Source organism: Flavobacterium riviphilum (assembly GCF_055231795.1).
Map to the genome: position 1 here is coordinate 1 of NZ_JBUYSY010000007.1, position 57,671 is coordinate 57,671.

Genomic DNA, 57,671 nt, shown 5'->3' on the forward strand with positions numbered 1-57,671 from the left:
CTGGTATGGTTAGCCGAATGTTTTTGCTATTAATGTTGAGTGTGCGTTTATGAGTAGTGTACACGTCATTGAGTTCCAAATGCAACTCAGCATTATAATCTTGGCCTTTATACCCTGTATTTCTTCTCCTACTATTTTGAGCACCTCCAAATAGCGATTCAAAAAAATCCGAATACTCTCCTTGGCTAGTATAGTTGTCAAAATCATTTTGAGAACTTTTGGCATATTGATACTGTTGTTGTTGTCGCGCTTTTTCGATTTCGTCAGTATGCTGCCAATTTTCGCCATATTGATCGTATTTTTTTCTGTTTTCTGGATGGCTTAAAACTTCGTTGGCTTCGTTAAGGGCTTTGAATTTTTGCTCGGCTTCTTTGTCGTTAGGATTCAAGTCAGGATGATATTTTCGCGCTAATTTTCTATACGCTTTTTTGATATCAGCCTCAGAGGCATTTTTTTCAACACCTAAAATGGAATAATAATCTACAAAAGCCATTGTTCTTACTATTTAAGTTTCTTTGTTTCTCTTTTAGTATAAAGAGAATTTAAGCACTATAAATTTAAGAATAATTATTGAATAAAGGTTTGGAAATGAAAAGAATAAGGTTGAGGTTGCTTGTGATGTTTACTTAATAAAGTGTCCTTTTTTTATTTTTCTATAAAACTTCAATCTTGTTAAGTAGTTTAATTTCTTCGACAGAGATGAAAGTAATGCTCGTTGTTTTAATTTGCTCTGTTTTGGGTTTTGCATTGGATGTCCTATGAAAATTTCACCTGATTCATTGGATTTGGGTTAAAGAAATGTCAAAAAAACAAACTTTCGATTATAAATTAAAAGGTCACTCAAACGAATACAGTTTGAAATAAATATCTGTTCTTGGTAGAGGAAAATCAAGAGGAAAAGAGTACTACAAATTTTGAATGTTTTGCAGTACTCATTTTTTAGCTTATTTTAAATATTAGTTCCGAATCGATTTTACAAATGTTGCAATGTCACGAGTCCCATTTTCCTTTAAATAGTGGATAAAGGCACTGCCAATGATGGCTCCTTTGGCAAATTGAGTGGCTTGCTCAAAAGTTTCGGCATTGTGAATACCGAAACCAACAATTTGAGGATTTTTTAGATTCATTTGCGCGATGCGTTGGAAATACGCTTCTTGTGTGTTTCCAAATCCGGCACTCGAACCTGTTACACTAGCCGAGCTTACCATATAAATAAAACCATCCGAAACACTATCGATAAAATGGATGCGTTCGTCTGAAGTTTGTGGCGTGATTAAAAAGATGTTTTTTAAACCGTATTTTTCAAAAATTGCTTTGTATTCGTCAGCATATACATCTACAGGTAAATCAGGAATAATCAATCCATCGATTCCTATTTCGGCGCATGTTGCACAAAATGGCTCCACACCATACTGTAGCATCGGATTAAAATACCCCATAATCACTAGTGGAATACTTACTGTTTTTCGAATGTCTTTTAGTTGATCAAACAATACTTGTGTGGTCATGCCGTTGTGCAAGGCTTGAGTGGAACTCGCCTGAATGGTAGGACCATCGGCCAAAGGATCGCTAAAAGGCAATCCGATTTCGATCATATCGACGCCATTTTTTTCTAAATCTTGAATAATTTGTACAGTATCGTTTAGATTAGGATAGCCCGCAGAAAAATAGATGGACAATATTTTTTTATCTTCTTGTAATTTTTGATGTATACGATTCATGATGATTTTAAAAATTTTTTTTTATTGTGCTAAAGTGTAGGCCCATGCTTTTTGGTTGGATTGTAAATGTACTTCCACCCGTTTGTAGTAGACCCCCTCATACAAATCGGCTTGACGTAGATCGGTAGCAGAAATTTCATAAACAATACCGTGGATAGTGTCGTTAGGGTTGTGTGTTTCGGTTATAATGGGGTAACTCACCAATCCAAACTCTTCTTCAATTTGAATTTCTTTCAATTGATATCCTTTTAAGGTTTCTGGTTTTCCCACTAAAATTCGTCCAAAGAGTTCTTCTTGAACATCTGGATTTTGTAAGGTGCCGTAGGTGAATAATTTTTGCATGGTGTTTTGGTGTTAATGACTACTTCATTTCTGGTCATGCAGGGTTTGCGTTAGGGATGGGAGCGGCATCCTCTAGGGGCGGGGTTCGCCCCTAGAGATATAGCGTACAGCCCGACCCTTGTGGAAACGCCCTACTACAATTTAAAGTAGTCAATATACGTATTTAAATCTTTATCTCCTCGTCCTGAAAGGCTAATCACGACAATATCTGAGGGTTTGAATTGTTTTTGTTTGAAAATAGCCAAGGCGTGCGAGGTTTCGATGGCGGGAATGATGCCTTCTAGTTTACACAATTCGAGTCCAAACGCCATCGCATCATCATCAGTAACGGAATAGAATTCGGCACGACCAGATTCAGCCAAATGCGCGTGCATAGGTCCCACACCCGGATAGTCTAGCCCAGCCGAGATAGAGTAGGGCTCCGTAATTTGCCCATCTGGGGTTTGCATCAACAGGGTTTTACAACCGTGAATAATTCCCATTTTACCTAGTTTACTCGTAGCAGCACTATGACCCGAATCGACGCCTTTTCCAGCGGCTTCTACGGCAATAATGCCGACTTCTTTTTGGTCTAAGAAATGGTAAAATGTTCCAGCAGCATTGCTTCCGCCACCAATACAAGCAACGACATAGTCTGGGGTTTCGCGACCTTCTTTTTCGTTTAATTGCCATTTGATTTCCTCGGAAATGACACTTTGAAAACGGGTAACCATATCAGGATAAGGGTGCGGTCCAATGGCAGAGCCAATGATGTAATGTGTGTCTACGGGATTGTTAATCCAATCGCGGATGGCTTCGTTAGTGGCGTCTTTTAGCGTACGTGAACCTGATAACGCAGGGCGTACGGTAGCACCCAACATTTTCATTCGAGCCACGTTGGGTGCTTGACGAGCAATGTCGATTTCGCCCATATAAACGATGCATTCTAATCCCATTAAGGCGCAAACGGTAGCGGTAGCCACGCCGTGCTGACCCGCACCTGTTTCGGCGATGATGCGTTTTTTGCCTAATTTTTTGGCGACTAGAATTTGTCCAATCGTGTTGTTGACTTTGTGCGCGCCTGTATGGTTGAGGTCTTCTCTTTTTAGGTAGACTTTGGTCTTGTATTTTTCAGACAATCGCTTCGCAAAATACAATGGGCTTGGACGCCCAACATAATCTTTTAATAGTTGGTTGAATTCTTCTTTAAAATCGGGTGTAGCGGTAATGTCCAAATAGTTTTGGCGCAATTCTTCTACGTTAGGATATAACATTTCTGGAATGTAAGCTCCTCCAAACTGACCATAATAGCCTTTTTCGTTTACGTGGTATAACATTTTAAATATATTTTTAAGATGAATCTAATTTTTAGAGTCATCGGTTAATTTAATTTTTAAATTTTTCAATCTTTCAATGTTTTTCAACCCAGGTTCTATTTCAAATTTACTATTTACGTCTATGGCGTAAAGGGGTAAATGGGTGTTCAAGATTTCGTTTACTGCTGCGATTTCGTCAATCCCGATACCTCCACTAAGGAAAAAAGGTTTTGAGGAAGGATAGTTTTGTAAAATGGTCCAATCAAAAGTGGTTCCGTTGCCTCCAGGTAATTTGCCTTTGGTATCAAAAAGAAAGAAATCGCAAACAGGCTCGTAGGGTTTTAATAGGCTAAAATCAAAGGTTTCTTCTGCTGAGAATACTTTGATGATTTCGACACTAGTCCCTAATTTATTTTTTAATTCCAAACAAAAAGCTACTGATTCTTGTCCGTGCAACTGTACGGCTTGTAAATCATATTGAGCTACTTTGTCTAGGATGATGTCACTTTTTTCGTTGACAAAAACCCCCACTTTTTTGATAGATTTGGGTAACTCAGGCAACGGTCCTTCAAAATAACGAGCCGATTTTTCCCAAAAGATAAATCCCATATAATCGGGTAGGAGGGCTGCTACTTCGAGTATGTTATCAGGGTATTTCATACCGCAGATTTTAAGACCAAAGCCCCCCATCCCCCGAAGGGGGAGTTCTTGTGCGGATGTTGAATGCTGATTTGTTTTTGGTTTCATAACAATAGTGGTTAGTTGCTAGTAACTTATTGGTTTGCTCCCCCTTCGGGGGTTAGGGGGCTATTTTCTTTATAAAATCAGTGGCAGCTTCGCCTGCGTTATCTGTTTTCATAAAGTTTTCTCCAATCAAAAAGCCTTGGTATCCGTAGGGTTTTAATTCTTGAATGGCCTCAACAGTCGAAATGCCGCTTTCGGATACTTTGACAAAATCATTTGGAATTTTGGAGGCTAAATCTTTGCTAAAATCCAAACTCACTTCGAAGGTTTTGAGGTTGCGATTGTTTACTCCAATCATATCCAGTGTGGGCATAATCGATTTTTCTAATTCTTCTAAATTATGCACTTCAAGCAAAACTTCTAGTCCTAAACTTTTAGCAAATTGGGATAACGATTGAATTTCTTCACGAGTTAAAACTGCTGCGATGAGTAGGATTAAATCGGCTCCGTGGGCTTTGGCTTCTAGGATTTGGTATTCGTCTACAATGAATTCTTTTCGCAAAAGTGGAAGATTTACCGAGGCTCTAGCCAAAAGCAAGTCGTCTAGCGAACCCCCGAAATATTTACCGTCGGTTAGTACCGAAATGCCGCAAGCACCAGCATTTTCATAGCCTTTTACTACTTCTTCAACCGTAAAATTATTATTGATGATGGATTTGGAAGGCGAACGACGTTTGTGTTCGGCAATAATTCCAGAAGGACTTTCTTTTAATTTTTGGCTAAGCGAAATCGTCTGTTTTTCAAAAAACACCGAGGCTTCCAATTGCGAAACAGGAATAATGGATTTCTTGAGAAGGACTTCTCTTTTTTTATCGATGATGATTTTATCTAGGATGTTCATAACTTATAAGCCCCCTAACCCCCGAAGGGGGAACTGTTGGGCGAGTTGGGTTCCTTTTTGTTTTCTAATTAATTTTTCATTACTATTTTAAATTGCTCCCCCTTTGGGGGTTGGGGGGCTTATGTTTTTTAGTTTGTTCAAAGCTACCAAGCCTTTACCAGACAGCAAACTTTCTTTCGCTATTTGAAATCCTTCTAAAGGAGTGCATTGAGTAACGGTTGCAATGGCCATAGCAGCATTGGCACAAACCACATTGTTTTGGGCTTCTGTTCCTTTTCCTGAAAGAATGGACAGAAACATAGCAGCTGATTCTTCGATGGTTTTTCCACCCTCGATTTCGTTTTGAGATAAAAGGGACACACCAAAATCAGTCGGATGCAGCATCCCTTCCATTGTTTTGGTAATTGTTTTAGTAGGGCAGGTTAATGAAATCTCATCGTAGCCATCGAGTGCGTGAAGGATAGTAAAATTCACCTCGGTGTTTTGATACAAATAGCCATACATTCTGGCTAATTCCAAATTGAAAACCCCTACCAATTGATTTTTAGGAAAAGAAGGATTGACCATCGGGCCTAACATATTGAAAAAGGTTTTTACGGCCAGTTCTTTTCGTATGGGGCCTACATTTTTCATAGCAGGATGAAAAAGAGGTGCGTGCAACACACAAATACCAGCTTGGTCAATACATTTTTCTAAAAATGAGGCGTCGTTACTAAATTGAACGCCCATTTTTTCGAGTACATTACTGGAACCAGAAATAGAAGACACTCCGTAATTCCCGTGTTTGGCTACCTTTATTCCTGCACCCGCCGCAACAAAGGAAGCCAAAGTGGAGATGTTAAAGGTATCTTTTCCATCGCCACCTGTACCACATAAATCAATGGCATTGTAGGCGGATAAATCTACTTTGATACACAAATCCAATAATGCTTCTCTGAAACCAGCTAACTCATCTATGCTAATGCTACGCATCATATAAACGGTCAAAAAAGAGGCAATTTGACTAGGATTATAACTTCCGTTGGATATATTAATCAATACATTTTTTGCTTCTTCCTTCGAAAGCATTTCATGATTGATGAGTCTGTTTAATATGTTTTTCATTTTTATGAAATACTAGGTTTGTAAATAACTAAGATTCTTCTTTTTTGATTTAAGTAGGACTGCCTACTAAATACTGATGACTGCCTACTATTTTTTCACCCAATTCTCTAACATTTTTTTTCCGTCAGGGGTCAAGACACTTTCAGGATGAAATTGTACGCCGCGAACATCATAGGTTTTGTGGCGTAACGACATCACTTGGCCGTTTTCGTCTATGGATGTGATTTCTAAATCATCGGGTACATTTGTATCGACCACCCAAGAGTGGTAGCGCCCCACTTCGAATGTTGCTTCCAATCCATCAAAAAGGAGTTCATCATTTACAATAGTTTTTACTGTTGTGGCTACTCCGTGGTATACTTTGTCTAAATTGGACAAAGTACCGCCGTAGACTTCTCCAATGGCTTGTTGACCAAGACATACCCCAAAAATGCTTTTGGTGGGACCGTATTTTTGTATCACTGCTTTGAGCAAGCCTGCTTCGTCAGGGATACCAGGTCCTGGCGATAATAAAATTTTGTCGAAATGAGCGATTTCATCCAAATCAAATTCATCGTTTCGGTACACCGTTACTTCACAATCTAAATCTTCTAAATAATGTACTAAGTTGTAAGTGAAGCTATCGTAATTGTCTATGACTAGTATTTTTTTCATTTTTTTTATTGAAAAATTGAAAGATTTAAAGATTGAAAAAAATGATGTTTCTACAATCTTTAAATTCTTAAATTATTAAATCTTTAAATTTGTTTTAATTTTGTTTTAAATTTTCTCTGCCAAATCCAATGCCGTATTTAAGGCTCTAAGTTTGTTATACACTTCTTGCATTTCGCTTTCTTCATCTGAGTTGGCTACGATTCCAGCACCTGCTTGCGAATGCAATTGATGGTTTTTGCTCAAGAAAGTTCGAATCATAATGGCGTGATTAAAATTGCCTTCAAAATCCATAAAACCGATGGCACCTCCATAAAAAGCACGATTGGTTTTTTCATAATCTTCAATCAATTGCATCGCTCTATGTTTTGGAGCACCACTCAAGGTTCCAGCAGGGAAGGTATCTGCGACCACTTGTAATGTTAGGGCTTTTTCGTGTAAATACCCTGTAACTTTGGAAACTAAATGAATCACATGGGAGAAAAATTGCACCTCACGGTATTTCTCTACTTGAACGTCATGTCCGTTGCGGCTCAAATCATTTCTGGCTAAATCTACGAGCATCACATGTTCGCTATTTTCTTTTTTATCTTCAGAAAGGGCTTTGGCTAAAACAGCATCTTTTTCATCATCGCCTGTTCGTTTGAAAGTTCCGGCGATAGGGTGAATTTCGGCTTTTCTGTTTTTTACAATAATCTGAGCTTCGGGAGAAGAACCAAATAGTTTGAAATCACCATAGTCAAAAAAGAATAAATAGGGGGAAGGGTTAATGCTTCGCAAAGCACGATACACATTGAATTCATCTCCTTTGAAACCTTGTGTAAAACGTCTTGACAAGACCAATTGGAACACATCGCCACGGTAACAATGTTTTTTGGCTAATGCTACGTTGTGTTTGAATTCTTCATCCGTAAGATTGGAAAAACCTTCGCCTTCTTTTGAGAATTTATAGGTTGCTATATTTCGGGATTGCAGGAGTTGTTCGATTTCAGCGATGTTGTTTTTGCCATCCAAACTATGACTAAAAATATAGGCTTCGTTCTTGAAATGGTTGATGGCAATGATGTTTTGATACACCGCATAATATACATCTGGTATAGAATTGCTGTTTTCTTTTTTGGCAATACTTACTTTTTCGAAATAACGTACAGCATCATACGCTATGTAACCAAATAAACCATTATTAATGAACTTGAAATCATTTTTTTGCGATTGAAATTGATTCGAAAAAGATTGAATGATTGCTGGAATATTTGTTGAGGCATCAATATTTATAGCTTCGGAGGTGCCATCTGGATATTGCTTGGTAATGATTTCGTTTTCTATTTTTATAGAAGCAATAGGTTGACAGCATATATAGGAGAAACTGTTGTCGTTTCCGTGATAGTCACTACTTTCTAGCAATAAGCTGTTGGGGAATTTATCTCGTATTTTAAGATAAACACTCACCGGGGTTATGGTGTCGGCAAGGATTTGTTTGTAATGTGTTTTTAATAAGTATGTTTTCATTTTATTATAGTTAGGTTGAGCTGTTTTCAGATTTTAAAAATAATTGTAAAAAAAAAAGGCTTGTCGTGAATGACAAGCCTTTTATTATAATTGTTCAAATAATACTATAGGAGCTTTGTTCACGACGTTTGACGTAAAGTATTCCACCACCAAGTATTGTTTGTTATTGTTCTCATATTTTTTTTGTTGAGGCAAATATATAAATGAAATTGAATTAATCAAATAAATTCTAAAAATTTTATTTTCTGCTTTAAGATAATTTTGTTAAAAATCATGTCTTAAACGGGGTAAATGGGTTTTATTGTTGTGATTTTGTTAGTGATTGTTGGCAATAGTTGAATTATCTTTTTTTCTTAGGTCGGGGGTGCCTTTAAAATCGGTAGAAATAAAATAATCTTGATGAGATGTTGTGTTGATTTCAAAACCTAAAGAAGTTAAATCAGGCCAATATTTCAACTTGGAATTATAGCTTTGTTCTTCACTAATAATGTTTTCTTTGCATCTATTCAAAGATATATTACTTAAGGATATTTTTGAAAAGTAGTCATTGTTCAAAGCAATTTTTTCACCCAGAAGTAAAAAGGTAGAAAATCCAGAAATTGCTGAATTCATAAGAGTTAATGCACTGTTTTCTTTCAAGTAAATGGCTTCTTTTACTAAACCTTGAGAGTTGTCTTCTAAGTTTACAAAAGTTACGTTTTTGGCATTTATAGTGGTTAAGTTTTTGTTGAGATCAGCTTCGTCAATTTTGTCGTATGAGTCAATTTCAAAACAACGTGAATTTCCTGAACCCGATGAAAATGGGTGGCGTATCGCTAAACAATTGCTAATTGATGCTTGGGCACCTTGTGAAAAATCAAAATCATCGTCATCGGAACGAAATGAAATTAAATTGGTCAAATTCAAATTTCCACCAAGAATTTGAAAAGCATCAGCATTAGAATAGCTTACTTGGATATGGTCTAATACGGTTTTTTTTCCTACACCGGCTAGAGTCAAGGCATTGAGTTCTTTTGTGCCAGGCATTTTTTTGCCAGCATATTCGATTCGAACATATTTCAAAATTCCGGAGGAATCTTCTGAATTATCTCCTCCGTATAAAGAATACCCTTCATTTAAACCAAAACCGTTTAAAAAATGTTGATTGTCTTTTTCAATTTTATTTACCGGAGCATTGCCTAAAATAACGATACCACCCCAATTCCCAGGTTTTCTAACAGAAGCTATTTTGTTTGAAGTAAAAATAATAGGCGATTTCTCAGTGCCTTCTGCAATTAACTTAGCACCTTTAGTGATGACTAAGGCCCCACAATTATCAATATCACCTATTCCACATCGAATGATTGTACCAGGTTCAATTGTAAGTGTAGCATTGTTAGTTACATATACTCGAGTGTCTAGTAAGTAAGTGTTAGTGTTAACTAATTTAACATTTTTGTCTATTATACCAGATAACAAAACCGCATTTTCAGGATATTCTGTTACAGCAGGTTTGAAATTAGTCCACTCGTTCAACCAATTTTGTTCGCCAACAATGCCAAATTTATTTTGTGCACTAAGGGAACAATTAGCTACTAATACAGCCCATAATAGTAATCTTTTCATATTTGAAATAAGTTTATTTTATGATTTAGGTGGCGTAAACTTAATAAAATCTTATTATAATCCTAAATAAAATGTGAAAGGTTTTTTTAAATTAAATTTTTTAAAGAGAAAATAAAATAGAATTTTCCATATAAAAGCATTTTGTTGATTTTCATTTATTATAAAATGTATTTTTTATGCAGTTGGTGCAACTTATTTGTTTGATTTTGAGTAACTTTAAAGGAGTTTTTTGATGAGGTAATAGTTATTATCTATTGATTTTGAAAAAACAAAAGTTTAATCTTAAATAAATTAGCAAGTAAAAGGTATTTAACTAAAAAACAATAATTTATGGAAAATAACAATCAGTCTTTGAAAGAGAGTGGGAAATGTCCTTTTTCGAGTGGTTCAGTTACTAAAAGTGGTGCCGGAGGTACAAAGAATAGCGATTGGTGGCCCAATCAGTTGAATTTGTCTATACTGCGTCAAAATTCAAATTTATCCAATCCAATGGGTTTGGATTTTGATTATAAAGCAGCCTTCAACAGTTTAGATTATGCGGTCTTGAAAAAGGATATTTTTGAATTGATGACAAATTCTCAAGATTGGTGGCCTGCTGATTATGGTCATTATGGTCCTTTTTTTATTCGAATGGCATGGCATAGTGCTGGTACCTATCGTATTGCAGATGGAAGAGGTGGTGCTGGTTCCGGTACACAGCGTTTTGCTCCATTAAACAGTTGGCCTGATAATGCTAATTTAGATAAGGCACGTTTGTTGTTATGGCCTATAAAACAAAAATATGGAAAGAAAATTTCGTGGGCAGATTTGATGATTTTAGCAGGGAATTGCGCCTTAGAATCCATGGGATTTAAAACTTTCGGTTTTGGTGGTGGTCGCGAAGATGTTTGGGAGCCAGAAGAAGATATTTATTGGGGTTCAGAAGGGAAATGGCTTGAAGATAAAAGATATTCTGGAAATCGAGAATTAGAAAACCCTTTGGCGGCAGTGCAAATGGGGTTGATTTACGTAAATCCAGAAGGTCCCAATGGAAATCCAGATCCATTAGCAGCGGCTGTAGATATTAGAGAAACTTTTGCTCGTATGGCCATGAATGATGAAGAAACTGTTGCTTTGATTGCAGGGGGGCATACTTTTGGGAAAACACATGGAGCTGCTGATCCAAGTAAATATGTTGGACCTGAGCCTGCCGGAGCAGAAATTGAAGAGCAAAATTTGGGCTGGAAAAACACTTTTGGCACAGGTAATGGAGGTGATACGATAACTAGTGGTTTAGAAGGAGCTTGGACCACTACTCCCACTAAGTGGAGTAATAACTTTTTTTGGAATCTATTTGGGTATGAATGGGAGTTGACCAAGAGTCCGGCAGGAGCCCATCAATGGCAACCCAAGCATGGTATGGGGGCTGATTCAGTTCCAGACGCACATGACCCTAATAAACGTCATACGCCCATAATGCTTACCACTGATTTGGCGTTGCGTTTTGATCCTGAATATGAAAAAATATCACGGAAATTCCATGAAAACCCTGATCTTTTTGCAGATGCATTTGCTAGATCTTGGTTTAAATTAACTCACCGTGATATGGGGCCAATAGAGCGTTATCTGGGTCCCGAAGTACCTAAAGAAGCTTTAATTTGGCAAGATCCTATACCGGCTCGTAACCATACAGTATTGAGTGATGAATCAATATCAGTATTAAAAACTAAAATCTCAGAATCGGGCTTAAGTGTTTCAGAATTAGTTTCCGTTGCTTGGGCATCTGCTGCAACTTTTAGAGGTTCCGATAAACGTGGTGGGGCTAATGGCGCCAGAATTCGATTAGCACCTCAAAAAGATTGGGAAGTAAATAATCCTAAACAATTAGCCAAAGTGCTTGACGTACTAGGAAAAATTCAACGTGATTTTAATGCCGCTTCTTCAAATGGTCAATCGGTTTCCATAGCTGATTTAATAGTCCTTGGTGGTAATGTAGGGATAGAAAGAGCTGCCGCTAGAGGTGGTCATACTGTGGCGGTGCCTTTTACATCAGGAAGAACAGATGCTACTCAGGAACAAACAGATGTAGATTCTTTTGCCGTTTTGGAACCCGTTGCTGATGGGTTTAGAAATTACTATAAAAAACAGTATACAGTTTCAGCCGAAGAAATGTTGATAGATAAGGCACAATTGCTAACATTAACTGCTCCAGAAATGACTGTTCTAATTGGGGGATTAAGAGTAATGGATGTGAACTGTTGTCAATCTCAACATGGAGTGTTTACAAAGCAAAAAGAAGTTTTAACGAACGATTTTTTTGTTAATCTTCTTGATATCAACACTAAATGGGCTGGTGTTACAGGATCGGATCAAGTGTTTGAAGGAAAAGATAGAAAAACTGGCGAAGTTAAATGGACGGCTACTCGAGTAGATTTGATCTTTGGTTCAAATTCTGAATTAAGAGCATTGGCAGAAGTATATGCTTGTGCAGATGCTAAAGAAAAGTTCATAAACGATTTTGTTTTAGCTTGGAATAAAGTGATGAACGCAGATCGTTTTGATATTTAATGTTTATTTTTTGGTTTTAAAAGAAAAGAGGCTTTGAAAAAAGCCTCTTTTTGTTTGATAATTTTAAAGGACTCCTAGTTCTACCATGCATTGTTTCATGTTTTGGTAGGTTCTTTCAATATTGTTGTCTAGTCCAATAGAAAATCGAATTAAACCATCGGTCAATCCCATTTCTGCTTGTTCTTCTAGTGGAATTTCGCTAGAAGTTGAGCTTCCTGGAGCGCTAAATAAGGTTTTGTAAAAGCCTAAACTTACAGCTAGATAACCCAAATTACGATTTTGCATTAACTCCATTAGAGCGTTAGCAGTGGCTAAATTACCAACATCAATAGTCATCATTCCACCATACCCGTATTCGGGGTTAATCATACTTTTATATAATTCATGACTTGGGTGGCTTTTTAGGCCTGGGTAGACAGTTTTAAGTCCATCTTTTTCAAATCGTTCAGCTAAATATAAGGCGTTATAACTATGTTGTTTCATTCGAATGTGTAGGGTGCGCAAGTTTTTCATAATACTTGCTGAACGTAAACTATCCATAGTGGGACCTAACAACATGTTGGCACCAGTATTCACATTTTTCAAACTGTTGATAAATGCTCTACTGGCACAAGTTACCCCTCCAACCGTGTCGCTACTTCCGTTGATATATTTGGTAAGGCTGTGAATCACAATGTCGGCACCTAATTTGGCAGGCGCTACAGATAATGGAGAAAAGGTATTGTCAACTACTAATGTTAAATTGTGCTGTTTAGCAAGTATCGAAAGTGCTTTGATGTCGGCAACTTCTAAAAGTGGATTGCTTACGGTTTCACAATACAACACTTTGGTTTTAGAAGTGATAGCAGCTGCTACTTTGTCGAGTTTGGTAATGTCTACGAATGAAGTTGTAATTCCGAATCTGGGAATAAAGTTTTTTAAAAAAGCATAGGTGCCTCCGTATATGGTTCTCGATGCAACGATGTGGTCACCTTGGCTGCATAGCTGAAGTAGGGTGGGTGTGATGGCTCCCATTCCGGATGCAGCAACGTTTGCGGCTTCAGTTCCTTCCATAGCGGCGATAGCTTGATCCAAATATAAGTTACTTGGAGAAGAATGACGTGAATACAGGTAACATCCTTCCATGTTCCCTTCAAAGGTGTCGAACATGGTTTTGGCGGATAAAAAAGTGTAAGTGGAAGAATCCGAAATAGAAGGGTTTACACCTCCAAATTCTCCAAAATATTGTAAGTCTTGAATGTTGTCGGCAGGGTTGAAATTGTCCATAATGTTTTTGAGTTAGATTAAGTCGTTTTTATTGAGTGATATTTGTTTTGTAAATTTCGATGATATTCAATTTTAAATCAATAGTTTGCTTCAAATACGGGATATTTTGCTATCTAATATTATTTTTATAGATTTATATTCTAAACAATTGTGTATTTTTCAAGTTTTAAAAAAAAGTATTCTTTATGACATTCGATTCAATAGATAAAAAATTATTATTTTTACTACAAAACGATAGTAAAAAGACCAATAAAGAGTTGTCTTTTTTGCTTAATCTGTCGGTAACTGCCGTTTACGAGCGGATTAAAAAACTCGAAAGAGAAGGCGTGATACTCCGATATGTGGCATTAGTAGACCATACTAAGATTGATAAAGGCTTTGTTGTTTTTTGCCATTTGAAGTTGATTCAGCATACCCGTGAGTTTTTAACACGATTTGAAAGCGAAGTAATTCGTTTGCCTGAAGTCGTAGAATGTCATCATGTAAGTGGAGATTATGATTATATTTTAAAAGTGATGGTTAAAGACATGGAGGCCTATCGTGAATTTTTGGTTACCAAATTGACCACGCTACAACATATAGGAAGTACGCATAGTACTTTTATGATTAGTGAAGTAAAAAGCACTACGGTTTTGGAATTGAATTAGTTATTTTTAATACTATTTTGGGTGAATATGAAATTAAAATGGTCAATAGTACTGCTTGTTGTAAGTTTATTTGATGTTTCTGTCGTGTTGGCTCAGCGCTTCAAACAACTCGATGGAAAAACTATAGCCATTGATAGATTGACCCAAAAAATACAACATCTAGCTGATAGTGCTGCAATTACAGGGCTAAGCTGTGCGGTGTTTCAAGATGATAAAATTGTTTATGCCCAATCTTTTGGAGTAAGAGATAGTAGAACAAACGAAAAGATGAATCCGCAAACCATACTTTATGGTGCTTCTTTTACTAAACCCATAGTAGCATATGCTTTTTTGAAGCTTGTTGATGCAAAGTCTTTTGCGTTAGACGTGCCGCTTGTGCAGTATTTAAAAGCTCCTTTGGCAACTTTTCCGGAATGGGCCGAGCTAGCAGATCAAGAAGGGGTTCTGCTTTTAACTGCACGAAAAATTTTAAGTCATAGTAGTGGTATTGATGTAATAGATGATCATTTGCGCATTGTTTCTCCGCCGGGAAAAGTATTTGATTATTCTAATGTGGCAATGAATTTTCTTGGTTTTGTTATGGAGCAACGAATGTCAAAATCACTAGATGTTTTGATACAAGATTTGGTGTTTCGGCCCTTAAAAATGCAGTACAGCAGTATGATATGGAAGCCTGAATTTGATAATAATTTTGCGGTGGGGCACACTTCGGATCAAAAGGCTACTAAAGCTCAAAAACGCACTGTGTCTCGTGCAGCGGGTTCGCTAGTGACTACAGCAACAGATTATGCTTATTTTTTGATGGCAATACATAAAGCATGCAAAAATGAAAATTCCGCTATTGCTCAAATGTGTGATACACAAATCCGAATTCATACCGAAAGAGGATGGGGAGAAAGAAGTCGGATGCTTACTCAGGTTAATGATTCTATAGCTTTAGGATGGGGGTTAGGGGTAGGTACTTTTGATTCGAAGTTTGGAAAAGCCTTTTTTCATTCAGGCAATATAAGTGGGTGGAAAAATTATTTTGTTTCTTATCCAGAGGCGCGTTTGGGTATGGTGATATTGTCTAATTCTGATCATATGGATCCTAGTTTGAAGCAATTATTAGCTTTGGCGATATCGGATACTGATTCTCCTCTTGATTGGTTAGGGTGTAATGATTGAGTGGTGTTAAAATTGTTTGCAGAATAGTGTTCTGTATTTAAAAGTTAAGGCCTTGAATAGTTAAGTGGTGTTGGTGAAAAGTGCTTCTTTCTAAAATAGGGTTTTCATGCTTTATCCATACATTATCTATACTTTATCCATACTTTATCCATACATTATTCATACATTATTCATGCATTATTCATGCATTATCTATACATTATCTATACATTATCTATGCATTATCTATACATTATCTATACATTATCCATACTTTAAAGTGGGCTTTGTTATGCTTTATCTATACTTAAAATAAGCTGTTCTCATGGCTTTATTTGAGTCCTGAAGTTTTCTTTTTTTAATGTTATCCAAACAAGGAATATTGGGGTTGGAGCGTTTTGTTTTCTGATTGTGTATTATCTTTTGATGATGAACTTTTTTTTATTTTCTTGATTTTTTTACTGATTAAGCTTATGGTTTGTGGTTGTTGGCTATAGTTTAGAATTAGTGATTTTATGTTTTGTTTCGTTTTATTGAATAAAATCCAGTTAATTAGCTTTAAAAAAATAATATGTATTTTTTTATCTAAAAATTTTTATATTATATTTAATTAGTTATATTTGTCATACAAATAAAACAAAATGAATAGTCTTAAGATAAATGAACCTACTTCTACATTGGTGGATTTGGTAGAAGAACGATTGTTAGGGTATTTTAAAGAAAGAAAAATTAAACCAGGAGAGTCTATACCTACAGAGTTGGAGTTGACCGAAGCGCTTGGTGTGGGGCGTTCTGTTTTGCGCGAAGCTTTGAGTCGATTTCGTATGTTGGGGTTGATTCAAAGTAGAACACGTCGTGGGATGATTTTATCGGAGCCTGACATGTTAGGTGGCATGAGTAAGGTTATTGAGCCTACTTTGATGAGTTTGGAAAGTATAAAAGAAATTCTTGGACTGCGTTTGGCGTTAGAAATTGGAAGTGCAGATTTGATTTTTAAGAATATAACCGAAGAAGATATTCAGGAATTGGAAAATTTAGTCAAGACTACTTCTGCCAGTGAGTATAATAAATTCACAGTGGCTGCAGATTATGATTTTCATACCAAATTATATCGAATCACCAAAAACAAACTTATTTCAAGATATCAAGAGATTTTTCATAAGGTGTTTTTGTTTGTAGATGAAAACTATACTACTTATTTTGAGAAGTACAATAAAGAAATACCAAAAGAAAATTTGGTGAGCCACAAAGATTTATTAGAAGCCATTAAAAGAAAAGATGTGCAAGGTTTTCAATTGCTGATGAAAAAACATCTTGAAATATACTTGAATTTTATAGACTCCTAGGTCTTCTATTAGTTTTAACCTTTTTATTTTATAGCCTATGGTATAGTGTACTTATACATTCAATGGAATTTACGGTTAAGGTGAGTTGTGAAGTAAACAAACACTTTAATCCATATTGATACTCAATCTTGGAAACCTTGTTACAAGGGTGGTTTAGTATTCAATATATTTAATCAAGCAAGGAATATTTTATTAACAAACCAATGTGAAATTATGAATTTTTTAACCCAAAAAAATACGTTAAATTTTGGAAGGATTTGTCATGCAAAAAAGATAAAAGGTGTGTCTAGTCTTATGATGATCACTTTGTCTTTTCAAATTTCGGCATCAGCAATAGCAAAAAGTACTCGTGCCTTAGAAATTGAATCCAAAAATCATCCCTCAATTGCTGCGTCCTTCGTTATACAACAACAAGTAACAGGAAAAATTACTAATGAAAGTGGAGAGGCATTAGTAGGGGTAAACGTCTCCGTAAAAGGGAAACGAATCAGTGCTAAGACAGATGAAAATGGAAATTTTTCAATTGCAGCTCCTGAGAATGCTATTCTTGTAGTGACTTATGTAGGCTATTTGAAACAAGAAATTGCTGTAAACGGTGCCAATTCGATTGACATTGTTTTGGTAGAAGATACTACCAAATTAAATGAAGTAGTAGTGGTAGGATATGAATCGGTTCGCAAAAAAGAAGTGACCGGAGCAGTATCAAGAATAAGTGGGAGCGAAGTGAAAAATAGCCCTGCAGCTTCTGTAGAATCGGCTTTTCAAGGAAAATTAGCAGGTGTTCAAGTGCAACAAAATTCAGGACAACCTGGTTCGGCTATTCAAGTACGAGTTCGAGGTTTTTCATCAATTGGTGCGGGAAGCGATCCTTTGTATGTAATTGATGGTGTGCCTTCTAAATCTGGAAGTTTTGGGTCGCTAGCCATTGGTCCTGATCGCTATGATGGAAATGTAGGAACCAATGCATTAGCAGATTTAAATCCAAACGATATACAATCTATTGAGGTTTTGAAAGACGCCTCTGAGGCTGCTATTTATGGAGCAAGGGCTTCTAATGGGGTGGTACTTATTACTACCAAAAGAGGGAAAAGTGGTCCAACAAAATTCAATGTCGATTTTTATGGAGGTAATCAAAGTATTACAAACACATTGCCTTTGTTAAATAAAGAAGAGTTTTTGAAGGTGTCAGAAGAAATGTTGCGAAATGCCGGATTGCCTTTTGCTAACCGATCGGATTTGGTATATACAACCAATCCACAATTTCAAGATGGAAACACCAACTGGCAAGATCAAATTTTTAGACAAGCTTTGTTAAAAAGCATGAATCTTTCTGCTAAAGGTGGAAGTGATAATGTGACTTATGCAGCAAGTTTAGGTTATTTTGATCAAGATGGTATTATTATCAATACGGGTTACAAAAGAGTGAGTTCGAGATTCAATTTGGATTTCAAAGCCAATGATAGGTTGAATTTTGGAGCCAATATTGCCTATTCCTTTGCTTATCGAAAAGGAACCGATGAAGGGCCAAGACAAAACGGAGTGATTTACAGAGGATTGAGAAATGTTCCTACACAAGAAGTTTATGACAGTCAAGGCAATTATGCACCCGGTATTCCTTTTTATCCTAATGTTAAACAAGTGGCCGAGTTGAGTAAGTTTGATACGCGAACCAATCGTACCAATGTGAATGTTTTTGCTCAATATCAAATCGCAAACAATTTAACGTTTAGAACCAACCTTGCGGCTGATTTGTTAAGTTTAAGACAAGACAATTTTTTTCCTGGTGTATTGGCTTTTTCCAACAACAGAGAATCTGCAGCAGCCTACACCCAAGATTTAGGTTGGATTAATGAGAATGTTTTAAACTATAAGTTAACGATAAATTCCGATCATACCATTAGTGTTTTAGGAGGAGCTTCGTTTCAACGTAATCGAACAGAGCAATTAATAGCTCGTTCCAATAATGCAGCTTCGGATGCAGTTTACACGGTTAATGCAGGGGCCAATTTGTTGCAAGCTACCTCTAGTATTACTTCCAATTCGTTAGCCTCTTATTTTGGAAAAGCCAAGTATGATTACAAAGGAAAGTATCTTTTGGCTGCTACGGTTAGAACAGATGGATCGTCAAGATTTGGTTCTGGAAGAAAGTATGGTACTTTTCCTTCGGTTTCTGCCGCATGGAATATTGCACAAGAAGATTTTTGGAAGTCATCATGGTTTGATAATTTAAAAATAAGAAGCAGCTGGGGGCAAACAGGAAATCAAAACATTGATAATTTCGTTGCACAAGGCACGTATTTACCTGGGTATAATTATGCCGGTTCTGCTGGTATTGCAACGGCAGTAAATGGTTTACCCAATTCTGATTTATCTTGGGAAACCACAACACAAACTAATATTGGTGCCGATGTATCAATTTTTGGCGGACGTTTTACACTTTCTGCTGATTATTGGATCAAAGACACAAAAGATTTGCTTTTTCAAGTAGCTCTTCCTAATACTTCAGGTTTTGAATCGTTAGTAACCAATATTGGCGAGGTGGTTAACAAGGGGGTGGATGTTCAGTTGGGAGGATTGATACTCAAAAAAGGGGATTTCTCATGGAATTCAGATTTTAATATCTCTTTTTTGAATAACCGCGTAAAAAAACTACCAGGCGGCAATGATATTCAGCAAACGGAGCGTTATTTGTTTGGTGGGGTAATTGGTATTTTAAGAGAAGGAGAAGCACTTGGGTCTTTTTATCTGTATGAGTCCAATGGTGTATTTGCTACCACAGCCGAAGCGCAAGCGGCAGGATACATCGATAAAATATCTACCGTTAATGGTGGAGTACCTCAAGCAGGTGATGTAAGATGGGTGGATCAAAATGGTGATGGTATCATCAATACTAAAGATAAGAAAATTGCGGGAAGCCCCATTCCAAATTTTACCGGAGGGTTTAACAATACCTTTAAATACCAAAATTTTACACTTGAAACATTTTTTCAATTCTCTGAAGGCAATGAAATTTTTAATTTATTCCGAGCAGATTTATCCAGAGGGTATAGAACTAATTATTTAAAAGACAACTTAAGAGCTTGGAAAAAAGAAGGAGATATTACAGATATTCCTAGGAATGTACTAAACGACCCTTCTAACAACTCTGATGCAGTTGTCAACAGACCTTCGACACGATTCTTGGAAGATGGTTCGTTTCTTCGATTAAAAACAGTAACATTAACTTATGCGTTTCCAGAGTCTCTTTTACAAAAACTAAAAATAAGTGGTTTGAAAATTTATGCTAGAGGTACCAATCTTTGGACATTAACCAAATACACTGGTTTTGATCCGGAAGTGAGTATTGCTCAAAACAATAACGCCAATCAAAATGGAGGATTTCAGTTTGGTATCGACCGTGGATTATATCCTTTGAGTAAGGCAGTTACTATTGGATTGAGTTTAGACTTCTAGTTTTTTTTAACATTTAAAAATCAATTTATGAAAACAGTAAAATATTTTTGGTTTATCATTGTCACAATGATGTTTGTAAATTGTGATAGTTTTATAGAAGAAGAACCCATAAGTGTTATCACCTCAAGTTCTTTTTGGAAAACTTCTGCCGATGCACAAGCAGGAATTATAGGTTGTTATGATAAACTTCAGCAAATCTACCGAAGTGAATTTGGTGGCTATATTCACTGGACCGACGGACGATCAGATGTGGCCAAACAAGGTCAAACCGATGCGGGTATAACCGCACAAGGCGTTTGGGCCAATAATCTTACGCCTACCACTATTGGTACTGATTGGAGTAATCTTTATCAAGCCATAAACATGGCCAATCTCGCTTTGAAGAACATACCCAATATCAATATGGATGCTGCTACAAAAGATAAATTAATGGGAGAGGCTTATTTTATACGAGCATACTCTTATTTTATGGCAACCAGAATTTGGGGCGATGTACCTTTGCTTATAGAAGCCATTGATGATGCTAAACTCGATTTAAAACCTAAAAGAACGCCCAGAGCTACAGTACTTGCTCAAGTGCGTAAGGATATAGAAGATGCATTGTCTAGAGTTCCGACGGCTTATGGTAATGCTGTATCTGATAGAGGTAGAGCTACTAAGGGAGTTGTAAGTGCTTTAAAAGTAGACTTTTTACTATGGATGGCACGAGTAGAAAAAACTGGTAATCAAGATTTGCAAGAAGCGGCCAATACTGCAGCTTCTATCGTTGCCAACCCTATGTATTCTTTGTTGAGTAATTTTGGTGATATCTTTAAAGTAAAGAACAATAACGAAACCATCTGGGCTATTCAATACAATATGGGGGCACAAGAAATAGGTAACTTAGGTGCCGATTTGACTCCATTGGCTCAAGGCCCTTTTACAGGAGGTAAAATGTATTATCAATTGTCTGATAAAATTATGAACGCCTATGCTAATGCGCCTGCAACCGATTTAAGAGCCGCGGCCACATTTGTAAAATTCAACGCTTTGGGGGCTACCAATATGTGTATCAAATACATTGGATCTGCAGGGCAAGGTACACAACGCGTTTTTGATAGCAATATCATGGTGTACCGATTAGGTGGAATTAAATTGATGTATGCCGAGGCTTTGAATGAATTAGGCAAAACTGCCGAAGCTAAAATACAGTTGAACGATGTTCGAAATAGAGCAGGACTACCCGGAACTGTAGCTACTACCCAAGCAGAATTGCGCCAAGCTATTTTAGATGAAAATTTAGTTGAACTTCCCTTTGAAGGAAGTCGTTGGTTCACCTTGATTCGCAGTGGAAGAATAGCGCAAGAAGTTGCAACGATTCAAACCAATGTGTATGATGAAAATTCTAAACTTCTCTGGCCATTAGCTGAAGCTACTTTAAGGCAAAATGAAAATTTAACTCAAAATAAGGCATACAATTAAGTCTGGATTAAGGCAAGTGGAGTATGTTGATACTTCATTTGCCTTACCTATTTCGCCATCCCTTCCTGATTATAGGATTTGGGTTTCTCAACTATTAACACTATTCAAAATGAAAATACAACATTTAGAAGGGCTTATTGCGGCGCCTTTTGCACCCTTAGATGATAAGGGTATACTCGATCTCTCGAAAATTCCAAGTTACTATGCTTTTTTAAAGAAGAACAAGGTTAAAGGTGCCTTTATTAATGGTTCAACAGGAGAAGGTGCTTCCTTGACCCTTCAAGAGAAAAAAGCCATAACAGCTGCATGGGCCGAATGCACTCAAGGAGATTCTGAATTTAAAATTATGGTTTTTTTAGGGGGAACCTGTTTAAGTGAATGTATCGAATTGGCTCAGCATGCTAATGAAATGAAAGTATACGCTGTTTCTATGACCGCTCCCTTTTATTTCAAACCCTCGGATGTACATATGTTAGCACAATCTTGTATCGCAGTAGCCGAAAGCGTACCAGATCTGCCTTTTTACTATTACCATATTCCGGTATTGACGGGAGTGAATTTACCTATGTTCGAGTTGGTTAAACTATTAGATCAGCAATTGCCCAATTTTGTCGGTGTAAAATACACCCACGAAGATTTTATGGATTTTCAAAGTTGTTTGTCTTATGAAAATGGAAAATTGGACATGCTTTGGGGTAGAGATGAAAATATGTTGTCTGCCTTGGTGCTAGGGGCAAAGGGTGCTGTTGGGAGTACTTTCAATTATGCAGCTCCACTTTACAATGAACTGATGGCGGCTTTTCATAACCATGATTTGACACAAGCAAGAAAACTACAGCAGCAATCCATAGACATGATTCGTTTATTAGGTAAATATGGTGGTATAGCTGTAGGGAAGTCGTATATGAAGTTGGTTGGGATGGATATGGGACAATTTAGACTTCCGGTAAAAAATATGAATGCGAAGGATTTTATTTCTTTTCAAGAAGACGTGGCATCACTAGATTTTGACCAATTTAAATCCAACCTCTAATCTTATTTAAGGTTGTTTTAGTCTTAGATTATTTTCGACTACAAATTAAAGCGTTATTACGAATCCGTTTTTTAGGATTCATAGCGACTCTGGTTTTCTTTGAGAAAACAACCAATTTAACTCAAAAAGAAACAAATGAAAAATTCAAAATACTATCCTTGGATTGTGGTGGGGCTCTTATGGGGCGTGGCATTGTTAAATTATTTAGACCGTCAGATGTTGGCCACTATGCGGCCGTCCATGCAAATCGATATACCCGAGATTGTTTCAGGAGAAAACTTCGGTAGACTCATGGCTATTTTTTTATGGATTTATGCTTTAATGAGCCCTGTAGCGGGGGTGGTTGCTGATCGGGTCAATAGAAAATGGTTAATTATTGGTAGTCTTTTTGTTTGGTCAGTAGTGACTTATGCCATGGGGTATTGTACTACTTACCAACAAGTGTATTGGTTAAGAGCTCTAATGGGGGTGAGCGAAGCGTTATATATTCCAGCAGGACTTGCTTTAATTGCGGATTATCACCAACAAAAATCAAGGTCGCTTGCCATTGGCGTTCATATGACGGGCATTTATTTAGGGTCGGCATTGGGCGGATTTGGTGCGACTATTGCCGCTGTGTTTTCTTGGCAAACCACCTTTAACACCTTTGGTTTGATTGGCATTGTCTATGCGTTATTGTTGATGGTATGTTTAGAAGAGAAAAAAGCCATTGCAATACCAATTGATCAAATAACAACTGCTGCTACCACAAGTCAATTCTCGGTTTTCAAAGGATTGAGCTTGTTATTGTCAAATGTTTCTTTTTGGGTGATCCTTTTTTTCTTTGCTACGATCAGTTTACCTGGTTGGGCAACAAAAAATTGGCTTCCTACTTTATTCTCTGAAAAGTTAGGAATTCCAATGGAACAAGCGGGGCCATTAGCCACTATCGCTATTTCTTTTTCTTCTCTATTAGGGGTGTTGTTTGGAGGTGTTTTATCTGATAAATGGGTACAAAAGAACATAAAAGGAAGAGTGTATACTAGTGCCATTGGTCTTTGTTTAACGATTCCCGCATTACTGCTTATTACCTATGGTTCTTCGTTGCTGCACATTGTTTTGGCTACTTTTTGTTTTGGTTTTGGATTTGGTATGTTTGATGCCAACAATATGCCAATCCTTTGTCAGTTTGTAGCTTCGGAACACCGAGCCACAGCCTATGGAATTTTAAATTTAGGAGGAATTGCGTGTGGAGCAATTGTAACTACCTTATTGGGTAAGTTCTCTGACGAAGGGATGTTGGCAACAAGTTTTGCGTTTATGGCTGGAATCGTATTGCTTACTTTGACCATCCAAATTGCTTTGTTGCGCCCCAAAGTAAATAACTATGGTGCCTTGTAATGATTAGTTAGTGTATTTGGGGGAAATGATCTAGCAAAAGTATTGTTGTTGTTGAATTGCGATTGAAAGGTTTGTGGTAAGTAGATGTGGCTATTGGGTGTATTCGATGTCAATTATTGAATCATTAACCATGAGCCATCCTGCTTTTTCTTCTGATGGATATATAAAGACTAATTTTCTTTTCTTTTCATCACCTTTACCAATTTCAGAGTCTACATTTCCCCAAATATTAATTATTCCGGTCATCATAGCCCATTCTACTTTATGTTTTGTTCTAGTTTTTGGATTTATTAGCAAAAAGTTGTCAAAATTTAATTGCTGTTTTTGATCCAAGTCATTTTTTAATGTTAAGTATACAAATACAAATTTGTTTCCACGATTGGTATAATAGTGCCCATTGCCAGTTGCAATTCGGGTTCCTTCTTCTATTTTATCAATTTTGAATTTTATACTTTTTGAATAATTATAGGTTTGAGGTTTCACGTGATATACGGTATAACAGGAAGTTGTCAATAGCCCCAATAGAAGGAGTAATGCTGCGTACTTTGATTTAGTCTTCATTTATAGCTAATTTGTTTGGTAATAAGACACCATGTTTTTATTGCATTTAATTTCCTTTATTCTATGATACTGTTGTTATGGAATGTCATTTAAACTGTTGAAAAATTGTTTTGTACTATCCATTTCATGTTAATATATGATTTCCTATTTAGTGCTTTAGGTAGCCATAATTAATGAAATTAGGGAAGTAATTTATTACATTAATATTTTCCAAATATAGACAACTTATAAATTATTATTACGAAAAAGAGCGTTAATATTTTGATTTTCTTTTTACATTAGGCGATGTCATTACGATAAGTCGATCGTTTTTTCGTTTTGCAATACATTATCCTTTGAAAAGAAAAAAAACACACCCCAGCCCTCTAAAGAGGGGAGTATCAGTGCTAAAAAAGCAATGTAGGTTTACATGACATAATTTTTGAACATACAAATTATACATCGAAGTAATTTGAATGTCTAGCTTAATGACTTTTTCCCAACGACAGTTATTGGATCATATTACACCCAGAGGTAGTGGTTGTTTCCTTTGTTGTGTGCTAGACCTTTTCATACTAGGGTAACGGTTGTATGCGTAGTGGAGTTAACTTTACAAGAGATTTATGATCTATTTACTACGGATTGATTTTGTTGTTCTAGGGGAATCCGAACAATTTTATACATTTGTTTTACATTTCAATCACTTCCCTTTTTTATTAGTATGAGCAATATTTTCTCTGATAGCAAGCAAATTGGTCTGGTTTCTTCTTTTTCTGAACTTGTACAAACAGCGTTTATGGGAGAAAGGAATGCTTTGTGTTGGTATAGAAATTTGAATGGCGATTTCGAGGAAATTGTCAGTAAATTACAACTCAGAGAAAATATCACAGAGGTATTTCCTGAGGATTTATTAGCACTGCAACTCTCGGAAAAAGGAAATAGGGCAAGAGCGATTATTCTTGACGATCTGCAATTATTAACCGATTTTGGTGCTTCTCCCTCACTCAATCTTTTAAAATGCTATGATAGGGATGAGGTATTTGATTTTATCTCGACAGATGTATATTCGTTTCATGTTGATCGTTCTCCAATTGCCACGGATACTTATTTATGTACTTATCATGGAGCAGCTAGTGATATCCTCCCCAATGATCAGGCAGTACAGAAAATACTGCTTCCCGATGTTCGAAAAAAGCTGAAAGAATTACATGAAGGTTCTTCGGAGGATTTCGATGATTTTTTGAAAGAAAACTATTTTGATTTGCATTATCAGGCGCAACCGGATGCCGTGCCCATCAATTTAGGAGTAGGTCATCTATGGCGCTTGGCGGTAGATCATCCAACGCAACAAGTGTTGCCCTGTGTTCATAGAGCTCCCGTTGAAAAGGAAGGAGAATATCGATTGTTGTTGATTTGCTAAGTTAAAGCCATGCACTCACTAAGGCTATAGTATTACACTTTGTTGTTTTCTAAAGCAGAAAAAGAGGGAGGAGCGTACATGGTAAACATTGCTATGGTTTTCATATAGGGAGCGCTACTTTGCCTTTTCGTTTTCTACAAGAACTTATTTTTTTTGGAGCAAATATGCGGGGTGTTTGGAATGCTTTCGATACAGGTGTTTGGGTAGCGTATAGGAAATCTTTTTGCCAATTTGCTAGTGAGTTGGCCCCGTATTTTTCATAAACCTGATTGGAATAGGGTTGAACTATTTTCCCTTTGGCCCAACTTAGTCCAACCGATAGTAGCAAACCGAATACTAAAGTTTTAGTTAGAAGTATTGTAGGCATAGGGGTATAGCTTTGTGTTATTTTTGAATGGTATCAAAAGTAACGGGCTATACTGCGATTTCCTTACGGGAAACCGTAATGGGGCGACTCAACAAACCGTTTTATAAATGCTTTTAGTATTTGAGTGAAGAAAGTTGCCTTTTAGATCAATCCTAAATCTTTGGTGATTGCTACCAAGTGGGTTGTATTAAGCGCTTTGAAGTAAATTTTAAGTTTACTGATGCGCTTTTCGATGGTGCTTTTGCTATTTGGTGCAATGCCTGCTTGTTTCAAAACGGATTCCATGGCTTCTTGAGAGATTCCTTGCGATAGGTATTCTAGTAATTGTATGTCGTAGTCATCAATTTCGTTGACCAATTTGTCTTGAAAGATGTGTTGTAAATCTACTGGCAAATAGGGGGCTTCTTGGACAGCAACCGTTTCTACTGCTTTCTTTAGTTCAATCATGGTATTGCGGCCTTTCATAACAAAGCCGTTGATGCCATAATGTTCAAACAAAGCTTTGATCCGATAGGATTTATCTTCAATAGAAAATGCAATGATTTTTAACTCTGGAAACAATTTTTTAACCGCTTCGATTAAGGCTTCTCCCGAGGAAAGTAAGCTAATACGATGGTCGGATTTGAAAGATAAATCGGTAATCAATAAGTCATATGGCGTATTGTCAAAATAGCTTTTTTTGATTTTGAGTAAGGCATCATCGCAATATTTGGCAAAGTCTACTTGAGGCACTCCCAAGTTTTCTAGTACACTTACTGCTGCTACATCATTGAAGTCAATATCATCTACAATCAAAACTTTTTGAAACATAGTTGGTTTTATTTAGGAAACGTTAGTTTGATTTTTAGCCCTTTTGAGTTTATAGGCTCAAAAATAATACTTCCGCCAATGGCACGAATACGGTTTTCCACATTGTGAAGTCCGTTTTTTGTGGGAATGGGGTTGGGCATTCCTATTCCATTGTCCGAATACCGAATGACGTACTCTTTGGATGCTGTTTCAAAGCGCAAGACCACAAGAGACCCTTGGCTGTGTTTTTTCATGTTGACCATCAGTTCTTGCAAAACCCGATACAAAGCAATTTTTTTTTCATCGGCTATTTTGTTCCAAGGTATTTCGTTACTCCCTTTTAAAATGACTTGTACATGGGAAGACGAAAATCCAGAAAGCATTTCATTTAAAGCTATTGCAAAAGAATCTCCAGTGCTAATCGGACTGTTTTCTCGAGATATGTTTCGAGTTCGGGTATAAATTTTATCCAAGCTATCCAAGAGGGTTTCTTTTTGAACTGGGTTTTGCAAGTCTTGCGTTTCTGCAAAAGCAATCGTTTGGAATACATCGTTGGCTAATTCATCATGTAATTTTTTGGCTATCCGAGTTTCACTTTCATAGATAGCGGCTAGTTTTTCTTTTTTGCTTTTATTTTTTTGATAGAAATACACTATTACGGCAGAGATCATTAGTAGGAAAAGAATAAAAAACAGCAGGTAATTGCTGAATTTTTGTTGCGCTAAGGCTAAGTCTTTTTCTGCTTTTTCCGCTTTTAATTGCAAATTTTCATTGCGTTCTTGTGTCGCATCGTATTTGATTTTGGCAAACTGATTTTTTGCTACTTGTTTGGCTTTGTTGATACTGTCGTTGAGTTGAAGGTATTGTTTACTATAGCTTTGAATTTGTGATGGCGTACTCATTTCCATAAGTAATGCCAAAGCTGACAAGCGATCGTCGGTACTTTGGATGGCATTGGCTTTTGAGTAGGATTGTGCTGCGTACGTATAGGCTAGTTTGGGATGGCTCTTTTTGTAATATTGGGCTAGGTTGCTATAGGTAGTTACTAGTCCGTAATCGTATTGTAATTGTTGGTGTATGGCTAAGGCTTTTTTTAAACACTGTATACTTCTGGCATCTTGCATTTGCATATAGCAAGCCCCTAAATTGTCCCAAACGCGGCCTTGATGTTCTACGTTTTCTTTAGCCATAGGCGATTGGGCTAGCGGTGTTAATAGCTGTATGGCTTTGGTATAGTTGTGTTGGTCCATATAGACCACCGCGATGTTGTTTTGAATGATTTCTTTTTGCAAAGGCGTATCGGCTAGATCCTTTGCTTTTTGGTAGTAGCGAATGGCATTTTGATAATCAAATAGGCTTTTGTAATTTATACCTAATGAATTGTATATAGCTACTTTGTATTGGGCTTCGGTACTTTTTTGAAAGAACGAGAGCGCTTCGGTTGCGGTGGCTTCACTGCCAATGTAATCCCCTTGCATTTGTTGAATGGCTGCCATTTTGAGCAATACATACACCAATTTGTCTGCGTCTTTTTTGGTGTCAGTATGCGTTTTGATTTGGTTGTAATAATAAAAGGCACTGTCGTAAACTCCTTTATTGTAAAAATCTTCGGCAGTATCACTATATTTTTGATAGGGAGTAAGGGGATTTGCTTCTGTCTTTTGGGGTGTTGATCGATCACAAGCCATGAAACAACTTCCTAATATCAGTAAGCCAAGAAAAAACGAAGTGTGAATTTTTGATCGCATCATTTTTCGAAAATATCAAAATTAATCTAAATAGAACAGCAATAGGATTGATTTTTTTCGTGAAGTTTTTATGATATCGCCTCGTTGTTTTTGCTTTATTCAGCATTAGATGATTGCGTTCTCCTTTGTGTCGCAAAGCATACCTAAACGTAAGTTTGTGAAAAATTCCAACACCATACTTCATCTTACTGCAAATAAAAAAGAGACGACTTGTCTCTTGATTCCGACCCTTCGGGATAATTAACATCAGGAACGCTAACCCTATTGTACTGCAAGTTGAGCGGTTCCGTTCAACACGGGTTTCATTGTTTGTGCTTTGCACGCAACGAAACTCTAGCTGTTTTACCCAGGAGTTTTAAGTTGAATCATTTAAAGGTCTGTAAAGATTGTTTCAATCTCAGCATTTATAGGATAAACTCCAACCCATTTTCCTTCAATTACATGTTCTTTATTTTCTTTTTTATTGATAATCGTCAATCTTGTTTTTGTGGTAATTTTCAAGTAATGGATTTTAGTTTTTAATGTCAATTTCTTTTTTGGATCAATTTGAATTTTTCTTTCTAAGTTTAGACTAGTTTGTTGTCTTTCAGTATTGTTTGAAATTGGCCATTTAGCTTCTCCCAAGTAAACATTGTTGTCCGTTCTGATTGGGACAGCAATAATAGGGGAATTGATAATGTGATCAATAATGGATGAATCAAATCCTGAGAATTGCGATGTTTCATAAACTCCGTTAAATGGATTGTATGGAAAGGTTTGTGCAAGACTTGTATTGTTTGAATATATAATTGTTGGTGTGTTCAAATAATGTTCGGATGGATCACTTTGTTCAGCATTAATAAATTCCATTTTGACAAAGGTGTATTCAATCGGTTGGACACTTTCCGTTTTTTCTATAGCCTCATTATCGGAATTACATGACAGCATAATTCCAGAGAAGATCAATAGTATCAAGTTTTTCTTAATAGTCATAGGTCATATTTGTTTAGTTGATTTCCTTATGGACTTAGGTGTAACGTTCTGGTATTACACGCGGTTTGGGACTAAATTAGCACAAATTTTCTGATTAACAATATCTTTCAAATACCATGCCATTTTCAATTTGAACTAATTGTCCAGCTTGCTTGTAGCGTGTATTAATGTTTCGGCACTCTATTTATTACGATTGTCCATTCCAATTTATGATAATTGTCTTTTCCAATTTTCAGTTGTTTTTTTGTCTGAAACATCTTTATGACCTTACAAATTTGAAAAAAATCGATCAAAATTTTGTGTTCAAATTTTCAATTTTCAGGCTTCTACTTTTTTGACCTATTCAGCAACAACAAAATTATATTTATCAGAATCGAATATTAATACAGAATTATCAAATTTAAAAAATATAATTTCTCTGCTATTTTTACCTTTGTTTAGTGCTATTATTTTGTAATAACTTGTAAAAGGAAATCTAGCAAAATCAAAAATCTGCGAATCAAATTTGATATTCGGAGGTATAGACTTTTTATTAATTTTTTCATATTTCTCAAGCAAATAACCATTTTCATTAAGTTTGCTCTCGACTTTTTTAAAAGGGAAATCTTTTAGAATGAAAAACTTGAAAATCTTTTTAGAAATAACTGCGCCAATTATTGCAAAAACTATAATAAAGAGAATCATAAATATATCAAAGGCATTCATCGGCTGTTGTTTAAAAGTTTGCTAACGGCGGAAACATAATCAAATTTCACTTTTCAGGTTTCAACTTATAATTTTTTCTTCTTCTGTGTGATCCAATCTGCTGACCGCTAACGTCAGTCTGTGAAAAAACTCAAAAGGAGTCTCTGAGAATTGGCTGTATGAAATTTTTATCCAACAGGTATCCGAATTATTTCTCTTTTTGACTTAGTTTTTTCACAGCCTGACGTCCCCGCGCTACACGCAGGTTGGGTTTAAAATGCGATTTATTTCAATTAAACACAAATTTTGCAAATACAAACCCAACTTTAAATTTTACCTAAACCCTTCAAATTGCCAGACGGTGGTTGGGTGATCGCTTTCTATTTATTTACTATTTCGTAAACGATAGTTATAGTTTCCTCTAATTCTTTTTCTTCAACTTCAAATTTGTCAAAAGAAGTTTTTGGATTTGGAATCGTAGCCGCCATGGGTTTGTCAAACTTCACTTCTGATACTTTCTCCGATGCTGAAAAAAAATCTCGGGGACTAAATTTTGAAACTTGTTTTACATTTTTAATTTTAACATTTAATGTAGTTGCAACGTTTTCTGCGTAATTTTTAGCATCTGCTATAGCCATTTGAATTAGTTTTTCCCTAACGGTTCTCTCTAATTCTTCGGAAACTTTAGTTTCAAATTCTACTTCTAAGTCTTTAATATTTTGATTTTGGACTTCTTGATAAAATGCTTCTATAAGTTTGTTGTCTAAAGCGAAGTTGATTGACAGTATATTGATGGCAGAATATTCTTTTTTGTTCTCATCATTTTGATTGCTACGCACATTATAATCAGAAATTTTTATATGCTTCTCAGTAAAACCAATTTTAAAAAGTGCGTTTTGTAACCTTTCAATTTCTTCATTTAGCTCTTTAATAGCATTTTTTTCAATCAGATTTTGCTTTTCTATCGTTATTCTCAAATTCGCTGAATCAGGTTTCACTTTTATTCTTGAACTTCCTTGTGCTGTTATTTCATTGCCACTATTTGTTTGTGAAAATGTTGAAATTGTACAAAAAGAAAAGATGAATATTGCAATTATTGTTTTCATAACTATTTGTCTTTAAAGCTTAAGTTCTGTTTGGTTAAAGTGTCGCCCAATTAACCTTTACGGTTATTGTTGATGATTGATTTTTTAATTTATCGAATAACCAATAATTATACTCAATGCATTCGTTTTTGCCTCTCCGTTGTCCCAAACTTTATTTTTACTGGTATTGGTAACACCTAGATTTTCTCTTATTTCTATATGAAGCGAGTTGTTTTTGTTTATTTCAATTGTTTTTCCAACACCAATTGCAATTCCAAAATCAGTCCTGTTGTTCTGATTTGTTGTTTCCTCGGAGTTAGCCAAAAAAGCAACAGATTTGTCGAGGTCATTTGTTAAATTAGATTTTAATAAATACCCTAAGAATGGACCGCCATTAATATATAAACTGTTTTTATCTGTAAAATAATACTTGAACAATATAGGCAATGTTAAATACTCGTAATTTTTTTTGGAAGTATAATTATAGATTTGAGTAGGTCCAACTATACTCATTATTTCAATAGTGTTGTTCGATTTTTGACTTTTTCGTTCGTAGTTAAGTTCTAGTTTTAAACTTGCTTTTTCTTTGATTTTATATTCAAAATTGATTCCGCCTAAAAATGCAAAAGCCGGTTTTTCGTCTAATACTCTTCTTAAATCTTTAGGGATGTCATATCCATAGAATGTTGAATAATTTAATCCTGCTTGAACACCATATGTTATTTTTGAATTTTGTGAATAGTTTAGTATTGAAATTAAAAGGAATGAAATACTTAAAAGTAGTTTTTTCATAGTATTATAGATTAATAGGGGATTTTTAGGTTTTTAGCTTCGTAAGACAAATTAATTTAAACCCAGATTCCGCATTAGAAATCTACTACAACTAAATTCTTCTTCAAAACCAAGAACTTACTCCCATTTTTAAATTCAAAATACAAAAGTATTCCTTCTTCAAAAATAGTCCGTGAGCTCTTGCTTTTATTGAATAAATCAGTTTCGCTACGAAGTCTAATGCGGATTCTGGGTTAAAAGTAGTTCCGAATTATTTACGGATACTTTTTACTGTTTTCAAATATATACAAGTTTTAGTACAACAGCATACTTTTTGTAGTAAAAATTTCGCTAATTAAGAGAGGGGTAGTGAGGAGGTATAGAAAAAGTGAAAGATTGAAAGACTTAAATAGTTTAAGGGTTTAAAGTTTAAAGTTTAAAGTTTAAAGTTTAAAGTTTAAATTTTAAGGTTTAAGGTTAAAAGGTTTAAGGTTTAAAAGGAGTTGTTAGTAGGTTCTAATTGGATAGTTTAAAAAGGGGACAGGTCGCGACCTGTCGGTACGTGGAGGAAGTAATGGTATTTGTTTATCTAATAGAGATTGAAGTATAGCCCTTGAAACAATTTCGGGGAGATGTGGGTGGGAGCTTTTACTGGAGTATAAAAAAGCCCAATCGTAATGGATTAGGCTTTTATGATTATCCATAAACGCTTGGTTTATGAATATTTTAATTTGATTGCTGTAGCTTTTGATAGTAGCTTTTGGTGTAGTCTTCGGCAAAGTTATCCACAGTAATGGCTAAGCCCAAATGAAGGATAAGCGCCATCAAAATACCTTTTACAGTGGGTTGTTCACTATAACTTATGGCAAGAGCCAAAAGGAAAATCAGTACGGCATAAGTCGTTTTGACCCAGATAAAGGACTGTACTGCTTTTTGAGTGCTTACTTTTTCGGATGCTATAAATTGAGCAGGGTTTTGAGTTAAGGAAGCATTTTTTTCTGTTTCCTTGATTTCATACGAAAAATATTGGTATCCAAATATGCCTATTTCGAGCACTCCTAAGAATATTAAAGCCAATCCAAAGGCTTTGTTATTCACAGCAATTGCCCAAAAAAGAGCGCCTAAAAGTACAGAGGCAATTCCGATAAAAATAATGGCTAGATATATATTTTTTTCAGCGGTTAAAAATGTTAAGGTCCAATCGAGCCAAGGTTTGTCGTTCATTATAGTGCTACTTCTTATAAAAAAAGTGCAAAACTAGTTTTTGTTGCTAGAGCTAACAAATTAATAGCAGGGATTAACTTAGCTTTATTACTTGGAATCAAATATTTAGACTTATTGATGAAGTAAAGTATTACATTCAACAGAAGCTTCCTTTTTTTTAGTTTTAGCATCAAAAGAGCAAAAAAAAAGGCTGTCCTTAGATTTGGACAGCCTTTTAAAGAAGTTTTGAGCACTAGAAGATGTATCTAATTCCGAATTGTGCTTGCCATCTTGAAGCTAAACTGGCCTCATAACTAAATGTTTTAGTTTGCTGCCCATTGAACGTATAAGTTGGTACTTTAGTAACCGGATCAACCGTTACTCCAATTGGTTGTACACTGTTTGGTACTTGAATCAATCCCCAATCTGAGTTGATAAGGTTGCCTACATTCAATACATCTAAACTAAGTTGGATGGTATTTTTTTTCTCAGAAGATGAAGAAACTTTGAAGTTGTAATCTTGTAATAGTTTAAGATCCCATTTTCCTCTCCATGGCGCTAAGGCACCGTAACGTTGTGCATACTCTCCTCTGTGGGCATTCAAATAGTCGTCTTGTTTGATGTAGTTTTCAAAAGCAGCTGCTTGTCCAGCGCCTGTGAAATTCATAGCATTAACTTCGGCAGTTGTTGGAATGTAGATTAAATCATTTCCAAAAGCACCATCGTTGTTGATGTCTCCACCATAGGTATAGCTAAAACGACCCCCTTGTGCATACTCAAAGAAAGTTGAAACGGTAGTAGCCCATTTGTCGTTTGCTCCGTATTTCCATTTTTTAGAACCTACACCGATAAAACGATGCGTGTCTCCATACTTAGAGTATGAAAGTACAGCGTCGTTAACATTACCAAAAGCAGGGTTGAAATTAAAGGCATCACCAGTGATTTCAGCCTCAATAGAGTTCACATCTTTTGACACTAAATAGTTGTACGCTAAACTTGCATAAACGCCATTGTTAAACGTTTTTTGAACTTTTACAGACGAGTTAAAAGCACTTCCTTTGTTGGTATTGGTCATTACATAGGCATGCGCATCGGCTGGGAAACCATAATCGTTCCAAGTTCCTTTGTCTGTTGCACCATAGATTGGTCTTTTGTCCACTCCATTTAATTGACTTGTTGGTGTTTTTAATCCCCAATCTTGTACGTGTACTCCGTTGATGTCTTTGTTGTAAGACATGTCTAACGTTAGGATATAATCATTTTCAAATTTGTGATCAATTCCTAAACTTGTTCTCCATACTTGTGGGAATTTAAAATCACGATCTACCACTTGATAGAAGAAGGGATCAATACCACTTACTTGGTTTCCGATCCAAACGAAAGGTAATCTACCCGTAAAAATACCAGAACCTCCACGTAATTGAGTGGTTTTATTACCTTTTACATCCCAATTGAAACCTACTCTAGGTGACCACAATAAGGCGTTGCCAGGTAATTTAGTAGAATCAAAGTTTACAGTAGCTCCTGTAGAAGGGTCGAAGTAATTGATGTTGGGTAAATACCCTTCTGAATTGTCAGTGTCAATAAATTTTTGAATTAAATCAGACGTGTTGAAATACAAAGGTTTGTCTGCTCTTAATCCGATAGTTAATTTGAAAGTATCATTTACATTCCATTCGTCTTGCGCATAAAAAGCTAATTGCCCTACGGTTGTTTCCGATAAATTCCATCCACCATTAGTTCCTGCTTCTAATTTGTTTTTAGAATTAAATGTATTTAATGCCGCAGCAAAAGCATCTGCATAATACCCATTAGCCATATTAGCCTTGAAGCCATCCATATCTACACTACCAAAAACATCAAAACCATATCCTTTTAGATTGAAAGAGTTTTTGAAAAGGAATTTTTCAAAAGAAAAACCTAAAGTAAAGGTGTGGTCTCCTTTAACAATATTCAAATTGTTGTTGATTTGATATACTTTTTGATCTAATTTGTTGTTGATAGAAAAAGGTTCGTGTCCTGCAATGATGTAAGGTGATCCATCTTTTGTAATACTAATAACGGGTGCTGGAGTAGAAAATGGATTTCTGAAATCATTAAAATGCGTGTATCCTGCTTGTAGTTTATTAGTGATCGTTTCTGAAAATTTTGAGTTTAATTCAGCCAGAAAAGAATTGATTTGATTGTTAATTTGATATCCAGAGTTTTCAAACTGTATGGTATTGATATCCGGACCTCTTCTTCTGATAGCCGTTGGGTGGGCTGGTTTGTCTTTTGATGCATCTAAAAAGTTGTAAATAAATGCCGCTTTATGATTGTCGTTGATGTTCCAGTCAAATTTCACAATCCCTTTGCTGGAATTAGAAAAGTGAGTAAAGTTTTGGTATAATCCTGTGTTGTAACCCAATTTGGCTAATTCGGATGAAACATAGATCAAATCACTTTCTAATACTCTAGATTCGTTTACTCCGTTAATGCCATCCACATTGTTGGCAATTACATTAGATCCAGAATCACTTCTTTTGTCGATTTCAAAGTTAGCAAAAAAGAATACTTTGTCTTTAATCACGGGACCTCCGATGCTAAAACCAGCTTGTGTTTGTTCTAGATTAGGAACCACAATTTTTTCGCCTCTAACTTTGTCTCCTGTCATGGCATCATTTCTATAGAAACCATAAGCTGTTCCGTGAAAAGCGTTGGTTCCTGACTTTGTCACCGCATTAACAGAAGCTCCAGTAAAACCAGATAAAGTAACGTCGAATGGAGCGGTAGCTACTTGAATTTGATCAATTGCGTCTAATGAAATAGGTTGCGAACCCGTTTGTCCTCCAGGGGTTGCTGCATCCAATCCAAAAGGATTGTTGAAAATCGCACCGTTCAAAGAATAATTATTGTATTGATCATTTCTTCCTCCAAACGATCCACCACTTGCTGATGGCTCTAGTCTTGTGAAATCTTCAGCAGAACGAGAGATAGTAGGTAAAGCAGTCAATTCTTTTCTTCCGATAGTTGTTTCGGCTCCGGTTCTGTTGTTTGCAAAAACTTTGCTTTTGGATATTACTTTAACTTCTTCTAAATTTTGACTTTCATCAGCTAAAACAAAATCAAGAGCGGTTGCTTTTCCTAATTCAAGATACACCTCATTGATTTTTTGATTTTGATTGCCAACATAGCTTACCGTAATTTCGTAAGGTCCACCAATTCTCATGTTAAGGATGCTAAATCTACCGTCTTCATTTGAAATTGAGGAATACTTCGTGCCAGAAGGGGTGTGAATGGCCACAATGGACGCTCCCGGTAGCGCTTCTAATTTTGAATTTTTTACATTCCCTTTGATGCTTGATGTGGTTGTTTGTGCTGTAAGGCATTGTAAACCAATGAAAAACAAGGCAAAGGCTAGGATTTTTTTCATTTGTGTTAAGTTTGAGTTAATTTTGCGCGAAAGTAATCAAAAAAAAAGAAGCTGAAAGCAAACCTTTTCTTTTTTTTTAAGATAAAATTTTTGCTATTGCGTTTGGTATGAGTGACTTATGAACGCTGAATCAACTGTGTTTTTTAAAAAGGATATTCTGACTTTACAACGTTTTTCTTGTGCTTTTGTAGGTTTTTTACCTCTTAATTGTGTCTCCCGAATTTAAGGAGTGATACTAATGTTAAAGTTAAAGCTCATGAAGGAATTAGGCTGGCAATAGTCACTGGTTGCAGACGAGAGGAATAGAGATTGTATTTTTCGTTGACAGTACTGGGCTTTAGGCTTGGTGTTGATTTTGTTTAAACTAAGTGGACAGGTCGCGACCTGACCCTAGATGGGGATACCTTGGGAATTTTCTAAAATAAGAAGATAATTATGATTGTCTTTATTTCAGTGACTGTGATGTACACGCTATTATTTTTTAGGCAGGGCGTAAGGCATTTGTTGTACACGACCGCCAAAGGAGTAAACGTTGCATATTATTTACAATCATAAAATATGGGTTGATCAAATAATTCTAAAATAGAGATACTTTTACTTTCTGGGGCATTATTATCTAACGTTACTAATCTCTTCGCAAAATCACTACACGAATTAAAAAAGAAATTTATTTTTCCAAAAATATCATTACGTAGGGCAATAGATTTATTGGTTAATGCATTATCAAACTTATGCTCTTCTATTATAGTGTTGTTTGTGTCTATAATATAAAAATGATACGATTTAAATTCACTAGATTCTATTGGATTTTCAATTGTAAAAACGAGCGAATGATCATAGTTTTCACATAACATAAAAAATCCTTTAAACCCTTTATTACCACCAAAATTTAGCGTTACAAACTTTAAATTTTTAATAATAACATATTTAAATTCACTAAAATGTAACTTGATTTCTTTAGCAATAGCACTTACTTTGAAAATTATATATTCATTAGATTGGTCTAATCTGAAAAAAGCAGGGTGAATTACTACTTTTTCACCATTATTTTTCATCACATAATTCGTAGCATCATTAAAAGAATATCCAATTGTTAAAGTAAAGAACAGTAGACCTAAAAAAAACCTTCTCATTTGATTTATAAATTTTGCGTTTGTCAAATGTAGGAGCAACTTTTTTGTAGCATGTTAAACGAATATTAAACAAAAATTAATAAAAAGATTAATAAAATTGATTTGTAGTTCGCTACTTGTATTATGCTAGCGCTAAAGGGAGTGAGCGTGTTCAGCGATCGGAGGAGGCAGGGAGATTGAACATCCCTAGATTTATTAAACCGAAGAAGGTAAGGCGGCAATGCACATTTAATGAACCCCGTTTACCACCCCCATGGTGTATTTAAATAGGGAGTAAGGTTCCCGAGGTACGCGAGCGCCCAAGGAAGGAATGAAATTGTTGCAAGTGATTGATAGGGGCGTAGTTGATAATTGAATTCTAGCTCAAGTAAATAGTGCTTTAAGAAACGGTTTTATTCTCACTAGGTCTAATAATCATCCTCAAATCATGATCTTTGGTAAAGTAGGCGATCGACCAATTGTAGCATGTGGCTATCTTGTTACGATAATGCATCAGGGCTATTAAATGTACAAATACCCAAATGAACCAAGCGAAAAATCCTTTAAAGAAATGGTTTTTAGGTACATCAGCAACGGCTTTATTGCGACCGATAATTGCCATGGAACCTTTGTCGATATAGTTAAACTCTTTTAACGGTTTTCCATTGGCAAGATTGTCGAAGTTTTTGGCTAAGTTTTTGGCTTGTTGCAAGGCCACTTGTGCTACTTGTGGATGACCGTTGGGGAAATTTTCATCTGTCAGTTGAATGCAATTATCACCTATGGCGTATAAGTTTTGTGTATTTTCTACTGCATTGTATGCGTTGGTTTGAAGTCTTTTTCCTCTACCATAACATAGATCTGGAATTCCCTCAAACTGTTGGGTGGTTACGCCAGCTGCCCAAATTAAATTTTCCGTATCAATTGTTTTGCCATTACTTAAGGTGACTTTTTTGTTTGAAAAATCGGTAACATGAGTGTTTAAATACACTTTTACGCCTAATTTTTTTAATTCTTCTATTGTGGTTTCTTGCGCTTTTTGGCTCATTGGGGACAACAATTGTGGGCTGCCATCGATCAGATAAATGTGTGCCAAGAAGCGTTGATTGTTGAACTCGGGATAGTCTTTTTTGAAAACACTTTTTCGTAATTCTGCCAGCATTCCTGAGATTTCTACTCCTGTAGGGCCTCCACCAGCAATCACAATATTCAATTTCTGTTTTACTTTCTTTTTATTTTCTAGTACTGTAGTAGCTTCTTCTATTTGATTGAGCAAAAAATTACGCATTTCTATGGCATCGTTAAGTGTTTTCATAGGAATTGCGTTCTTTTTTACATTTTCCATCCCAAAATAATTGGTAATTGTTCCAGTGGCCATTACGAGATAGTCATAGTGTAAATCAACTGTATTGAGTACTACTTTTTTTTGAATAGTATCTACTTTTACTAGTGTTCCATTGACATATTTGATGTTCGGTTTATTGCGTAAAAGTTTTCGATAGGGGTAACTAATATTGGAAGGTTCTAAAAATCCTGTAGCTACTTGATATAATAAAGGCGGGAAGAAGACATAGTTGTTTTTGTCTACTAAGGTGATTTCGTAGTTTTTGTTTTTGATGTCTTTTGCTAAATTAAGTCCAGCAAACCCACCTCCGATGATGATAATTTTTTTCATGATTTCCTTTTTTAATGTGATACCATTTTTAACCCTACTATAGAGGCGATTAAAGTGCTTAAGAAAAATACCCTCCAAAAGCTTGCAGGTTCTTTGAATATCAAAATGCCAATACTTACCGTGCCTACAGCACCAATGCCCGTCCAAACACTATACGCTGTTCCAATGGGTAGCGTTCGTGAGGCTTTTAATAATAAAACCATGCTTATCAGTAAAGCAGCTATAAATCCTGCATACCAATAATACTTTTCGAATCCATAGGTTTCTTTCGCTTTTCCTAGGCAAGAAGCAAACACTATTTCGAATAATCCAGCTATGATAAGTACTATCCAGTTCATGTTTTTTTTTGGGGCAAAATTAGTTTTCACTATTCGTATAAAAATTAACAAATGATAAATAGTTTCCTTATTTTGATTGTGCTCTTATCCTACTCAAACTCACTGGAGTAATTCCTAGATAAGAAGCAATATATCCTAATGGTACGCGAAGGAAGAGTTCCGGATGTTGACGGATTAAATCGTTGTATCTTTCCAACGCTTTTTTGAATTGAATGGCAATCAACCGATCTTCGGTTTTAATCAATTCTTTTTCAGCTAATTTTCTAGCCCAATTGGCAATATGAATGTCGTTTAGGCATAACTTATCTATGATGGTATTGTCTATTTTATAGAAAGTACTGTCTTCGATTAATTCAATGTTTTCATACCCTTTTTGTTTGAGGACATAATTATTTAGAGATAGGACGGTATCGCCCTCTTTACCAAACCAAAAAGTCACTTCTTGACCGTTAAAATTGGAGTAGGCTCGAACGATTCCTTTTTTGATAAAGTAAAGTTGCTTTTCGATCTTATCTACTTTTATTATAGTGTAGCCTTTGGGATAAGTTACCCTATTGGTAGCTGCTTTGAAAGAAGCTATAGAAGTTTCAGGCAAAGGATAAATTGAGTTCAGAATTTCTTCTAATTTCATTTTAGGTGTGTTAATTCGCTCTAAATTAAACAATTGAAGTAATATATTGTTTGTTTGTGATGTTTTTTTCAATTCCTATACTTTATCCTATTTGAAACATAAGATTGCACGGATAAAAAAGATGAAAATTAGTAAATGTTAGCTTTTATAGCCTTCTTTTGGATGTAAAGTACTCTTGGAATCTAAGACGGCATTGGATGATGCATTAGAGTTTGTTGCAACGATCGAGGCCGGTATCGGCCTATTCGAACCATAGATATTCCCTAGTGTTTGATTGTGAAAAAAGTGCGTTAATTTATTCTTTAATTCTTTTATAATATAGGTTTATTTACCTTTCATTACTGTTTATGTGGATTTAGTGTTTTAGTTTTAAGTTTTATAGTGTTTAACTTTTTATAATTAAAAGTTAAACAAAATAAATCGCTCACTTTAAGTTGTAACTTTGGTTTGCAATAATAAAATAATAACGCTATGAATTTCAATGTAAAAACACTTCAGCGATTATTGGGAGGATATTCGTTGGCCAACCTTGTGAAATCGCAGACTACTCAAAAAAAAGTATTTCGTCGCGTTTCTAAATATGATGAAGGTTTTGATGGGTTGTATTACGATAAGCCTGAGATGATAAAAGATCCAAACTAATGTTGCCTTTTTAAGTCACTTACGTTTAACAGTGCTACTTTGGTACGTGATCTTGTAGTTTGTGTAAAGAGGAAGATGCGACTCGTGCTATGAGTATGAGCACAAACAGTATTTGAACCCATTAAAAAATATAAAGCCTGTAAATTTTATGATTTGAAGGCTTTTTTGCTGTTTCGCTACCGTAAAAGTGGAGTTGCTACTTTATCCATTGTACTATTGCATTACGAATGCATAAAGCTTCTTTTTTCATAAGACTGTGTATTATTTACAATGAAATGAAAAATAAAATAGGTTTTTAAAAACCCCATTATTTTTTATGCTTACATAGTTAGTGAGCTACAACCCAAGTGATTTAAATGGGTTTTAGTGATGGAATAAAATGTAATGACACAGTTTTATGAACACTCGCATATAATTTTGTTTTTAGTTTACCGCGTTGTAAACGCTACGATTTTCTTTATAAGGTAAGTAGGCACTCGTTGCAAACGAGCGGCAGTGTTGGGGAGGATTTAAAGATTTAAAGATTAAAAGATTTAGAAAATGAAAAGGTCGCGACCTGACCGTACTTAAGGAGATGCGTTGTCTGTTTGTGGAATATAATTTTACAAAACAGCATTGAAAAAATATCCCGACAATATCATTCCAAAACCAATAACAGTATAAAAAGTGATAATTAATTGGGTTTTCATTACTTTTTTTAAGAGCAATGCTTCTGGCAATGAGAGTCCAATTGCCCCCATCATAAATGCAATACCCGTCCCTAGTGGTACTCCCTTTGATACTAAAGCGTCTACTATTGGTAAAACCCCAACTGCATCAATATAAAGTGGTATACCAGTAACCACTGCTATCGGCACCGCAAAAACGTTGGATTTTGATAAATAGGTTTCAAAGAATGCTTGGGGTACATATCCGTGTATAAAAGACCCGACGGCAATGCCTATAAAAATATAAACGATTAGTTTTTTTAATGTTTGTAGGGCCTCAGTATTAATTTCGGGGAGTCGCTGCCAAAAGGATCTATTGTCAATGGTATCGGAATTTTGGAAGTGGTCTGTTTTTTTTAACCAATCGGCAATATTTTTTTCCATGCCTAGCTTTTCTAGTAAAATGCCACCTACTATTCCTAAAACAATTCCTGTTGTAATATACAGTAATGCCACTTTCCAACCATAATTTGCCCAAAATAATGCAATGGCAATTTCATTCACTAAGGGAGAGGTAATTAAAAAAGAAAGCGTGATGCCAAAAGGAATTCTTGCCTTTAGCATTCCAACAAACAAAGGTATGGATGAGCACGAACAAAACGGAGTTATGGCTCCTAAAGCAGAGGCAGCCAGATTTCCTAGTCCTGTTTTTTTATTTTTTTCTAAATACAGTCGCATTTTATCTAATGGGAGATAGTTTGTGACAATTCCCATCACATAAGTTACTATAAACACCAATAGTGCGATTTCAGAAAACGTAATAATGAAATAGTGTAAAGCAGCACCGAATTTATCTGTGCTGCTTAGTCCAAAAACATCCTTAACCAGAAAATCGGCCACTATTAGTAGTAAATCTTTTAAGGTTTCCATTTGTGAGTTCGTTATAAGATGGCTAATAATTGTTCTTCGGATTTGATTTTCTTATAATCATATACTTTTCCATGAATGACTAACGAAGGAAAAGTCATTGTTCCGTAGGCCATAGTGTCTTGTAACTCTGTCAGCTCCGTAATAGTAAACTCGAGATTGTTTTTTTGGGCTATTTGCGTTAAATTTTCTTTGATTGGTGATTTAGCCCCGCAACAAGATGAATGTAAAATTTTGATTTCAATGCTCATAGTATAGTTCTTTAAGATTAAACGTTACTATGTAGACTTGAAAACATTTCAAAAGTCACATTTTTTTTAAAAAAATTATTTTTTTGTTGTCATCCGGTCGGTGTATAGGTGGTAGTGAAGTGTGCTGCATTCTTTCTTGACGGTACAGGAAACAAAATTTCCTTTAGCATCATATTCAATATCACAGCAATTTATAAATGTTTCGCGTAATTTGGTTCTAGCTCTTAGCACTCTCATTTTAACGGCAGAAAGCGATAGGCCAAGTTTGGAAGCAATTTCAATTTGTGGTTTATTTTCGATATCGTTTAACAGTAAGGGTTCTGCATATTTTTTGGGTAGAAAATGGATCATAGGGATCATATAATCATAGATCGATATTTCGAATTCGGTTGCTTCTTCATTGCTAAAATTAAGGGTGTTTTCGATCTCGGAAGTTCCTATTTTTTTTTGATTAAAAAAGTCAACTATAGTATTTCGTGCGACCTGAAACAACCACGCTTTCACATTTTTGATGGATTTATTGTTGTTATGTGATTCTACCAATTTCAACATTACCTCTTGGGCGATATCTTCGGCAATTGTTTCGTCTTGTACTCTTTTTGCTATAAAGTTTTTTATATAATAATAAAACTCATTAATCACTTCATTTATGTTGCAGCATTCCTTTTCCATGTTTTATCAATTTATTTTTATGTTTTTACAATAGCAAATTGTTCGCTCTGTTTGCAACGATTTAGTTTTAAAAAGAGACTATTTTTTGTTAGTATTTGATAATTAGGCAAATATAGTTAATCTTGTTCAATACGGTAGGATAGCGTTAAGGGGGGGGGGCGGTTGTCAGTTATCAGTTATCAGTTATCGGTTTGTCAGTAGAGGAGAAAGTTTAAGAAAATGGACAGGTCGCGACCTGTCCGTACTTAGGAGATTTTATGGGGATTGGGTTGTCGGTTGTCGGTCGTCAGTTGAGGAGAAAGTTTAAGAAAAAGGGACAGGTCGCGACCTGATTGTACTTTTTATGTAAAATAATGTATGGTCATTTGGAATAGAAATTTATGCTAGTCGTGGGGTGTATTACCCTTTAATTTCGGTATTTGATTTCTAATTTAGTTGTGTCGATACCCTTTATAAGTAGCCAAATGCAAAGGCTTAGTTCCCCGATGAAAATTGGAATTGCAAGGTAAATGAACCACGGATTCTCAAATCCCCTTGAGAGCAGCATGGTCACACTGTTGATCACGTAACACAGTCCCGCAATAGCATAAACTACCCCAATCAATTTAGGTATAGCATTAGTTTTATAAATCGCATATCCAATGATGATACAATACCATCCAAAGAATACCAAGCCAACGCTATACCCTTGCGCTTGAATGTTTAAGTATAAAAGCGAAAGTGTTGCCAATTGATTTGGTTGTAATGAATTTAAGTAAGTTTCCTTACTTAATAGCAACAAAGGTGTTATTTGATTTACAAGATTGACTGCAATAATTGCTGTTTGAATAATGACTAACGCTAATGCAATTTGAAGTAGTATTTTATTAAATTTTTTGAAAAAGTGGTAGATAATCAAAATAGTAGGGATACCCACCACAAAATTGATCAGATCAGCTACAATTCCCCAACGAAAAAGCATTTCATTCGCTTGAATGTTGTGTGCTGTTACTAAAGCATTATTTGACACTCTAATCGCTTGTCGGACGAAAACCTCGGAAAATAAACCAGTAGCTATCACAATCAAGTAGCAAAAGCCAGCTATTCGTGCTAAGTTTTTATTTGAAATCATTTTGTTGGGTTTTACCAGAGGTCTCATCGTTATGATGTTATCTGTCTGTGAAATTGACTTTTTGTTACATGGTTTTTGGAATTTGTTTCTTGACTGTGTATTGATTAATCTTGTTGGGGATTGAAAGAATTTAAGGTTGTTGTGAGTTGTTAATGGTGAATAGTGAATAGTGAATAGTGAATAGTGAATGGTGAATAGTGAATGGTGAATGGTGAATGGTGAATGGTGAATGGTGAATGGTGAATGGTTGTTGTGGGTTATGGGTTTAAAGTTTAAGGTTTAAGGTTGTTGTGGTTTTAAAGTTTAAGGTTGTGCTGGGTTGTTAATAGTTAATAGTTAATAGTTAATAGTTAATAGTTAATAGTTAATAGTTAATAGTTAATAGTTAATAGTTAATAGTTAATAGTTAATAGTTAATAGTTAATAGTTAATAGTTAATAGTTAATAGTTAATGGTTAATAGTTAATAGTTAATAGTTAATGGTTAATGGTTAATGGTTAATGGTTAATGGTTAATGGTTAATGGTTAATGGTTAATGGTTAATGGTTAATGGTTAATGGTTAATGGTTAATGGTTGTTGTGGGTTATGGGTTATGGGTTGTGGGTTATGGGTTGTGGGTTGTGGGTTGTGGGTTGTGGGTTTGACCTTTCATGATTTTGTTGGGAACAACCATTCGGTTTAAACTGAGAAATAAGTATCAGTGATACCAATAGGCCACAAACCATAAACTTAAAACAAACGGATAAATGAGCACTTTTAGAACCCGTCAGAATCAAGCGAATCCCAACAAACTGAATAATATTCTCTCTACCTTGATATTTATATTGATATTGATATTGAATGTTACGATACAAATTTGGTTGTTGTATGCTTCTTTGAACAATGCTTTAGAAAATAATCGAGAGATTTTGATTCCGTCATTTATTGCCTCACTGATTCTCTTTTTAATTGGTTTTGGATGGTTGTATTATTTGCCTTCAGGGAATAAACAACAACAATAAAACCCATTATTGCTATGCTATTCACGTATTATTTGGTCTTTAAATGACCAGAATTTAAGTACTTTTCACCGATTGATGCATTGTTTAGCATAGTAAAGTTTTACAATTACCTGTTGCTTTGGGTGCCTTGCTTATAAAAAAAAGGTCAAATTGTTTTCATGTTTAGTATAATTACTTATATTTGAAATAAGTATTTGTACTTATTATTTAATTCTTAAACGATGAACGAAACGATACAACCCCATTTGACCTTGGTTGGTGCTGGCCCTGGAGATGAAGAGTTAATTACTTTAAAAGCAATGAAAGCTTTGGAAAAGGCAAATGTTGTATTGTATGATGCCTTAGTCAATGAGAATTTATTGCAGTATACTTCAGCCACCGAAGTCATTTTTGTAGGTAAGCGATTGGGGTGCCACGCCTATACTCAAGATCAAATTAATGAACTAATCGTTGTTATGGCTCGTAAACACGGTCATGTAGTCCGTTTAAAAGGAGGCGATCCCTTTGTTTTTGGACGAGGCATAGAAGAGATTACTTATGCAGCACGTCACGGTATTACAACTGCTATAGTTCCAGGAATTTCCTCAGCTTTGGGGGTGCCGGCGGTCAATGGGATTAGTTTGACACAACGTCGAATCGCAGAAAGTTTTTGGGTTATTACAGGAACTACCTCTAATCACGAATTGTCCAAAGACCTCTATATAGCCGCACAATCCGCAGCCACAGTGGTTATTTTGATGGGGATGCATAAACTCGCGCAAATCCTTGCTATTTATCAAACTCACAGAGACGATGATTTGCCTGTTGCTATTATTCAAAACGGAACCCAAACAAATCAAAAAAAAGTAATTGGTACCCTCTCGACGATAAGTCAGTTAGTAGCACAACATCAACTTTCTTCTCCCGCGATCATCATTATTGGTGAAACCGTTAGACACGCTAGTCTTGACCAACATTATTTGGAAAATATTGGGGTAAAAGAGATTAGTTCATAGTTTGTAGTTCATAGTTTGTAGTTTATAGTTTGTAGTTTATAGTTTATAGTTTGTAGTTTATAGTTTGTAGTTTATAGTTTATAGTTTGTAGTTTAAGTAATTCGTTCTTAGTAATAAGGCTTTGAATTTTATACAGTATTTTAAGTTTGTATTTTCAAACGCTTTTTGTTTTTTTAACGTACAAACCACAAACCACAAACCACTAACTGTTAAGGACCAATCACTAAAGGCTTTCTACTACAACTTACTCCAGCGCCACCTTAACTTTGTAATGATTCGATTTTAAGATTGATTCTATGGTTCCGAAGGTGGCAATACTTTTTTGGTATTCTCTTTCTTTCTTTAGAGCAATTTGTCGGACGCCATTTTCAAAACGACTTACCTCTTTTAAGGTGGTAAGGATTAATCCAGGGACCGGTGCGTTTTTTCCCTCTTTGTCTTTGGAAACCATCGTGAAATATGAAGAATTGCAATGTTTGACTTCGCCTGTTTGAATGTTTTCGGCTTCAACTCTTATTCCGACAATCATTGAGCTATTGCCTACGTAATTTACACTCGCTTTCATGGTAACGAGTTCTCCCACTTCGATGGGTTTCAAAAAATTTACCGTGTCGACTGAGGCGGTTACACAGTAGTTGCCAGAAAATTTTGAGGCGCAAGCAAAGGCAATTTGATCTAGTAAAGAGAGAATATATCCTCCATGAATTTTACCGCTAAAGTTAGTATGTGAAGGCAGCATTAACTCCGATATAGTCACATAGGAGGAACTTACTGTTTTAAAATTGGATTCCATTTTTGAAAATTAGAGTGTTACACATTTTTTATTCCTACTATTATTAGTGTTTAGTGGCAAGGCCAAGAGGGGAAAGAATTTTATCAACTATATTATATTTTACTGAGGAACCCCCATTTTTATCAAGCTATCTTTTTGTTATAAAGTAGTACATAATTTGAATTCGGATTTAGGAGCTTCACATAGACTACAGGTATATGTATCGGGTAAATTTACGAAAAGTACGCCAGATTCAATACCTTGCGCAGGATCGCCGTAAGTTGCATTGTAGAGGGTTAGGCATTCTTGGCATTGGTACTGTTCTTGTTTTTTGGGTTCGTTTTTAAGCGTATCGTTGTTCAATTCTAAGACAGCATTTCCTAATGCTTCGAAGTACAGTTTGCTCAATTCAATCAATAGATTGGGTAACTCAAGTTTGTCAACATCTTGTGTATGTACAATATACTCTTTGGTATTTGGATCAAAATTTTTAGCATAAAGAACATTATAAGTAGCTCTAATTTTGATAGGTTCTAAGTCTTTAGGCATTCCATTTCGTTCAATAACTATTGAGGTAAAATAATGTCCTTCTCTGTTGTAATCGGCAATACCAAAAGTAAGTCCGTAGGTGCTGATATCATATTGATCGAGAGTGCGCACTAAGAATGTTTTTAAATTTAGAGCCCATTCTTTTGCAACGGGCAAGTGCCAATTTAGTTCTAGTAACGAGTGTCTGACATTAATACCGTTTTTACCTAGAAATTTTTCCCAATCTAATTTTCTGTCTTTTGGTATCCCTTTGACGATAAATGATTTCCATGGTGTAATACAAATTTTTCCAATTTTACAATCAAAACACAAATCACACATGTCTTTTAAAAATTGTAGATCGTAACGGTTGTTTCGCCAATATAATCCGAGCCAATACTGATCTATACCCATTTTGTTCATTCCTTCATAATACGGAAAGGGGTAAAAAGGAATATTTAGTGATTGGTCTATTGTTCTGTTGTTTGTGTCAACATTTTCGGTAATGTATTGAAAAATCACTTCGGTGGTTACAGGATTTTCTTCCAACATTGCTTCAATGACATAGTAGATGTCGGCTATATTCCAGCTGTAGACCAAAACAGGATATAATTCCATTTTTTCCCAATAGGGCAATCGAATATACAAATACCAATAATCTTCGTGCTCTGAAGCGACAAAGTTGATATGTCCAGTAAATAAAGGAACTAGTTGTTGTTTTGGGTCGGTTATATTTATTTTTAATTTAGGATTATCTTTAAATTGTTCTAATACATACAAGAATTTGTTTCCGGTTAACCAAGGCGTATTTCTAAAAATATCGGTGGCAACATATGAAGATACTATGTTATTTCCGTTTTGTTTGTTAGGCAGTATAAATTGATGTTTACCTGTTTTTTCTTTATCAAGTATCGAAAAACCTTCAGGGAAAATAATATCTTGACGCGATCCAAAGGAAATGGCCTCAAGGTTTTGTTCCAATCCCATGTTGACTATTTCTTTCAATTCTCCTGGTGAAATAACGCCTCCTTTGACTATTAAACGTGTTAAATCCATATTTTTAGTAATTGTTTATAGTGCACTATTAGTGTCTTGACATAGTACTATTTTTGTTTTGCTAAGATTTCTTTTACTTCGGTTTTACAACTGCCACAGCCTAAACCAGCACCAGTAGTTTTACAAAGTTCTGTAAAATTTGTAATGCCTTTTTTTACGGTTTCTTCAATATTACCACTTCCAACTTGGCTACAGGAACAAACCAATTTCCCCAATATAGGTTTTGAATTTGCATTTCCCCTTAAAAGCAAGTTTCTTTTATCAGATAGTTCAATTTTGCTTTCTATCAACGTTTTAAATTCTGCAAATTCATTTTTGTCTCCCATAAGGATGGCTCCAATGAGTAAATCATTTTTCACGATACATTTTTTGTAATATCGTTTGCCTAGATCTGAGAATACAATTTCTTCATAGCTATCGTCATTTTCGGGCACCTCTATATCACCGATACTGCATAAATTAAGGTTTTCGAGTTTAAGTATATTCATTAACACAGAACCTTTGTATGTACTACTACTATCTCCCGCCAAATAATTTGCTAATAAATCAGCTTGTTCTTCTGCAGCTGAGGTGATCCCAAAAAGTTTGTTGTTGAATTCAGCAATTTCACCAATAGCAAATATATTAGGGTTGGAAGTTTGTAGGTATTGGTTAACTTTAATACCTCTAGCGCATGCAATTCCCGCTTCTTTAGCAATTTCAATGTTTGGTATGGTTCCGATAGTGTAAACAATTGCATTTGCAGTCAAGATTCTTCCGCTTTTTAGGGCAATTTCAAGTTCGTTAGGGTTATTCGTATTGAAAACAGTACTTACTTCATTGTCAAAATAAATTTGAATGTCTCTTAATTGTACTTCTTCAGCTAATAATTTACTTGAAATTCGATCTAATTGGCGTTCCATCAGCCTAGAGGCTCTTTGGATGATTGTAACTTTTACATTTTTATGCTTCAATGCTGCAGCCAATTCCAATCCTAATAATCCCCCGCCAACAATCACAACGTGCTGTTGTTCGGCCTGTAATCCAGTTTGATTTAAATAGTTTTTCAAATGGTCTGCATCTGTTTTTTTTCGCATGGTGAAACGCCCTGCTAAATGAAGTTGTGCGTTTTCTGGGATAAATGGTCGACTTCCAGTTGCTAAAATTAACGTGTCATATGTGTATGAGTTACCTTGGCTATCCCAAATGGTTTTTTCGGATGGATGTATTGAGGCAACGGCAATTTCGGATTTTAATGTAATATTTAGTTTATTTAGGGCTTCTGATTTTATTTTTTGTAATTTTTCCCATGAAAGTTCGTCAGTAACATATTCAGGGAGTAATACTCTGTTGTAAAAAGGATCCGCTTCATTGGAAAACACAGTGATTTCGTCTGAGGAATTTATGTCTCTGTAGTTTTGAATGAAACGAAAGGCTGCAGCACCGGCGCCAACTATTATAATTTTTTCTTTTGGTTTTACATATTTCTTTACCGCTACAGTAGTATATTTAAAGTCAGGTTCTTTGGAAATTGGATCAACTAGCGTATTTGTTAAATTGTTAGTGCGGTTCAGGTCATTATCTAATAATTTGCCCCAATGCATCGGAAGAAACACCACGGCCTCTCTAACACTATTTGTAAGTTTTACTTTTACTCTAACCTTTCCGTTTTTACTGTTTACTTCCACAATATCACCAGATTTGATACCTGCTTTGTAGGCATCTATTGGGTTCATATCGAGCACTGAACTGGGTGTATGCGTTTGTAAGCGTGCCACTTTTCCTGTTTTGGTCATCGTATGCCATTGGTCTCTAATTCTTCCTGTAGTTAAAATATAGGGATATTGTTCATCCGGATAAGGAGAGGTGTTGGCTACTGAAAGGGGTAAGTTGAAAATGGCTTTTTGTGTTGGGGTATAAAACTTTTTATCCGTGAAAAGGCGAGGGGTACCTGGGTGTCCAAAATCAGGAACTGGCCATTGAAAAGTGCCTTCATTTTTTAGGCGATTGTAATTTAAAGCAGAAATATCGATAGTAGTATTTTTGGTCAAAAGACAATGTTCTTTATAAATTTCCTCGGTTGAAGTATAGTCAAAGCCCGTGAAATTCATTTTTTTTGCGAAACGACATAGAATTTCCACATCGGATAGTGCTTCGCCTGGGGCGTTAATTACTTTAGGTAAATACCCAATACGGCGTTCAGAATTGGTCATAGTCCCTTCTTTTTCTAACCATCCTGCTGCAGGAAGTAATAGATCGGCCAATTTTGTGGTATCCGAACGATGGGAGATGTCTTGTACCACTACAAATTTTGCTTTTTGCAAAGCTCTTTCCACTACTGATGCATTGGGTAAACTCACTAAAGGGTTTGTACAGATAATCCAAATAGCTTTCATTTTTCCTGAGTCCAACGCATCAAACATTTCTGTTGCGGTTAATCCAGGTCTTTCAGATATCGTTGGTACCCCCCAAAATTCGGCTACTTCATTGCGATGCATGGGGTTGTTTAGTTCTTTGTGTGCGGCTAATAAATTGGCCATACCGCCAACTTCTCTTCCCCCCATTGCATTGGGTTGACCTGTTAAAGAAAAGGGACCTGAACCAGGCTTTCCAATTTGTCCCGTTAGCAATGATAAGTTAAGTAAAGCTGTGTTTTTATCTACACCGATCACACTTTGATTGAGTCCCATTGCCCATAAGGATAAAAAACCTTTCGCTTTGCCAATCCATTCTGCTGCAAGTTTGATATCGCTAATTGCAATTCCACATATTTTTGCTGCTTTTTCAAGGGAACTTTTTACTACTAATGCTTTATAATTTTCATAGTTTTCGGTGTGGTTTTTTATAAAATTTTTATCTATTAAACCTTTTTCTATTAAGCATCTGCCAATGGCATGATACAGAAAGATATCGGTGCCCGGGAGTATTTGTAAATGTAAATCTGCGGAAAGTGCCGAATCTGTTTTGCGGGGGTCAATAACAATAATTTTTACTTTGGGGTTATTGGCTTTGTGTTGTTCAATGCGTCTAAATAAAATAGGATGACACCATGCGGGATTGGCTCCTGTGATTAAGAATGTATCGGCAAGTTCAATATCTTCATAAGCTATAGGAACTGAATCTTCTCCAAAGGTTTTTTTGTAGCCTGCAACGGCCGAGCTCATACACAATCTCGAGTTGGTATCTATATTATTGGTTTTCAAAAAACCTTTTACGAGTTTGTTGACCAAATAATATTCTTCTGTCAAACATTGCCCTGAAATGTAAAAACCCACGCTATCAGGGCCGTGTTTTTTTATGATAGTCGAAAAAACTGCCGCTGCTCGTTCTAAAGCTTGGTCCCAAGTGACGCGCTCTAAAGGTTGATTTTTGCTCCAACGCATTTCGGGATAGAGAATGCGATCCGAAAGGTCATTGGCTACATAATGGAGATTCATTCCCTTAGAGCAAAGCATTCCTTTGTTTACAGGATGATCAGGGTCTCCTTTTACCATTACACCATTTTTAGGGTCATTTGTAACGAGGATACCACAACCCACGCCGCAGTAAGAACAGGTAGTTTTGATTTCAGAATTTTGCATTATTACACTTCTTTATTTACACTTTTCTTTATAATGATTATCAAAAATTGGATTTCAATAATTCAGTTGTAAAAATAAGTATTTTTACGTAAAAATACGTATATGATTTAATTTTTTTCTTAAGTTTGAAGAGAAATAAGAGATAGTAGAAAAGCAGTACTCTTTTTTTAGAATACCATAATTTAAGTTCGCTTACTACAAAATAATATAGGGAATTGATAGTAAACAGTGCTTGATTTCTTTATCAAAAAAAGTGTATCAGCACAAAATTGTATCGATTATGAACTCGCCATTCGCTTGAAGTTTGACAAAGCAAACTCTAAGAATGATACGTGGCTCGTGCGGAGCGAATAGGTGAAGCAAACCCTATATGACCATTACAAATAAAATATAAATATATGAAAGAAGCTTTAGCCCATTGTGATCGTTGTTTCAATGAAAACTGCTTTATCAAAAAGCATCTTCATTTAGAGCAAATGAAACGTTTTATAGAAAAGAAAAACAGTTTTATGTGCAAAAAATCGCATCAGTTTATTATTGAGGGAGCACCCATGCAGGGGCTTTATTTTATTAAAAAAGGAAAAGTAAAAACGGTAAAAACGGGGATTAATGGAAGAGAGCAGATCGTTCGTTTAACCAAAGATGGAGATACCTTGGGCTTTCGAGGGTTCGGAACTAGTAAGCGCTATTTGATAGGGGCTTACGCCTTGGTAGATACGGTTTTGTGTAATTTTAGCAACGAAGTGATGCTCGAAATTTTACATACAGTGCCCGAATTTACTTTTGATTTGATGTTGTTTTATGCAGACGAATTGAACAAAAGCGAGAATAATATTCGAAAGATTGCTCATATGAATGTGCGCGAACGAGTGATTGATACCTTATTATATATTCATAGAAAATTTGGTCAAACCGATGGCACTATTGATTTGGAATTATCCCGAAAAGAAATTGCAGATTTTGCAGGTACTACTGAGGAACAGGTAACCCGAATGATCTCAAGTCTAAAAAAAGACCAATTGATTGAGACTTCAGGTAAGAGAATAGGACTGCTCAATATTGCTAAACTTAAAGCCGAGATTATGGATCATAAATACATTTAAATTCAGATTACTATTCTCGTATTGGTTTGAAATGATTATTGTTATGAAAGTCTCTTTAGGAGGCTTTTTTTATGGATTGTACTTTTTGGCTGTTGATGTTGAAGGTACTAGTGGTAATTAGCTACGTAGTTTAATTTTTGATTAGGTCTTGTTTTTATTGGTGTAAGGTAATTTTAGCTGCGAAAACGCATAAATGAAACCACTTTTTTAAAGAAAAAAAAGGAAGTAAAAAGAGTTTTTTGCTTGTTAAAATACAATACGTAAGTATAAATACGTATTTATATTTGTAATGTACTAATCAAAACAGAAAACTATGATAACCATTACCAACCCTTCATCAAGAAAAGAAGTAGTAAAAAAGTCAAGAAAAAAATGTAAGATAGCTTTGCTTGCAGGAGTTGTTGCTTTTTTTTCTATTACATCAACCAAGGCACAATTAACCGCAACCGGGCAAATTAGAGAAAGAACAGAAATTAGAGGTGGTTTTGGAACCTTACAAAAAGAAGGAGAAAAAGCAGCCCTTTTCAATAGCCAGCGAGCCAGATTGAATTTAGGATACTCAGGATATCGTTTTAAAATTTTTATGGCACTGCAAGATGTTAGAGTGTGGGGGCAAGATGCTTCCTCAATCAATAGAACCACAACCGAGGCAAATAATGGCGTTTTATTGCATGAAGCTTGGGGAGAAATAAGTTTGATCGACACCTTAAGCACTATTCAAAATTTCTCTGTAAAAATTGGACGCCAACAAATTTCATACGATGATCAAAAAGTATTGGGAGGTTTAGACTGGTTGCAACAAGGTCGCCGCCACGATGCTATTATATTCAAATACGCCAACAAAGGGTGGACAGCCGATGCCGGTGTGGCTTTTAATCAAAACAAAGAACTAAACTCAGGAACGATTTACAACGGAACCAATCCTGCCTATGGCGCTGGGACTAACGGAATTGGGACCATGTACAAATCCTTTCAATATTTGTATGTAGACAAAAAGTTTTCTTTTGGAGATATTTCCTTTTTGTTCTTCAAAGACGACTTTAATAAGTATACCAACGTGACTACAGGTACTCCAGCCGTGGTTACAAAAGTGAATACAGAAGGCGTGTGGAGCCGCAACACAACTGGCTTTTTCTTCAATACTTTTTTAACTCGAAAATTGAATTTCACCGGAAGTGTGTACCACCAAGGAGGTAAAGACAAAGACGGTCGTTCGATAAATGCTAATCTTGCCTCAGTAACGGCTACTTATCAATTTGGACGCAAATGGTATATAGGGCCTGGTATCGATTATTTGTCTGGAGATGATGGAACCAAAGCAGTTACCGCAACAAGCAAAAACAATCGTTTTGATCCTTTGTACGGCACACCACATAAATTCTGGGGGTATATGGATTACTTTTATGTAGCAAGCGGTTTCGGTAAACAAGGATTACTTAACTATTTCCTTAAAGCGAAATACAATGCTAAAGATAATTTGAGTTTCACTTTTGATTTGCATGGATTTGAATCAGCCAATACCTTGGCAGGGAATCTCAATAAGTATTTGGGAACCGAGTTAGACATTACTGTGAAATATGGCTTAACCAAAATGATTAATATAGAAGCCGGTTATTCTTATATGCAAGCCACTAATACGATGGCTTCTGCCGCAGTAAAAAATGTTGCCAATGCTGATTTAACGCCTCACTTTGGCTATATCATGCTCAATATTACTCCTAATTTCTTAGCTAAAAAGTAATGCTATGGTGGGTGTTAGGTGTTGTGTATTAGTGATTTGATAATTCTGTTTATTTCAAACTATAAAACCACAAACCACAAACCACGAACAATAAACAATAAACCTTAAAATAAAGCATATGAAAACATTAATAAACAAAGCCATACAATCTGTTTTTGTGATTGTAACTGTCGCATTTTTTCAACCCATTGCGGCACAAAATGACCCCGTTCGTTTGGGATTTATTCCCTTAACCGATTGTTCTCCAATCGTAATGGCAAAAGAATTGGGACTTTTTAAAAAGTATGGAGTTGAGGTAGTAGTGACCAAAGAATCTTCTTGGGCCAATGTTCGAGATAAGATTTTAACCGGCGAACTTGATGGCGCTCATTGTTTGTATTCCATGCCTTTCTCAGTTTATACTGGAGTAGGAGGAAAAGCAGGTTCAGAAATGATGATTGCCATGATGCTAAACGTGAACGGTCAAGCCATTACTTTATCCAATGATTTTTGTGGTAAAGTTGGTTTCAAACAAATGAATAAAGTTACCCCCGTAGTTGCGGCCAAATTGAAAGCAGAGAAAGAAGTCACTTTTGCTATGACATTTCCTGGAGGAACGCACGATTTATGGTTGCGCAACTGGATGTCTGTGGCAGGATTGAATCAAAAAGCAGTCAAAATCATAACCATTCCACCACCACAAATGGTTGCCAATATGAAAGTAGGTAATATGGATGGGTATTGTGTTGGCGAGCCTTGGGGTGGAGTAGCCGTGAAACAAGGTGTCGGTTTTACTCAAGTGGCGTCTCAAGACCTTTGGAAAGACCATCCTGAGAAAGCTTTGGTGGTTAACAAAGAATTTAGTGCCAAACGCAGAACCGATTTAGTAAAAGTGATGAAAGCGGTTATGGAAGCTTGTAAGTGGCTTGACGTACCATCCAACAGAAAAAAAGCGGCTGCCATTATTGGCAAAGCGCCTTATGTTAATGCTCCAGCCGATGTTATCGAATCGAGATTAATGGGAGACTACAACTTAGGATGTAACCAAGGTGTTGAAATCTATGACAATGACTATATGTTGTTTCATAAAGGCGGAATGGTAAACTATCCTAGAAAGTCACATGCAATTTGGGCTATGGCACAGTATGTTCGTTTTGGCTATTTAAAAGAAGCGCCTAATTATGCCGCTATTGCCGATAAATTGATTTTGGATGATTTATACAAAGAAGTGGCCAAAAGCATGAATGTAAAAGTGCCTAATGACGATATGAAACCTTTTGCCTTAACAATGGATAAAACCGTATTTGATCCTTCCAATCCAGCGGCTTACCTAAAAGTGGTTAAAAAGTAATGATGAACATATAAGTCATATAAGAAATCAAAATAGTGCTACAATAAACGGCTTATATGACTTATATGTTTCAAACAATAAAAAAATAGAAATTTAATTAGCATACCATGTCAGATAAAAACACCCTTACCATCGATGCTTTGAGTGCAGAAAGTATTCAAGAGCAAGCCATTGCTACAAGCAGCAATCAAGGAAAAGCAAACTTGAAATTGTTAGTTACCAACCTGCTTCAAAAATCAAAATCAGTGCTACTTGCCTTAGTTGGATTGTTTTTGTTTGCCGGATTTTGGAGTCTTATGAGTTATTTTACTGAGCAAGCTTTGCCTGGTCCAGTAGCGACACTTACGGTGCTCAAAGAAATGTTGAGCGATCCTTTCTATGATTATGGTCCTAATGACAAAGGCATCGGATTGCAGTTGTTTACCTCTATCAAAACGGTACTTTCTGGGTTTTTAATTGGGTCATTATTTGCCATCCCCATTGGAATATTGATGGG

The 57,671-nt window shown here is 35.8% G+C and carries 48 protein-coding genes (1 of these 48 running past the window's edge); 16 read left to right on the forward strand and 32 right to left on the reverse strand.

The features are described 5' to 3' along the window. The 10 genes from ACZIX2_RS08380 to ACZIX2_RS08425 form a co-directional block, all read right to left on the reverse strand. A partial coding sequence (locus ACZIX2_RS08380) for a DnaJ domain-containing protein (protein ID WP_463339646.1) occupies nucleotides 1-493 on the reverse strand: 493 nt, incomplete at its 3' end. A gap of 463 nt (nucleotides 494-956) precedes the next feature. After that, nucleotides 957-1,721 (reverse strand): tryptophan synthase subunit alpha, encoded by a 765-nt coding sequence (gene trpA, locus ACZIX2_RS08385; RefSeq protein ID WP_463339647.1) that lies wholly within the window; start codon nucleotides 1,719-1,721, stop codon nucleotides 957-959. A gap of 21 nt (nucleotides 1,722-1,742) precedes the next feature. Next, nucleotides 1,743-2,063, reverse strand: coding sequence for a gamma-glutamylcyclotransferase family protein (locus ACZIX2_RS08390; RefSeq protein ID WP_463339648.1), 321 nt, complete (start codon nucleotides 2,061-2,063; stop codon nucleotides 1,743-1,745). A gap of 134 nt (nucleotides 2,064-2,197) precedes the next feature. Beyond that, nucleotides 2,198-3,379 carry a tryptophan synthase subunit beta gene (gene trpB / locus ACZIX2_RS08395; protein ID WP_463339649.1) on the reverse strand — a complete coding sequence of 394 codons (1,182 nt, stop codon included), beginning with the start codon at nucleotides 3,377-3,379 and terminating at the stop codon, nucleotides 2,198-2,200. A gap of 24 nt (nucleotides 3,380-3,403) precedes the next feature. Continuing rightward, nucleotides 3,404-4,048, reverse strand: a complete 645-nt coding sequence (locus tag ACZIX2_RS08400; RefSeq protein WP_463339743.1) for a phosphoribosylanthranilate isomerase — start codon at nucleotides 4,046-4,048, stop codon at nucleotides 3,404-3,406. 109 nt (nucleotides 4,049-4,157) lie between these two features. Further along, nucleotides 4,158-4,943 (reverse strand): indole-3-glycerol phosphate synthase TrpC, encoded by a 786-nt coding sequence (gene trpC, locus ACZIX2_RS08405; RefSeq protein ID WP_463339650.1) that lies wholly within the window; start codon nucleotides 4,941-4,943, stop codon nucleotides 4,158-4,160. A gap of 87 nt (nucleotides 4,944-5,030) precedes the next feature. Further along, entirely contained in the window at nucleotides 5,031-6,047 is a 1,017-nt protein-coding gene (gene trpD / locus ACZIX2_RS08410) for an anthranilate phosphoribosyltransferase (RefSeq protein WP_463339651.1), read from the reverse strand. An 87-nt stretch (nucleotides 6,048-6,134) separates the two neighbouring features. Beyond that, a complete protein-coding gene (locus tag ACZIX2_RS08415; RefSeq protein ID WP_463339652.1) occupies nucleotides 6,135-6,701 on the reverse strand; it encodes an anthranilate synthase component II in 567 nt (188 codons plus the stop codon). 105 nt (nucleotides 6,702-6,806) lie between these two features. Beyond that, on the reverse strand, nucleotides 6,807-8,207 hold the full coding sequence (locus ACZIX2_RS08420; RefSeq protein WP_463339653.1) for an anthranilate synthase component I family protein: 1,401 nt from the start codon (nucleotides 8,205-8,207) through the stop codon (nucleotides 6,807-6,809). A gap of 315 nt (nucleotides 8,208-8,522) precedes the next feature. Beyond that, entirely contained in the window at nucleotides 8,523-9,812 is a 1,290-nt protein-coding gene (locus ACZIX2_RS08425; RefSeq protein WP_463339654.1) for a hypothetical protein, read from the reverse strand. A 330-nt stretch (nucleotides 9,813-10,142) separates the two neighbouring features. On the opposite strand from ACZIX2_RS08425, the gene katG reads away from it, so the two are divergent. After that, the gene (gene katG / locus ACZIX2_RS08430; RefSeq protein ID WP_463339655.1) at nucleotides 10,143-12,359 is read left to right on the forward strand and encodes a catalase/peroxidase HPI; all 2,217 of its coding nucleotides are present in this window, start codon (nucleotides 10,143-10,145) and stop codon (nucleotides 12,357-12,359) included. Between the two features lie 63 nt (nucleotides 12,360-12,422). Here the strand turns inward: katG and ACZIX2_RS08435 are convergent, their stop codons facing one another. After that, nucleotides 12,423-13,625, reverse strand: a complete 1,203-nt coding sequence (locus ACZIX2_RS08435; RefSeq protein WP_463339656.1) for an aminotransferase class I/II-fold pyridoxal phosphate-dependent enzyme — start codon at nucleotides 13,623-13,625, stop codon at nucleotides 12,423-12,425. A gap of 185 nt (nucleotides 13,626-13,810) precedes the next feature. Here ACZIX2_RS08435 and ACZIX2_RS08440 point away from each other — a divergent pair, with 185 nt between their 5' ends. The 7 genes from ACZIX2_RS08440 to ACZIX2_RS08470 all read left to right on the forward strand — a co-directional run bounded on the left by ACZIX2_RS08440 (nucleotide 13,811) and on the right by ACZIX2_RS08470 (nucleotide 24,091). Next, entirely contained in the window at nucleotides 13,811-14,272 is a 462-nt protein-coding gene (locus tag ACZIX2_RS08440) for an Lrp/AsnC family transcriptional regulator (RefSeq protein ID WP_463339657.1), read from the forward strand. 27 nt (nucleotides 14,273-14,299) lie between these two features. Continuing rightward, nucleotides 14,300-15,439, forward strand: coding sequence for a serine hydrolase domain-containing protein (locus ACZIX2_RS08445; RefSeq protein ID WP_463339658.1), 1,140 nt, complete (start codon nucleotides 14,300-14,302; stop codon nucleotides 15,437-15,439). A gap of 620 nt (nucleotides 15,440-16,059) precedes the next feature. Then, the gene (locus ACZIX2_RS08450; protein WP_463339659.1) at nucleotides 16,060-16,764 is read left to right on the forward strand and encodes a FadR/GntR family transcriptional regulator; all 705 of its coding nucleotides are present in this window, start codon (nucleotides 16,060-16,062) and stop codon (nucleotides 16,762-16,764) included. Nucleotides 16,765-16,977: 213 nt separating this feature from the next. Beyond that, nucleotides 16,978-20,217 (forward strand): SusC/RagA family TonB-linked outer membrane protein, encoded by a 3,240-nt coding sequence (locus tag ACZIX2_RS08455; RefSeq protein WP_463339660.1) that lies wholly within the window; start codon nucleotides 16,978-16,980, stop codon nucleotides 20,215-20,217. A gap of 27 nt (nucleotides 20,218-20,244) precedes the next feature. Next, a complete protein-coding gene (locus tag ACZIX2_RS08460) occupies nucleotides 20,245-21,678 on the forward strand; it encodes a RagB/SusD family nutrient uptake outer membrane protein (protein WP_463339661.1) in 1,434 nt (477 codons plus the stop codon). 109 nt (nucleotides 21,679-21,787) lie between these two features. After that, complete coding sequence (locus ACZIX2_RS08465; protein ID WP_463339662.1) at nucleotides 21,788-22,711, forward strand: dihydrodipicolinate synthase family protein; 924 nt, start codon at nucleotides 21,788-21,790, stop codon at nucleotides 22,709-22,711. A gap of 135 nt (nucleotides 22,712-22,846) precedes the next feature. Further along, complete coding sequence (locus ACZIX2_RS08470; protein WP_463339663.1) at nucleotides 22,847-24,091, forward strand: MFS transporter; 1,245 nt, start codon at nucleotides 22,847-22,849, stop codon at nucleotides 24,089-24,091. A 90-nt stretch (nucleotides 24,092-24,181) separates the two neighbouring features. Here the strand turns inward: ACZIX2_RS08470 and ACZIX2_RS08475 are convergent, their stop codons facing one another. Then, nucleotides 24,182-24,652 (reverse strand): DUF4352 domain-containing protein, encoded by a 471-nt coding sequence (locus ACZIX2_RS08475; protein ID WP_463339664.1) that lies wholly within the window; start codon nucleotides 24,650-24,652, stop codon nucleotides 24,182-24,184. Nucleotides 24,653-25,352: 700 nt separating this feature from the next. On the opposite strand from ACZIX2_RS08475, the gene ACZIX2_RS08480 reads away from it, so the two are divergent. Continuing rightward, nucleotides 25,353-26,051 carry a DUF1826 domain-containing protein gene (locus tag ACZIX2_RS08480; protein ID WP_463339665.1) on the forward strand — a complete coding sequence of 233 codons (699 nt, stop codon included), beginning with the start codon at nucleotides 25,353-25,355 and terminating at the stop codon, nucleotides 26,049-26,051. A 100-nt stretch (nucleotides 26,052-26,151) separates the two neighbouring features. Here the strand turns inward: ACZIX2_RS08480 and ACZIX2_RS08485 are convergent, their stop codons facing one another. From ACZIX2_RS08485 to ACZIX2_RS08545, 13 genes are all read right to left on the reverse strand, one after another. Continuing rightward, complete coding sequence (locus tag ACZIX2_RS08485; protein WP_463339666.1) at nucleotides 26,152-26,418, reverse strand: hypothetical protein; 267 nt, start codon at nucleotides 26,416-26,418, stop codon at nucleotides 26,152-26,154. Nucleotides 26,419-26,559: 141 nt separating this feature from the next. Continuing rightward, complete coding sequence (locus tag ACZIX2_RS08490; protein ID WP_463339667.1) at nucleotides 26,560-27,228, reverse strand: response regulator transcription factor; 669 nt, start codon at nucleotides 27,226-27,228, stop codon at nucleotides 26,560-26,562. Nucleotides 27,229-27,236: 8 nt separating this feature from the next. Further along, nucleotides 27,237-28,958 carry a tetratricopeptide repeat-containing sensor histidine kinase gene (locus ACZIX2_RS08495; protein ID WP_463339668.1) on the reverse strand — a complete coding sequence of 574 codons (1,722 nt, stop codon included), beginning with the start codon at nucleotides 28,956-28,958 and terminating at the stop codon, nucleotides 27,237-27,239. Between the two features lie 366 nt (nucleotides 28,959-29,324). After that, nucleotides 29,325-29,927, reverse strand: coding sequence for a hypothetical protein (locus ACZIX2_RS08500; RefSeq protein ID WP_463339669.1), 603 nt, complete (start codon nucleotides 29,925-29,927; stop codon nucleotides 29,325-29,327). Nucleotides 29,928-30,266: 339 nt separating this feature from the next. Further along, nucleotides 30,267-30,632 carry a hypothetical protein gene (locus ACZIX2_RS08505; RefSeq protein ID WP_463339670.1) on the reverse strand — a complete coding sequence of 122 codons (366 nt, stop codon included), beginning with the start codon at nucleotides 30,630-30,632 and terminating at the stop codon, nucleotides 30,267-30,269. Nucleotides 30,633-30,991: 359 nt separating this feature from the next. Then, nucleotides 30,992-31,717 carry an SIMPL domain-containing protein gene (locus ACZIX2_RS08510; RefSeq protein WP_463339671.1) on the reverse strand — a complete coding sequence of 242 codons (726 nt, stop codon included), beginning with the start codon at nucleotides 31,715-31,717 and terminating at the stop codon, nucleotides 30,992-30,994. An 84-nt stretch (nucleotides 31,718-31,801) separates the two neighbouring features. Next, nucleotides 31,802-32,488, reverse strand: a complete 687-nt coding sequence (locus ACZIX2_RS08515) for a porin family protein (protein ID WP_463339672.1) — start codon at nucleotides 32,486-32,488, stop codon at nucleotides 31,802-31,804. Between the two features lie 705 nt (nucleotides 32,489-33,193). Continuing rightward, nucleotides 33,194-33,691 carry a hypothetical protein gene (locus tag ACZIX2_RS08520; protein WP_463339673.1) on the reverse strand — a complete coding sequence of 166 codons (498 nt, stop codon included), beginning with the start codon at nucleotides 33,689-33,691 and terminating at the stop codon, nucleotides 33,194-33,196. A 232-nt stretch (nucleotides 33,692-33,923) separates the two neighbouring features. Continuing rightward, entirely contained in the window at nucleotides 33,924-37,082 is a 3,159-nt protein-coding gene (locus tag ACZIX2_RS08525; RefSeq protein WP_463339674.1) for a TonB-dependent receptor, read from the reverse strand. Nucleotides 37,083-37,621: 539 nt separating this feature from the next. Then, nucleotides 37,622-38,215 (reverse strand): hypothetical protein, encoded by a 594-nt coding sequence (locus tag ACZIX2_RS08530; RefSeq protein WP_463339675.1) that lies wholly within the window; start codon nucleotides 38,213-38,215, stop codon nucleotides 37,622-37,624. A 379-nt stretch (nucleotides 38,216-38,594) separates the two neighbouring features. Next, the gene (locus tag ACZIX2_RS08535) at nucleotides 38,595-39,869 is read right to left on the reverse strand and encodes an NAD(P)/FAD-dependent oxidoreductase (RefSeq protein WP_463339676.1); all 1,275 of its coding nucleotides are present in this window, start codon (nucleotides 39,867-39,869) and stop codon (nucleotides 38,595-38,597) included. Between the two features lie 11 nt (nucleotides 39,870-39,880). Beyond that, nucleotides 39,881-40,207 carry a DMT family transporter gene (locus ACZIX2_RS08540; RefSeq protein WP_463339677.1) on the reverse strand — a complete coding sequence of 109 codons (327 nt, stop codon included), beginning with the start codon at nucleotides 40,205-40,207 and terminating at the stop codon, nucleotides 39,881-39,883. 67 nt (nucleotides 40,208-40,274) lie between these two features. After that, nucleotides 40,275-40,838, reverse strand: coding sequence for a Crp/Fnr family transcriptional regulator (locus ACZIX2_RS08545; RefSeq protein WP_463339678.1), 564 nt, complete (start codon nucleotides 40,836-40,838; stop codon nucleotides 40,275-40,277). Between the two features lie 471 nt (nucleotides 40,839-41,309). Here ACZIX2_RS08545 and ACZIX2_RS08550 point away from each other — a divergent pair, with 471 nt between their 5' ends. Beyond that, nucleotides 41,310-41,480 carry a hypothetical protein gene (locus ACZIX2_RS08550; RefSeq protein WP_463339679.1) on the forward strand — a complete coding sequence of 57 codons (171 nt, stop codon included), beginning with the start codon at nucleotides 41,310-41,312 and terminating at the stop codon, nucleotides 41,478-41,480. 602 nt (nucleotides 41,481-42,082) lie between these two features. Here ACZIX2_RS08550 and ACZIX2_RS08555 read toward each other — a convergent pair. The 4 genes from ACZIX2_RS08555 to ACZIX2_RS08570 form a co-directional block, all read right to left on the reverse strand. Further along, entirely contained in the window at nucleotides 42,083-43,057 is a 975-nt protein-coding gene (locus tag ACZIX2_RS08555) for a permease (protein WP_463339680.1), read from the reverse strand. A gap of 11 nt (nucleotides 43,058-43,068) precedes the next feature. Then, the gene (locus tag ACZIX2_RS08560) at nucleotides 43,069-43,305 is read right to left on the reverse strand and encodes a thioredoxin family protein (protein ID WP_463339681.1); all 237 of its coding nucleotides are present in this window, start codon (nucleotides 43,303-43,305) and stop codon (nucleotides 43,069-43,071) included. 75 nt (nucleotides 43,306-43,380) lie between these two features. Continuing rightward, nucleotides 43,381-43,977: a sigma-70 family RNA polymerase sigma factor gene (locus ACZIX2_RS08565; protein ID WP_463339682.1), complete on the reverse strand. Its 597-nt coding sequence runs from the start codon at nucleotides 43,975-43,977 to the stop codon at nucleotides 43,381-43,383. Nucleotides 43,978-44,383: 406 nt separating this feature from the next. Further along, nucleotides 44,384-45,088: a DUF4386 domain-containing protein gene (locus ACZIX2_RS08570; RefSeq protein WP_463339683.1), complete on the reverse strand. Its 705-nt coding sequence runs from the start codon at nucleotides 45,086-45,088 to the stop codon at nucleotides 44,384-44,386. Between the two features lie 747 nt (nucleotides 45,089-45,835). Here ACZIX2_RS08570 and ACZIX2_RS08575 point away from each other — a divergent pair. Together ACZIX2_RS08575 and cobA are read left to right on the forward strand one after the other, a co-directional pair. Then, nucleotides 45,836-46,090, forward strand: coding sequence for a DUF6755 family protein (locus ACZIX2_RS08575; protein ID WP_463339684.1), 255 nt, complete (start codon nucleotides 45,836-45,838; stop codon nucleotides 46,088-46,090). 221 nt (nucleotides 46,091-46,311) lie between these two features. Continuing rightward, complete coding sequence (cobA, locus tag ACZIX2_RS08580; RefSeq protein ID WP_463339685.1) at nucleotides 46,312-47,085, forward strand: uroporphyrinogen-III C-methyltransferase; 774 nt, start codon at nucleotides 46,312-46,314, stop codon at nucleotides 47,083-47,085. A gap of 244 nt (nucleotides 47,086-47,329) precedes the next feature. Here cobA and ACZIX2_RS08585 read toward each other — a convergent pair whose 3' ends face one another. The 3 genes from ACZIX2_RS08585 to ACZIX2_RS08595 all read right to left on the reverse strand — a co-directional run bounded on the left by ACZIX2_RS08585 (nucleotide 47,330) and on the right by ACZIX2_RS08595 (nucleotide 53,001). Then, a complete protein-coding gene (locus ACZIX2_RS08585) occupies nucleotides 47,330-47,878 on the reverse strand; it encodes an acyl-CoA thioesterase (protein ID WP_463339686.1) in 549 nt (182 codons plus the stop codon). 138 nt (nucleotides 47,879-48,016) lie between these two features. Then, complete coding sequence (locus ACZIX2_RS08590) at nucleotides 48,017-49,441, reverse strand: rubredoxin (protein ID WP_463339687.1); 1,425 nt, start codon at nucleotides 49,439-49,441, stop codon at nucleotides 48,017-48,019. Between the two features lie 47 nt (nucleotides 49,442-49,488). Continuing rightward, a complete protein-coding gene (locus ACZIX2_RS08595) occupies nucleotides 49,489-53,001 on the reverse strand; it encodes a molybdopterin-dependent oxidoreductase (protein WP_463339688.1) in 3,513 nt (1,170 codons plus the stop codon). A gap of 398 nt (nucleotides 53,002-53,399) precedes the next feature. Here ACZIX2_RS08595 and ACZIX2_RS08600 point away from each other — a divergent pair, with 398 nt between their 5' ends. The 4 genes from ACZIX2_RS08600 to ntrB form a co-directional block, all read left to right on the forward strand. Continuing rightward, nucleotides 53,400-54,104, forward strand: a complete 705-nt coding sequence (locus ACZIX2_RS08600; RefSeq protein WP_463339689.1) for a Crp/Fnr family transcriptional regulator — start codon at nucleotides 53,400-53,402, stop codon at nucleotides 54,102-54,104. A gap of 313 nt (nucleotides 54,105-54,417) precedes the next feature. Then, on the forward strand, nucleotides 54,418-55,845 hold the full coding sequence (locus ACZIX2_RS08605; RefSeq protein ID WP_463339690.1) for an alginate export family protein: 1,428 nt from the start codon (nucleotides 54,418-54,420) through the stop codon (nucleotides 55,843-55,845). A gap of 118 nt (nucleotides 55,846-55,963) precedes the next feature. After that, complete coding sequence (locus ACZIX2_RS08610; protein WP_463339691.1) at nucleotides 55,964-57,175, forward strand: CmpA/NrtA family ABC transporter substrate-binding protein; 1,212 nt, start codon at nucleotides 55,964-55,966, stop codon at nucleotides 57,173-57,175. A 107-nt stretch (nucleotides 57,176-57,282) separates the two neighbouring features. Beyond that, nucleotides 57,283-57,671 carry the 5' end (the start) of a nitrate ABC transporter permease gene (ntrB, locus tag ACZIX2_RS08615; RefSeq protein WP_463339692.1) on the forward strand. It continues 499 nt past the right edge of the window, so 389 of the gene's 888 nt are visible here — the first part of the coding sequence; its start codon is at nucleotides 57,283-57,285; its stop codon lies beyond the right edge, outside the window.

What these genes read in the sequence shown, in the direction of transcription:
- katG (WP_463339655.1), top strand. Translation starts at nt 10,143, where the DNA reads ATGGAAAATAACAATCAGTCTTTGAAAGAGAGTGGGAAATGTCCTTTT.
- ACZIX2_RS08455 (WP_463339660.1), top strand. Translation starts at nt 16,978, where the DNA reads ATGAATTTTTTAACCCAAAAAAATACGTTAAATTTTGGAAGGATTTGT.
- ACZIX2_RS08610 (WP_463339691.1), top strand. Translation starts at nt 55,964, where the DNA reads ATGAAAACATTAATAAACAAAGCCATACAATCTGTTTTTGTGATTGTA.
- ACZIX2_RS08540 (WP_463339677.1), bottom strand. Translation starts at nt 40,207, where the DNA reads ATGAACTGGATAGTACTTATCATAGCTGGATTATTCGAAATAGTGTTT.
- ACZIX2_RS08590 (WP_463339687.1), bottom strand. Translation starts at nt 49,441, where the DNA reads ATGGATTTAACACGTTTAATAGTCAAAGGAGGCGTTATTTCACCAGGA.
- ACZIX2_RS08595 (WP_463339688.1), bottom strand. Translation starts at nt 53,001, where the DNA reads ATGCAAAATTCTGAAATCAAAACTACCTGTTCTTACTGCGGCGTGGGT.
- ACZIX2_RS08495 (WP_463339668.1), bottom strand. Translation starts at nt 28,958, where the DNA reads ATGATGCGATCAAAAATTCACACTTCGTTTTTTCTTGGCTTACTGATA.
- ACZIX2_RS08440 (WP_463339657.1), top strand. Translation starts at nt 13,811, where the DNA reads ATGACATTCGATTCAATAGATAAAAAATTATTATTTTTACTACAAAAC.
- ACZIX2_RS08525 (WP_463339674.1), bottom strand. Translation starts at nt 37,082, where the DNA reads ATGAAAAAAATCCTAGCCTTTGCCTTGTTTTTCATTGGTTTACAATGC.
- ACZIX2_RS08425 (WP_463339654.1), bottom strand. Translation starts at nt 9,812, where the DNA reads ATGAAAAGATTACTATTATGGGCTGTATTAGTAGCTAATTGTTCCCTT.
- ACZIX2_RS08570 (WP_463339683.1), bottom strand. Translation starts at nt 45,088, where the DNA reads ATGATTTCAAATAAAAACTTAGCACGAATAGCTGGCTTTTGCTACTTG.
- ACZIX2_RS08545 (WP_463339678.1), bottom strand. Translation starts at nt 40,838, where the DNA reads ATGAAATTAGAAGAAATTCTGAACTCAATTTATCCTTTGCCTGAAACT.
- ACZIX2_RS08470 (WP_463339663.1), top strand. Translation starts at nt 22,847, where the DNA reads ATGAAAAATTCAAAATACTATCCTTGGATTGTGGTGGGGCTCTTATGG.
- ACZIX2_RS08445 (WP_463339658.1), top strand. Translation starts at nt 14,300, where the DNA reads ATGAAATTAAAATGGTCAATAGTACTGCTTGTTGTAAGTTTATTTGAT.
- ACZIX2_RS08485 (WP_463339666.1), bottom strand. Translation starts at nt 26,418, where the DNA reads ATGCCTACAATACTTCTAACTAAAACTTTAGTATTCGGTTTGCTACTA.
- ACZIX2_RS08520 (WP_463339673.1), bottom strand. Translation starts at nt 33,691, where the DNA reads ATGAACGACAAACCTTGGCTCGATTGGACCTTAACATTTTTAACCGCT.
- ACZIX2_RS08400 (WP_463339743.1), bottom strand. Translation starts at nt 4,048, where the DNA reads ATGGGGGGCTTTGGTCTTAAAATCTGCGGTATGAAATACCCTGATAAC.
- ACZIX2_RS08480 (WP_463339665.1), top strand. Translation starts at nt 25,353, where the DNA reads ATGAGCAATATTTTCTCTGATAGCAAGCAAATTGGTCTGGTTTCTTCT.
- ACZIX2_RS08490 (WP_463339667.1), bottom strand. Translation starts at nt 27,228, where the DNA reads ATGTTTCAAAAAGTTTTGATTGTAGATGATATTGACTTCAATGATGTA.
- trpD (WP_463339651.1), bottom strand. Translation starts at nt 6,047, where the DNA reads ATGAAAAACATATTAAACAGACTCATCAATCATGAAATGCTTTCGAAG.
- ACZIX2_RS08565 (WP_463339682.1), bottom strand. Translation starts at nt 43,977, where the DNA reads ATGGAAAAGGAATGCTGCAACATAAATGAAGTGATTAATGAGTTTTAT.
- ACZIX2_RS08415 (WP_463339652.1), bottom strand. Translation starts at nt 6,701, where the DNA reads ATGAAAAAAATACTAGTCATAGACAATTACGATAGCTTCACTTACAAC.
- ACZIX2_RS08585 (WP_463339686.1), bottom strand. Translation starts at nt 47,878, where the DNA reads ATGGAATCCAATTTTAAAACAGTAAGTTCCTCCTATGTGACTATATCG.
- ACZIX2_RS08450 (WP_463339659.1), top strand. Translation starts at nt 16,060, where the DNA reads ATGAATAGTCTTAAGATAAATGAACCTACTTCTACATTGGTGGATTTG.
- ACZIX2_RS08420 (WP_463339653.1), bottom strand. Translation starts at nt 8,207, where the DNA reads ATGAAAACATACTTATTAAAAACACATTACAAACAAATCCTTGCCGAC.
- trpB (WP_463339649.1), bottom strand. Translation starts at nt 3,379, where the DNA reads ATGTTATACCACGTAAACGAAAAAGGCTATTATGGTCAGTTTGGAGGA.
- ACZIX2_RS08505 (WP_463339670.1), bottom strand. Translation starts at nt 30,632, where the DNA reads ATGAATGCCTTTGATATATTTATGATTCTCTTTATTATAGTTTTTGCA.
- ACZIX2_RS08510 (WP_463339671.1), bottom strand. Translation starts at nt 31,717, where the DNA reads ATGAAAACAATAATTGCAATATTCATCTTTTCTTTTTGTACAATTTCA.
- ACZIX2_RS08600 (WP_463339689.1), top strand. Translation starts at nt 53,400, where the DNA reads ATGAAAGAAGCTTTAGCCCATTGTGATCGTTGTTTCAATGAAAACTGC.
- ACZIX2_RS08575 (WP_463339684.1), top strand. Translation starts at nt 45,836, where the DNA reads ATGAGCACTTTTAGAACCCGTCAGAATCAAGCGAATCCCAACAAACTG.
- ACZIX2_RS08515 (WP_463339672.1), bottom strand. Translation starts at nt 32,488, where the DNA reads ATGAAAAAACTACTTTTAAGTATTTCATTCCTTTTAATTTCAATACTA.
- trpC (WP_463339650.1), bottom strand. Translation starts at nt 4,943, where the DNA reads ATGAACATCCTAGATAAAATCATCATCGATAAAAAAAGAGAAGTCCTT.
- ACZIX2_RS08475 (WP_463339664.1), bottom strand. Translation starts at nt 24,652, where the DNA reads ATGAAGACTAAATCAAAGTACGCAGCATTACTCCTTCTATTGGGGCTA.
- ACZIX2_RS08555 (WP_463339680.1), bottom strand. Translation starts at nt 43,057, where the DNA reads ATGGAAACCTTAAAAGATTTACTACTAATAGTGGCCGATTTTCTGGTT.
- cobA (WP_463339685.1), top strand. Translation starts at nt 46,312, where the DNA reads ATGAACGAAACGATACAACCCCATTTGACCTTGGTTGGTGCTGGCCCT.
- ACZIX2_RS08465 (WP_463339662.1), top strand. Translation starts at nt 21,788, where the DNA reads ATGAAAATACAACATTTAGAAGGGCTTATTGCGGCGCCTTTTGCACCC.
- ACZIX2_RS08550 (WP_463339679.1), top strand. Translation starts at nt 41,310, where the DNA reads ATGAATTTCAATGTAAAAACACTTCAGCGATTATTGGGAGGATATTCG.
- ACZIX2_RS08390 (WP_463339648.1), bottom strand. Translation starts at nt 2,063, where the DNA reads ATGCAAAAATTATTCACCTACGGCACCTTACAAAATCCAGATGTTCAA.
- ACZIX2_RS08535 (WP_463339676.1), bottom strand. Translation starts at nt 39,869, where the DNA reads ATGAAAAAAATTATCATCATCGGAGGTGGGTTTGCTGGACTTAATTTA.
- ACZIX2_RS08500 (WP_463339669.1), bottom strand. Translation starts at nt 29,927, where the DNA reads ATGACTATTAAGAAAAACTTGATACTATTGATCTTCTCTGGAATTATG.
- ACZIX2_RS08605 (WP_463339690.1), top strand. Translation starts at nt 54,418, where the DNA reads ATGATAACCATTACCAACCCTTCATCAAGAAAAGAAGTAGTAAAAAAG.
- ACZIX2_RS08435 (WP_463339656.1), bottom strand. Translation starts at nt 13,625, where the DNA reads ATGGACAATTTCAACCCTGCCGACAACATTCAAGACTTACAATATTTT.
- ACZIX2_RS08530 (WP_463339675.1), bottom strand. Translation starts at nt 38,215, where the DNA reads ATGAGAAGGTTTTTTTTAGGTCTACTGTTCTTTACTTTAACAATTGGA.
- ACZIX2_RS08560 (WP_463339681.1), bottom strand. Translation starts at nt 43,305, where the DNA reads ATGAGCATTGAAATCAAAATTTTACATTCATCTTGTTGCGGGGCTAAA.
- ACZIX2_RS08460 (WP_463339661.1), top strand. Translation starts at nt 20,245, where the DNA reads ATGAAAACAGTAAAATATTTTTGGTTTATCATTGTCACAATGATGTTT.
- trpA (WP_463339647.1), bottom strand. Translation starts at nt 1,721, where the DNA reads ATGAATCGTATACATCAAAAATTACAAGAAGATAAAAAAATATTGTCC.